Origin of the sequence: Paenibacillus cineris (assembly GCF_018333335.1) — a bacterium.
Classification (GTDB): domain Bacteria; phylum Bacillota; class Bacilli; order Paenibacillales; family Paenibacillaceae; genus Paenibacillus_AQ; species Paenibacillus_AQ favisporus.
The window spans coordinates 3685663-3743333 of record NZ_BORU01000001.1 but is presented as its reverse complement, the minus strand read 5'-3'; the positions used below and the strand labels follow the sequence as shown (position 1 = coordinate 3743333).

At 54.6% G+C, this 57671-nt stretch carries 52 protein-coding genes (2 of these 52 only partly in view); 44 read left to right on the top strand and 8 right to left on the bottom strand.

The genetic code is table 11. The features are described 5' to 3' along the window. The 9 genes from KI379_RS17340 to KI379_RS17300 form a co-directional block, all read left to right on the top strand. Positions 1–952 carry the 3' portion of an extracellular solute-binding protein gene (locus KI379_RS17340; protein WP_212984319.1) on the top strand. Its footprint begins 428 nt before the window's first position, so only the last 952 of its 1380 coding nucleotides appear in the window; its start codon lies beyond the left edge, outside the window; it ends in the stop codon at positions 950–952. A 152-nt stretch (positions 953–1104) separates the two neighbouring features. Beyond that, positions 1105–2079 carry a Gfo/Idh/MocA family protein gene (locus tag KI379_RS17335; protein WP_244879322.1) on the top strand — a complete coding sequence of 325 codons (975 nt, stop codon included), beginning with the start codon at positions 1105–1107 and terminating at the stop codon, positions 2077–2079. A gap of 434 nt (positions 2080–2513) precedes the next feature. Next, positions 2514–3455 (top strand): ArsR/SmtB family transcription factor, encoded by a 942-nt coding sequence (locus KI379_RS17330; protein ID WP_076170998.1) that lies wholly within the window; start codon positions 2514–2516, stop codon positions 3453–3455. A gap of 297 nt (positions 3456–3752) precedes the next feature. Beyond that, on the top strand, positions 3753–5108 hold the full coding sequence (locus KI379_RS17325) for an ABC transporter substrate-binding protein (protein ID WP_212984318.1): 1356 nt from the start codon (positions 3753–3755) through the stop codon (positions 5106–5108). 82 nt (positions 5109–5190) lie between these two features. Further along, on the top strand, positions 5191–6072 hold the full coding sequence (locus KI379_RS17320) for a carbohydrate ABC transporter permease (RefSeq protein ID WP_076171002.1): 882 nt from the start codon (positions 5191–5193) through the stop codon (positions 6070–6072). 3 nt (positions 6073–6075) lie between these two features. Then, positions 6076–6882 (top strand): carbohydrate ABC transporter permease, encoded by an 807-nt coding sequence (locus tag KI379_RS17315; protein WP_076171004.1) that lies wholly within the window; start codon positions 6076–6078, stop codon positions 6880–6882. Continuing rightward, the gene (locus KI379_RS17310; protein ID WP_212984317.1) at positions 6879–7898 is read left to right on the top strand and encodes a hypothetical protein; all 1020 of its coding nucleotides are present in this window, start codon (positions 6879–6881) and stop codon (positions 7896–7898) included. The genes KI379_RS17315 and KI379_RS17310 overlap by 4 nt, the downstream gene beginning before the upstream one ends. Positions 7899–7927: 29 nt before the next feature. Continuing rightward, positions 7928–9679: a glycoside hydrolase family 2 protein gene (locus KI379_RS17305; RefSeq protein WP_212984316.1), complete on the top strand. Its 1752-nt coding sequence runs from the start codon at positions 7928–7930 to the stop codon at positions 9677–9679. Between the two features lie 248 nt (positions 9680–9927). After that, positions 9928–10242, top strand: coding sequence for a hypothetical protein (locus KI379_RS17300; protein WP_076171010.1), 315 nt, complete (start codon positions 9928–9930; stop codon positions 10240–10242). 107 nt (positions 10243–10349) lie between these two features. Here the strand turns inward: KI379_RS17300 and KI379_RS17295 are convergent, their stop codons facing one another. After that, the gene (locus tag KI379_RS17295; RefSeq protein WP_212984315.1) at positions 10350–10994 is read right to left on the bottom strand and encodes a cysteine hydrolase family protein; all 645 of its coding nucleotides are present in this window, start codon (positions 10992–10994) and stop codon (positions 10350–10352) included. Between the two features lie 208 nt (positions 10995–11202). Between KI379_RS17295 and KI379_RS17290 the strand changes: the two genes are divergently transcribed. Then, positions 11203–12171 carry a LysR family transcriptional regulator gene (locus KI379_RS17290; protein ID WP_076171014.1) on the top strand — a complete coding sequence of 323 codons (969 nt, stop codon included), beginning with the start codon at positions 11203–11205 and terminating at the stop codon, positions 12169–12171. A 101-nt stretch (positions 12172–12272) separates the two neighbouring features. On the opposite strand, the gene KI379_RS17285 is transcribed toward KI379_RS17290, so the two are convergent. Together KI379_RS17285 and KI379_RS17280 are read right to left on the bottom strand one after the other, a co-directional pair. Next, complete coding sequence (locus tag KI379_RS17285; RefSeq protein WP_212984314.1) at positions 12273–12533, bottom strand: hypothetical protein; 261 nt, start codon at positions 12531–12533, stop codon at positions 12273–12275. Positions 12534–12615: 82 nt separating this feature from the next. After that, entirely contained in the window at positions 12616–14010 is a 1395-nt protein-coding gene (locus KI379_RS17280; protein WP_212984313.1) for an amidase, read from the bottom strand. Positions 14011–14383: 373 nt separating this feature from the next. On the opposite strand from KI379_RS17280, the gene KI379_RS17275 reads away from it, so the two are divergent. Genes KI379_RS17275 through KI379_RS17250 form a run of 6 tightly spaced genes read left to right on the top strand, consistent with a single transcriptional unit; the run spans position 14384 to position 20880 of the window. After that, entirely contained in the window at positions 14384–15364 is a 981-nt protein-coding gene (locus tag KI379_RS17275) for an ABC transporter ATP-binding protein (RefSeq protein ID WP_244879321.1), read from the top strand. 31 nt (positions 15365–15395) lie between these two features. Continuing rightward, entirely contained in the window at positions 15396–17015 is a 1620-nt protein-coding gene (locus tag KI379_RS17270; protein WP_212984312.1) for an ABC transporter substrate-binding protein, read from the top strand. Positions 17016–17033: 18 nt separating this feature from the next. After that, the gene (locus KI379_RS17265; protein WP_212984311.1) at positions 17034–17978 is read left to right on the top strand and encodes an ABC transporter permease; all 945 of its coding nucleotides are present in this window, start codon (positions 17034–17036) and stop codon (positions 17976–17978) included. Between the two features lie 14 nt (positions 17979–17992). Then, the gene (locus KI379_RS17260) at positions 17993–18892 is read left to right on the top strand and encodes an ABC transporter permease (RefSeq protein WP_076171026.1); all 900 of its coding nucleotides are present in this window, start codon (positions 17993–17995) and stop codon (positions 18890–18892) included. A 13-nt stretch (positions 18893–18905) separates the two neighbouring features. After that, a complete protein-coding gene (locus KI379_RS17255) occupies positions 18906–19898 on the top strand; it encodes an ABC transporter ATP-binding protein (RefSeq protein ID WP_212984310.1) in 993 nt (330 codons plus the stop codon). A 19-nt stretch (positions 19899–19917) separates the two neighbouring features. Further along, positions 19918–20880, top strand: a complete 963-nt coding sequence (locus tag KI379_RS17250) for a carbon-nitrogen hydrolase family protein (protein WP_212984309.1) — start codon at positions 19918–19920, stop codon at positions 20878–20880. 142 nt (positions 20881–21022) lie between these two features. On the opposite strand, the gene KI379_RS17245 is transcribed toward KI379_RS17250, so the two are convergent. Together KI379_RS17245 and KI379_RS17240 are read right to left on the bottom strand one after the other, a co-directional pair. After that, positions 21023–21961, bottom strand: coding sequence for an aldo/keto reductase (locus KI379_RS17245; RefSeq protein ID WP_076171032.1), 939 nt, complete (start codon positions 21959–21961; stop codon positions 21023–21025). Between the two features lie 42 nt (positions 21962–22003). Beyond that, complete coding sequence (locus KI379_RS17240; protein ID WP_212984308.1) at positions 22004–23002, bottom strand: Gfo/Idh/MocA family protein; 999 nt, start codon at positions 23000–23002, stop codon at positions 22004–22006. A gap of 128 nt (positions 23003–23130) precedes the next feature. Here KI379_RS17240 and KI379_RS17235 point away from each other — a divergent pair, with 128 nt between their 5' ends. Next, positions 23131–23970: a helix-turn-helix transcriptional regulator gene (locus tag KI379_RS17235; protein ID WP_076171036.1), complete on the top strand. Its 840-nt coding sequence runs from the start codon at positions 23131–23133 to the stop codon at positions 23968–23970. A gap of 191 nt (positions 23971–24161) precedes the next feature. On the opposite strand, the gene KI379_RS17230 is transcribed toward KI379_RS17235, so the two are convergent. Then, positions 24162–25232 carry a LacI family DNA-binding transcriptional regulator gene (locus KI379_RS17230; RefSeq protein WP_212984307.1) on the bottom strand — a complete coding sequence of 357 codons (1071 nt, stop codon included), beginning with the start codon at positions 25230–25232 and terminating at the stop codon, positions 24162–24164. Positions 25233–25552: 320 nt separating this feature from the next. On the opposite strand from KI379_RS17230, the gene KI379_RS17225 reads away from it, so the two are divergent. The 23 genes from KI379_RS17225 (at position 25553) to KI379_RS17115 (ending at position 51492) form a co-directional block, all read left to right on the top strand. Further along, positions 25553–26866, top strand: a complete 1314-nt coding sequence (locus KI379_RS17225; RefSeq protein WP_212984306.1) for an ABC transporter substrate-binding protein — start codon at positions 25553–25555, stop codon at positions 26864–26866. 14 nt (positions 26867–26880) lie between these two features. Further along, on the top strand, positions 26881–27756 hold the full coding sequence (locus KI379_RS17220; protein ID WP_212967905.1) for a carbohydrate ABC transporter permease: 876 nt from the start codon (positions 26881–26883) through the stop codon (positions 27754–27756). Continuing rightward, positions 27743–28582, top strand: coding sequence for a carbohydrate ABC transporter permease (locus KI379_RS17215; protein ID WP_212984305.1), 840 nt, complete (start codon positions 27743–27745; stop codon positions 28580–28582). Before KI379_RS17220 ends, KI379_RS17215 begins: the two co-directional genes overlap by 14 nt. Before the next feature lie 30 nt (positions 28583–28612). Continuing rightward, a complete protein-coding gene (locus KI379_RS17210; RefSeq protein ID WP_244879320.1) occupies positions 28613–30328 on the top strand; it encodes a glycoside hydrolase family 13 protein in 1716 nt (571 codons plus the stop codon). Between the two features lie 32 nt (positions 30329–30360). Next, positions 30361–31278 (top strand): MTP-1 family protein, encoded by a 918-nt coding sequence (locus tag KI379_RS17205; RefSeq protein WP_212984773.1) that lies wholly within the window; start codon positions 30361–30363, stop codon positions 31276–31278. Between the two features lie 27 nt (positions 31279–31305). Further along, positions 31306–32379: a BtaManbiosPhlase gene (locus KI379_RS17200; RefSeq protein ID WP_089547967.1), complete on the top strand. Its 1074-nt coding sequence runs from the start codon at positions 31306–31308 to the stop codon at positions 32377–32379. A gap of 106 nt (positions 32380–32485) precedes the next feature. Then, positions 32486–35080: a beta-mannosidase gene (locus KI379_RS17195; RefSeq protein WP_212984304.1), complete on the top strand. Its 2595-nt coding sequence runs from the start codon at positions 32486–32488 to the stop codon at positions 35078–35080. Between the two features lie 18 nt (positions 35081–35098). Beyond that, positions 35099–36106 (top strand): zinc-dependent alcohol dehydrogenase family protein, encoded by a 1008-nt coding sequence (locus tag KI379_RS17190; protein ID WP_089547965.1) that lies wholly within the window; start codon positions 35099–35101, stop codon positions 36104–36106. Between the two features lie 235 nt (positions 36107–36341). After that, positions 36342–37196 (top strand): hypothetical protein, encoded by an 855-nt coding sequence (locus KI379_RS17185; RefSeq protein ID WP_089547964.1) that lies wholly within the window; start codon positions 36342–36344, stop codon positions 37194–37196. Continuing rightward, positions 37150–37308, top strand: coding sequence for a hypothetical protein (locus KI379_RS17180; RefSeq protein ID WP_163876363.1), 159 nt, complete (start codon positions 37150–37152; stop codon positions 37306–37308). The genes KI379_RS17185 and KI379_RS17180 overlap by 47 nt, the downstream gene beginning before the upstream one ends. Positions 37309–37560: 252 nt before the next feature. Further along, positions 37561–38331 carry a DeoR/GlpR family DNA-binding transcription regulator gene (locus KI379_RS17175; protein ID WP_212984303.1) on the top strand — a complete coding sequence of 257 codons (771 nt, stop codon included), beginning with the start codon at positions 37561–37563 and terminating at the stop codon, positions 38329–38331. A 145-nt stretch (positions 38332–38476) separates the two neighbouring features. Continuing rightward, positions 38477–39283, top strand: a complete 807-nt coding sequence (locus tag KI379_RS17170) for an HAD-IIA family hydrolase (protein ID WP_212984302.1) — start codon at positions 38477–38479, stop codon at positions 39281–39283. Continuing rightward, complete coding sequence (locus KI379_RS17165; RefSeq protein ID WP_212984301.1) at positions 39280–40449, top strand: sn-glycerol-1-phosphate dehydrogenase; 1170 nt, start codon at positions 39280–39282, stop codon at positions 40447–40449. The genes KI379_RS17170 and KI379_RS17165 overlap by 4 nt, the downstream gene beginning before the upstream one ends. Positions 40450–41206: 757 nt before the next feature. Further along, the gene (gene murQ, locus KI379_RS17160) at positions 41207–42121 is read left to right on the top strand and encodes an N-acetylmuramic acid 6-phosphate etherase (protein ID WP_089547960.1); all 915 of its coding nucleotides are present in this window, start codon (positions 41207–41209) and stop codon (positions 42119–42121) included. Between the two features lie 34 nt (positions 42122–42155). Continuing rightward, positions 42156–43577, top strand: coding sequence for an ABC transporter substrate-binding protein (locus tag KI379_RS17155; RefSeq protein ID WP_076171073.1), 1422 nt, complete (start codon positions 42156–42158; stop codon positions 43575–43577). An 89-nt stretch (positions 43578–43666) separates the two neighbouring features. Next, positions 43667–44569, top strand: a complete 903-nt coding sequence (locus KI379_RS17150; protein WP_089547959.1) for a carbohydrate ABC transporter permease — start codon at positions 43667–43669, stop codon at positions 44567–44569. Positions 44570–44701: 132 nt separating this feature from the next. Continuing rightward, positions 44702–45562 carry a carbohydrate ABC transporter permease gene (locus KI379_RS17145; RefSeq protein ID WP_076171078.1) on the top strand — a complete coding sequence of 287 codons (861 nt, stop codon included), beginning with the start codon at positions 44702–44704 and terminating at the stop codon, positions 45560–45562. Between the two features lies 1 nt (position 45563). Beyond that, on the top strand, positions 45564–46766 hold the full coding sequence (locus KI379_RS17140; protein ID WP_212984300.1) for an anhydro-N-acetylmuramic acid kinase: 1203 nt from the start codon (positions 45564–45566) through the stop codon (positions 46764–46766). Positions 46767–46788: 22 nt separating this feature from the next. Beyond that, positions 46789–47757 (top strand): GNAT family N-acetyltransferase, encoded by a 969-nt coding sequence (locus KI379_RS17135; protein WP_212984299.1) that lies wholly within the window; start codon positions 46789–46791, stop codon positions 47755–47757. Between the two features lie 4 nt (positions 47758–47761). After that, complete coding sequence (locus tag KI379_RS17130) at positions 47762–48466, top strand: PIG-L deacetylase family protein (protein ID WP_089547956.1); 705 nt, start codon at positions 47762–47764, stop codon at positions 48464–48466. Between the two features lie 99 nt (positions 48467–48565). Then, complete coding sequence (locus tag KI379_RS17125) at positions 48566–49705, top strand: exo-beta-N-acetylmuramidase NamZ family protein (protein ID WP_212984298.1); 1140 nt, start codon at positions 48566–48568, stop codon at positions 49703–49705. A 22-nt stretch (positions 49706–49727) separates the two neighbouring features. Then, the gene (locus KI379_RS17120; protein WP_212984297.1) at positions 49728–50648 is read left to right on the top strand and encodes an N-acetylglucosamine kinase; all 921 of its coding nucleotides are present in this window, start codon (positions 49728–49730) and stop codon (positions 50646–50648) included. Between the two features lie 310 nt (positions 50649–50958). Then, a complete protein-coding gene (locus tag KI379_RS17115) occupies positions 50959–51492 on the top strand; it encodes a DinB family protein (protein WP_244879319.1) in 534 nt (177 codons plus the stop codon). Between the two features lie 17 nt (positions 51493–51509). Here the strand turns inward: KI379_RS17115 and KI379_RS17110 are convergent, their stop codons facing one another. Then, positions 51510–52124 (bottom strand): DUF1796 family putative cysteine peptidase, encoded by a 615-nt coding sequence (locus KI379_RS17110; RefSeq protein ID WP_212984296.1) that lies wholly within the window; start codon positions 52122–52124, stop codon positions 51510–51512. Between the two features lie 156 nt (positions 52125–52280). Here KI379_RS17110 and KI379_RS17105 point away from each other — a divergent pair, with 156 nt between their 5' ends. Beyond that, a complete protein-coding gene (locus tag KI379_RS17105; protein ID WP_089547951.1) occupies positions 52281–52814 on the top strand; it encodes a hypothetical protein in 534 nt (177 codons plus the stop codon). A 110-nt stretch (positions 52815–52924) separates the two neighbouring features. Here the strand turns inward: KI379_RS17105 and KI379_RS17100 are convergent, their stop codons facing one another. After that, positions 52925–53128, bottom strand: coding sequence for a hypothetical protein (locus tag KI379_RS17100; RefSeq protein WP_076171102.1), 204 nt, complete (start codon positions 53126–53128; stop codon positions 52925–52927). Positions 53129–53422: 294 nt separating this feature from the next. Here KI379_RS17100 and KI379_RS17095 point away from each other — a divergent pair, with 294 nt between their 5' ends. The 3 genes in view from KI379_RS17095 to KI379_RS17085 are tightly spaced (at most 39 nt apart) and all read left to right on the top strand, a layout consistent with a single transcriptional unit that may run on beyond the window. Further along, positions 53423–55669: a hypothetical protein gene (locus KI379_RS17095; protein ID WP_212984295.1), complete on the top strand. Its 2247-nt coding sequence runs from the start codon at positions 53423–53425 to the stop codon at positions 55667–55669. A gap of 39 nt (positions 55670–55708) precedes the next feature. Then, entirely contained in the window at positions 55709–56707 is a 999-nt protein-coding gene (locus tag KI379_RS34310; protein ID WP_306433676.1) for an SMI1/KNR4 family protein, read from the top strand. A 2-nt stretch (positions 56708–56709) separates the two neighbouring features. Continuing rightward, on the top strand, positions 56710–57671 hold the 5' portion of the coding sequence (locus KI379_RS17085; protein ID WP_212984294.1) for a phosphotransferase. Its footprint extends 52 nt past the window's final position; 962 of the gene's 1014 nt are visible here — the first part of the coding sequence; its start codon is at positions 56710–56712; its stop codon lies off the right edge, out of view.

Sequence of the window (57671 nt, the reverse complement as noted above, 5' to 3'; positions counted from 1 at the left end):
CATTTATCTGGACGGCATCATGAACAATTCCTACAGCACCAAGTCGCCGGACGGATCCAAGCAGTTCGGCATTCCTGCCGTGCTGGGCCGCCGCATGACGATCTATGACAAAAAGCTGTTCAGCGACTGGGGCGTCGAAGGCTTGACAGAGAAAGCGACCCCCGAAGAAATTTTGGAAAAAGCCAAAAAGATGACCGGCAAAAATCCAAAAACCGGCGAGCAGAACTACGGCGTATACTGGTCGGGCAACTCGCTGAACGGCTCCACTTTTGTGGCGCTGACCCTGGCTTTCGGAGCGAAAGGGGCCGAAGGCTCGCTGAAAGACGTAAAGTCGATCAAATGGCATCTGAACACCCCGGAAATGGTCAAGGTCATGGAATGGCTGAAGGAGGCCGCAAAGCTGCCGCCGGCCGGCTTTATCACAGCCCAGGGAGCGGAAAACTTCGGGCTTGAGAAGAACAACATCGCGATTGCGCTGGACAGCACCGGCGGCGCGACGATGAACGAATTTATCGCAAACAATAACAAGGATTTGCTGGACCGGTTCGAGCCGGTGATGAATATGGGCCCGAAAGGTGAAGGCTGGGTGGCCGTGGATCCGTTCGTCATGGCGAAGAACGCCAAGGACGTGAAAGCTTCCTGGGAAGTTCTCAAATTCCTGACCAGCCCGATGACGCAAAAATATACGTATGAGAACTTCGCGATGACACCGACGATCAAGCAGGCCGATTTTGTGAAGCCGGAAGACAAATATGTGAAAAAGGCGCTGGACATCGCCAATGTCGGGCACTCCGAGCTGATGGATGAAGCCAATCCGTTCTATATGAGCGACATCGTCCCGGCCGTCAACGGCTTTATCAGCAAGGCGGCTTCCGGCAACGCGCCGGACATCCAGCAGTTCCTGGACGATCTGCAGGACCGCGCGGAGAAATGGTCCGCCAATCTGAAGTGACAGGTTAAAACGAGTGCAGGGCCCTTCACGGGGCCTTTGCACTTCCTTTTTACCAGGAGACGCAAGGACGATATTCGAAATTGTAGCTGCCTAGAGATAGGAGCAAATGATCCCATTGCGTGTGTTTGAAAAACAGTATGTAAGGAGGTCCCATGATGGTTCGTGTTGGTTTGGTCGGGGCAGGCGGAATCGCCTCCGAGCATTTGAAGCATATTGACGATCATGATCAGGCGGAGCTGGTCGCCGTGTGCGATATTTCCGCGAAGCAGGCGGAACAAGCCGTAAAACGGCATGGTGGAGTCGCCTATACGGATATCCGGCGGATGCTGGCGAACGAGCAGCTGGATGCACTCTTTGTATGCGTCCCTCCTTTTGCCCATGGTGATATTGAAGAGCAGGCGGCAGGAAGAGGCATTCATCTGCTGGTGGAAAAGCCGCTGGGTCTGGATATGGGCATTGTACGGCAAAAAGCGGATTTTATCCGGAAAGCGGGCGTCATGACGGCCACAGGCTACTGCCTAAGGTATATGGAGCCGGTACAGAAGGCGAAACAGTACCTGGCCGGCAAAGAAATCGCCATGGTGCGGGCCCACAGGTTCGGCGGGCTGCCGGATACCCCTTGGTGGGTGGATCATGCCAAGTCGGGCGGACAGCTGGTAGAGCAGACGACCCATAATGTGGATCTTATGCTGTACTTGGCCGGAACAGTCCACAAGGTCAGTGCTGACATGGCCCTGCTGCTGAACAGAGACGTTCCCGGGATCACGACGCCGGATGCCGCTTCGGTCAACCTGGTGTTCGATTCGGGCGCAATCGGTCACATTGACACCGGTTTTCTACCCCAGCCGGACAGCCGTTCCTCCCTGGAGATCATTGGAAGGGATTTCAGATTGACGCTCGAAGGAACGTCGCTTACCATTCTGGAACCGGAGCAGACGATCATTCTTCGCGGCAAATCCGATTTCTACAAAGTCCAGGACGACGCTTTCATTCGGGCCGTTGCCACGGGTGACCAGAGCTTGATTCTGGCTCCGTATGAAGAAGCGATGCATACGCTGGAAGTGACGCTGGCTGCCAACGAATCGGCACAAAGCGGATTGCCGGTAACCATAACCAAGAGGGGGTAAATCTAGAGCCCCTCCAGGAGCCTGCGGGCTCCTTTTTTGCGTATCCGGATTGCTGTAAGCCGTGCATAAACATATCGATGCCGTGCATAATCACGCCTTTTCCATAATCAGGATATGACGGTGTGATCCAGAATAGAATCTGGTAAACCGTATTCGATCTATCAATTTGGATTTTTTGGATTCAGTGATTGTATACGTCAATTCGATGAAGGAAACAGTCAAAATTAAGCCAATTTGTATCATCATTACGACGGGGACAACGCCTTCTAAAAGAAAAAAATTCCGGATCGAAGGCTCCATTCTCTATCAGGAAACGGGATTCCCGGCTTTCCCTAATTCTTGTTTTCTTGCGAAGATCTTGCTTCTGCTGTCCCAAACAAGGTAAACTCAAACTTAGGCATAAAAAAGAGCTGGAACAAGAAGGAAGGATTAGCATGTTGGATCTGAATGTGAATGAGCCGGATCAGCTGGTTCAGGTTGCTCATGCATTGTCCACCCGGGCGAGGGTGGATATGCTGAAACTGCTCTACACGCGGAGCATGAATATCATCGAAATTTCGGAAGCACTCAAGCTGCCGGTGTCGACAGTGGCGAACAACGTCAAAATTTTGGAGGCCGCCAAGCTGCTGACGACAGAGCTTCTGCCCGCGGCCCGGGGGGCGATGAAGGTATGCACCCGCAGTTATGATGACATCCATATCAGTCTCAACCCGGCGATCCAATCGACCAAGGAAAATTACGGCGTGTATGAGGTCGAAATTCCGATCGGATTGTACAGCGATTGCGAAGTATACCCGACCTGCGGCATGGCGAGCGGCACCGAAATGATCATCCGGGAAGACGAGCCGGCGAGCTTCTACCATCCGAAGCATATCGATGCACAGATCATCTGGTTCCGCAAAGGTTACTTGGAGTACATTTTGCCGCTGGAGCTTCCGCAAAACGTCAAAATCAAATCGCTTGAGCTGTCCATGGAAATCTGCTCGGAGGCGCCCAACTTCGATAACGATTGGCCCTCGGACATATCGGTCTGGGTGAACGGGCTTGAGATCGGGATGTGGACGAGTCCGGGGGATTTCGGGGACCGCCGCGGCAGGCTGAACCCCTCCTGGTGGCTCGATTGGACGACGCAGTACGGCCTCTTGAAAACGTGGCGGGTCGATGAGGACCGGACGACGCTGGATATGAAAAAGGTATCGGATGTAGGCATCAACGATCTTCAGCTGGAAGGGCGTCCGAATTTGCGCCTGCGAATCGGCGTGGATCCAAATGCGGTCCATAAAGGCGGGGTGAACATCTTTGGGCGGCAGTTCGGCGATTATGAGCAGGACATCAAGATGCGTATCCAATATGTTCCCCTCACGGACGAAGCGTAAAACCATTGTTACAACAAGTTTGTAACAATGGTTTTTTTGTTTCTGTTACGGGGCTTGTGGATTTTTATGGGAGAAGAGCGTGGTTAGGCAATTTCTTCTTGCTGATAAAGCGATGAAGCCCATTTGATATGCACGAGAATAGAAACAACTCAAAATTTTTATTACAAAAAAATGAAATGAATGCGTTGACAAAATAGAAGTTTAGCCGTAATATAGCCCCATAAGAACAATAAAGTTGTAATAAAACAATAACGTTGTTCTTTAGAACGACTACGGTGACGAAAATGGGGGGTACGTATGAGAAGAAAATTCAGCTTCATGTGGATCACATTACTGTCTCTGACCTTATTGCTCAGCGCCTGCGGCAGCGGTGGCAGCGGCAGCAGTGGCGGGGCGGACAGTGCAGGCGGGGACGCGTCCGGCGGTACTGGTGAAAGCGCTTCGACGGATACGGGCGGCGGCAGCGGCGAGAAAGTGAACCTTTCCTTCTGGACGCTGTTTGACGGCGGAGACGGTGATAACATGCAGGCGATGGTAGACCAGTTCAATAAAGAGCATCCCGATATTCAGGTGAAAAATACGAAGCTCGTCTGGGGCGAGTATTATACGAAGCTGATCACAGCGGTTGGCGCAGGCAACGGTCCGGATGTGGGCATCTCCCATATTTCCCGTCTTCCCGACCTGATCAATCAGGGGGTTGCAACTGAGCTGGACGATTCGGCAAAGGATGCCAACATCGACTGGAGCACGTTCAACCAGAACATTCTGGAAGCTTCCGTTTACGATGACAAGCATTATGCGGTTCCGATCGATACACATCCGTTTATTATGTACTACAATAAAAAGCTGCTTAAAGACGCAGGGCTGCTCGGCGAAGACGGCAAGCCGGTTCTGGAGCAATCTGGCGAGGGATTCATCAAGTTTCTGACAACGCTGAAAGAGAAGCTTCCGAAAGGCAAATATCCGTTTGCGCTCTCGAGCTCCAACGACGATCCATTCCGTTTCTGGTGGGCACTTTATTCGCAGCAGGGCGGCAATGACGTCGTATCCGACGACCTGAAATCAGCCGACATCGACAAAGAAAAAGCAGTAAAAGCCGCGGATTATATTAAGGACTTATACCATAAGTACAATTTCATCAAGCTGAACGACCCGGATTTCTATAAAACGTTCCAGAGCGGAAATGCGGCGATCATGATGACCGGCGTGTGGGCAACCGGAACGTGGGAGAAAACGAAAGGGCTGGAATTCGGGGCCATGCCGATCCCTAAAGTATTCGATCAGGAAGCGACATGGGGCGATTCGCATACGATCATTCTGCCGGCAACGAGCAGTGAAGATCCGGAGAAGCGCAAAGCTGCACTGATTTTCGCCAACTGGATCGCCGACCACGGAGAAATCTGGGCGAAAGCGGGCCATATCCCTTCGAAGCCGGCCGTATTCGACAAGCCGGAATTCAAAGAGATGCCGTACCGGAGCGATTATGTCTCGGTGGCAAGCACCGTTAAATTCAACAAGCATTCCGACAAGAACTGGCAGATCCGCGATAACGCGCTCTTTAAATATTTGAACGAAGTTTGGTCCAACAAGATGTCGAGCTCGGATGCCGTTGACAAGATGCAGACCGAGATCGGTAAAGTTTTAAGCGAGTAACCATGAGGGTATGATCCATCAGACAGGTTTGGGGCGGCTGGCTCCAAGCCTGCCTGAGCGATGCGGGAGAGGAAGGTGAGTCATGAAGAAGCTTCGGATCGACTTGCAGGCACTGATTTTTTTACTGCCCTTTCTGATTGTGTATGTGTTGTTTACGATCTGGCCGATGATTAAGGGCGCGCAGATGAGCTTTTATAAATGGACCCTGATCCGGAAGATGAAATATGTCGGGTGGGACAATTTCCAGCGCATGTTTCATGACGACCAGTTCTGGGCTGCGGTATGGCATTCTACGATTTTCGTTTTTCTGACGACGCCGACCATGATCGTGCTGGCGATCGCGCTGGCACTTATCGCGAACCGGAAATCCAAGCTGCAGAAGCTGTACCGCAGTGCGTTTTTTCTGCCGAGCATTCTTTCGGTTTCGGTGGCATCGTATTTGGGGTTGTTTATGTTCCAGCCCTATACCGGCTTCATTAACGGGATTCTGCATGGACTCGGCATCCTGGCGGAAGGGAAAGAGATCTTCTGGCTCACTGAGCCGTCGCTGGCCTGGATTGCGGTCGCCGCTCTGACGCTGTGGTGGACGGTGGGGTTCAACTTTATTTTGTATCTGTCCGCCATGCAGGAAATTCCGGACGAAATTTATGAGGCGGCATCGCTGGACGGCGCGGCCAAAGGGCAGATGTTCTGGCGGATCACGCTGCCGATGATGAATTCGATCACACGGATGATTCTGATGCTGCAAATTATCGCTTCCTATAAAGTGTTCATGCAAATTTACATCATTACGGGCGGCGGACCGCTGGATTCGACAAGGCCGATCATCCAGTACATTTACCAGAGCGGTTTCAAAAAAAATGACCTGGGTTACGCGGCGACGATGTCCTATATGCTGTTTGCGATTTTGCTCGTATTGTCGATTATCCAGTATGTCGTTAACAACCGGAAGGAGGCGGCTTAAGGCATGAAATGGGTATACCGGATCGTTTCTGTCATCGCGGCGTGCGTGTTTCTGATTCCGCTGGTCTGGATGCTGGTCGTATCGATCAAGCAGGAAGGGATGAAGGTCTCCGGTTTGTTCGACTGGTTTACGCCGCCATATTCTTTCGCGGTGTACGGACAAATTATCAGCGGCACCAAGCTGATGCAGTGGGTGTGGAACAGCTTCTTCGTCGCAGGCGTCGTCACGGTTCTGACCGTTCTAGTTGCGGCTATGGCGGCTTATGCATTGTCCAAAATTCCTTTCCGGTTTAAAGCCATCATGTTCTTTTTCATTTTGGCAGGTCTTCTCGTTCCCGGCGAAGCAACCATCATTCCGCTGTATCAGGTCGCCAAGGACATGCATTTGCTGAATTCGTACCAGGGGCTGATCGTCACAGCGCTGGCTTCGCCGATGGCGGTAATCGTGCTTAAAGGATTTTTTGACGGCATCCCGAACGACCTGATTGAGAGCGTGCAGATGGATGGAGGCGGCGTGTGGAAAATATTCGCGGTGATCATGCTGCCGCTGACCCGGCCGGCGCTCGCGTCGATGGCGATTCTGACCTTTATCGGCTCGTGGAACAATTTCCTGTGGCCATTCCTGTCGCTGACAAACGACAAGCTGTTTACGCTGCCGATGGGAATTCCGACCTTGATGAGCCAGTACTCGGAGGATTACGTGAAGCCGATGGTTGTGAACACGCTGTCTTCCATCCCGATCATTATTCTGTTTGTGATCTTTGAACGGCAAATCATCAAGGGGATCAGCCTGTCGGGGATTAAAGGGTGAGCGGCGTTGCCGTAGCCGGGATAGAGCCGAAGCGGCGCGAGCGTGCCATCGATTTGTTCAAAGGACTGCTGATCGTCGGGATGGTGTACTGCCACACGCTGCAATTTTTCAGCGATCCGGTCGTGTACCCGTCCATCAGCCGCTGGATCGATTTCTTCAACCTCATCACCTTCTCGGGGTTTGTGTTCAGCTTCGGGTATGTATCGCAGCTTGCTTATTATTCCAAGCCGTTTCGCAGCGCTTGCCCGCGGATGCTGGCAGCCGCGCTGAAAACACTGCTGGCCTTTTATGTATCCGGAACGGCGTTCAGGGTGTTTCATGACGGAGCGCCGCTCCAGTGGGACACGATTCGGCCGATCATGCTGCTGAAGGATATCCCGGGCTGGTCCGAGTTCCTGGTGTCTTTTACGTATTTGATGGTCCTCGGCTTGGTGCTGTTCGTTCCGCTGCGCTGGCTATCCGGGCGAAAGTGGCTTGGTTTTCTGGCGGCCGGCCTGCTGCTTGCAGGGACGCTGTTTCCTTATGGAGCGGTCCATGTTCCCCAGCTTGGGTTATTGGTCGGCACGAGGGATTTCGCCTCGTTTCCGCCTGTTCAATATTTTCCGTATTACCTGCTTGGGATCTTGTTCGCCAAATACCGGATTCGCTTCGACTGGCTCGTTCTCGCCGGATCGGTGCTTGCAACCGGACTGTTTGCGGCAAATTGGCGGTATGCCGGGGAGCTTCCCTCGCGGTTTCCGCCTTCGTTGTTCTGGATTATCGGTGCTGCCTTCATATTATATGTTTATTATTTGCTGGCCAGGGTATTGGAACGCATTCCGTACGCGTTTGGCTTTCTGGAGTCGATGGGGCGGAACGTGCTTTTGTATCTGGTGCTCAGCAATTTGTTGATTTTTACGGTAAAAAGCAGCCGGCCGGATCTTCTCGTCGGAAGCGGCGGCGGCTTGCTGTACGCGGCAGGATGGCTCGCCGTATGCGGATTTTGCAGCTGGATCGTTACCAAGCGTACGCGCTAAATGTGATTACTTCAAAGGAGTAGAGAGAAATGACAGAGATGCTGCGCGGCGAATATCCTCGCCCACAATTGGTTAGAGCGGATTGGCTCAACCTTAACGGAGTATGGAATTTTGAATTTGATGACGAAGCGGCCGGCGAGAGGGAAAAATGGTACGAGCATCCTTCCTTCTCGCGGACCATCCAGGTTCCGTTTTGCTATCAGAGCAAGCTGAGCGGAATCGGAGATCCTTCGTTCCATGATATCGTGTGGTACCATAGGACCTTTACGGTGCCAACAGCGTACCAAGGCAAGCGGCTGATTCTGCATTTCGGTGCCGTGGATTATGAATGCAAAGTATGGGTGAACGGCAGGCTCGCCGCTATCCACGAAGGCGGCCATACGCCGTTTGACGCGGATATTACGGACCTGCTTCAGGGTGCGGACAACTCGATCGTGGTCAAAGCCGTCGATTACAGCCGTGACGCGGCGCTTCCGCGGGGCAAGCAATACTGGGAAGAAACATCGGCCGGGATCTTCTATACGAGAACGACGGGGATTTGGCAGACGGTATGGATCGAACCTGTGCATGACCTCCATATCCGTAGGATTCGGCTGACGCCGGATATCGATACGAATGAAGTGTCGCTGCAGGCTTTCGTTCAGGGCTGGGACACCGGGGCCAAGCTTCAATTAAAGTCGGTAATTTCTTTCGCGGGGCAAGTCGTTTCCGAAGATTCCTTTTCGGTGACGGGGAAAGACGAGATGCGCCGCATCCGCCTGCACGATTTTAACGATCATGGCTTGGGGCGCTGGTGGTCGCCTGAACGTCCAAATCTGTACGATTTGGAGCTGACTCTCCTGGTGGACGGAGAAGTGGTGGATACTGTCGCGAGTTACTTCGGCATGCGGAAAATTTCGATTGAGGACGGCGTCGTGCTGCTCAATAACCGTCCTTATTATATGAAAATGGTGCTGGACCAGGGGTATTTTCCGGATGGCCTGCTGACCGCTCCTTCCGATGAAGCGCTGAAAAAAGACATTGAGCTGACGAAGGAAATGGGATTCAACGGAGCCCGAAAGCATCAAAAGATCGAAGACCCCCGTTACCTGTACTGGGCGGACAAATTGGGCCTGCTTGTCTGGGGAGAGATGGCCAACGCGTTCCGGTTCACGGAAACCTATGCCGGGCAGATCACCCGGGAATGGCTGCAGGCGGTGGAGCGGGATTATAATCATCCCTGCATCGTAGCCTGGGTTCCGCTCAATGAAAGCTGGGGCGTAACGAATATATTGGTGAGTCCTGCCGAGCAGCAGCATGCGCTGGCGCTGTATCACATGACTAAATCGCTGGACATGTCACGTCCGGTCATCTCTAACGACGGCTGGGAACTGGTCAAAACCGACCTGGTTACTATTCATGATTACGAATGGCGTAAAGAAGTGCTGGCGAACCGCTATTCGACCGTGGAGCAGGCGCTTCAGGCGAAACCGGGCAACCGCTGGATTCTGGTGCCGGGGTATCCTTATGAAGGACAGCCGCTGCTGCTTACCGAATTCGGCGGAATCTCATTCCAGAAAGGGAACCAGGAAGGATGGGGTTACTCCGGAGCGTCGAATGAGGAAGATTTCGAACGGCGCCTGGCCGACGTGGTTCAGGGTGCTCTCGCTTCGCCCGTGCTTCAAGGCTTCTGCTATACGCAGCTGACGGACGTCGAACAGGAAATTAACGGTTTGCTGACATACGACCGGCAGCCAAAGATTCCGCTGGAGAAGATCCGTGAGATTGTGCAGGGACGTTGATACAGCTTTTAAAATAGAGTGGCTAATATGTAAATAAAGAGTGAAGAAGGCCCCGTTTCGGGGCTTTCTTTTTTTTGTAAATGGTGGCATCGCCTAGTTAATCGGTATAAAGACTGTTATAATACAAAAGACAAAGATATGATTGATCAGGATAAAGTGGGCCCTTTCTTTGTTTAGAACCATCGCGTGACCAATGGAACTCAGGGTCCGAACAAAACCATGGTGATACAGGAAAAGGGGAATGAGAAATGGAAATGAAGCTGATTTTTACAAACAAAGGCAAAAATGCCATCGGGAACTTCGAAAACGAGGAGCTGATCGAAGTGTTCACGAGGTACAGTAAGACATTGATGAAAAAGTACGATCTTGTCGTGTCGGTTCCCTCTGAAGATAATCGCGACATTACGGCCGACGGTACCATCAATGTACATCTGAACGACGTCAAATGCGATGTTCAAACGTTTTTCAAGGAACTGGCCAGAGATGTGAAGGTTCCGTTAAAGAAACGGCTGGACGCCGGCGAGACGCTGGATGGCGTGTTTAAGGCGGAGCTGGTCAAATAAGGCATTAGAATAATCGTTAATGAAAAAAAGGGAGCCGGCGGGCTCCCTTTTTTTGATGATCGAGCGAAAACCACACAAATAACAGCTTAGCCTTTTAGAGCGGATATTCATCCGTTCACGGCTGCAGCACCGGCTGTTAATTCCGACCAGACCGCCTTCACGTCTCCGGCATTCATGATTTTTCCGAAGTACTGCCCAATGTTCGATAGGGTCATTTCGTGGGCCTCGGCAGAGGAACCGGCGCAGGCGTCCTCGACGAGCGTCACGTTATAGTCGAGCATGAATGCGTCCCTGGCGGTCGACTCCACGCATACGTTCGTGAGGACGCCGGTCAGGACAACAGATTTGCACCCCAGAGAGCGCAGTATCAAATCGAGGTTGGTGCCGATAAATGCGCTGTACCGGTGCTTTTCCACCACATAATCGCCCTCCTTGGGCTCCAGCCCGTACAGCTCCGTGCCCCAGCTTCCCTTCTCGACAATCCGAAGCGGGTTGCCGCTGGCCGTATGCTGCAGCTCCCATGCCTGGGAGGTAGTGCCCGCATCCAGCGTCATTTGCACGAAGATGACCGGCACGCCGCTTGCCCTCGCTTGACCGGTAAGGTCATGGATGGGCCGCACACAGGCCTGGAACGCCGGGATATCGACGACTCCCGCGCGGCCGCAGGCTCCGTTTTCGTGGCAAAAATCGTTTTGCATGTCGATGATGATCAGGGCGGTATCCTCCGGATGAAGCCATGCATGGGTACTCAAATGAATCCCTCCAAAATAAATATTGTTGTGTTTATGTCAAACAATATAACATTAAAACCACAATTACAGGATATTGCACTTTTTTATACCCTGAATCACAAGAAATATGATATAAATAGGATAATATATGTTATTTATTCTTACACAATCGGGAATTCCTCCGACCTGCTGTTCGGTAAAACCAATTTATATGGAAGGTGGGGATGGGATGGATCTGGAAGGTCTGCATTCATTTGCAACGATCGCCAAGGAGAAGAGCATTTCCAAGGCTGCCCAGACGCTGCATGTCACCCAGCCGACGCTGAGCGCGCGAATACGCAAGCTGGAGGAGGGGATGGGAGTCAAGCTGCTGGACCGGGGGTGGGACGGAGTGAAGCTGACGCAGGAAGGGCATTATTTTCTGTATTATGCGATCCAAATGGTAAGCCAGTTCAACAATGCCTCCGCGATGCTGAACAAAGCAGACCTGCTGAAGTTCGATCGTTCCCTTGCCGAAGTGACCCGCATGGACCGGATGGTGATCGGCGTCGACACCGGACTGTCCAGCAGGTTCGTGTACCCTCTCGTTGCCGAATTGCAGCGCATTCGCCCCGATCTGAAGTGCAAATATGTTTCCCGTTCGTCCATGCTGCTCATTGATCTGATCGAGTACGGGGTCATCGATATCGGGCTGTTTTATGATGTGAAGGAATGCCGCCATTTGCAGCCGGTGCATCTTCTGGACGACGAATGGGTGCTGTTGTGTTCGGAAGAAGCCTACCGGGGCGTGATCCGCAAGGATGATGACCTTATCGACGTGCTCAAGCATGACATGTTCGTGCTGTTCGAAAATCCGATCGCCACCTACGTGAATGTATGGGAGGTGCTGTCCAGACTGTTTGGGTCCACGCCCGACAAGTTCCAAATCGTGGACAGCAGCGATATGATGCTGGGGGTGGTGGCCAACGGCCAGGGATACACGTTCGTACCTAAATGCTACGTCCCTGAGCTGTACCTGGAGGCCTATCCCATCCGAATGATCCCTTTTGGTTCCATGCTGCCGGCTCTGCCGGTATACATGGCATACTCGGAAACCGTCCAGCTCGACGTGCCGATCGGCGAATTGCAGCGCAGGCTGCTTGCCAGATACAAGCCGGGCGCAGGGCACACCGCCGCTTCCGGCGGTTTGAATGGATAAGGAGACAATACAAAATAGGAGCACCCTCCAGGATGAAATGAGCCGGGAGGGTGCTTTTTTGCCTGTGCGGATTCAGACGAAGAAGTCGATCGGGCACGGATTCATCGTGATGCGGGTACAGCGGGTGCAGCTGTCATACCGTTTCTGAACATCGGCTGAACGACGGGCTCGATGCCCTCGACTTCGATGTCATACAAAGTGCCAAGAAGCGAAAGGAGCGGAATGGCGGCAGACGCTGCCGCTTCTATACGCTCTTTGGCCATCGGGATGCCGATGATCGCTGCCTGCAGAACCTCCGCAGTGCTTACTTCCACATCCCTTTCTCTCCGGTTAGTGGCTGTTAGCTTGTATTCGTTATCCATGGTATTCCTCCTCAGGTATGGTATGTAGCGGGCTGATCCGTCTGTCCACTGATCAGGTGATGTACGGAAACCGGTTTTTCGACTAGTCCAGCTCCGGATGATGGAAATGCCAATCGGTGCTTTGTTCATACGCGTGGCCGATGCCGAGCAGTTCCGCTTCGGCAAACGGTTTGCCGATGAGCTGCATGCTGATCGGCATCCCTGCGGCCGAAAAGCCGCAGGGCATGGCGAGGCTCGGCAGGCCGGTTACGTTCGTCGGCATGGTCAGTTCAGCGAAGCGCATGCTGATTTCGACGTCGTGGATGCCGGGCGCAGTTGCCGGGAGGGTCGGGGTAAGCAGGACGTCGGCTGCAGACAGCGCCTGCATATACTCCTGCTGCAGAAGCCGGCGCGCCCGCTGTGCCTGCAAATAGTGGACGGCCGGGATCAGGCGGGCGCCTTCGATCATTCCCCGGACATCCGGTCCGTACTGCTCCGGCTGTTCCCGGTACCACTTCTCGTGAATGGAGGCGACTTCGCCCATGCAAATACCGTTGCCGATCGCGCCGACATGGCTGAGGAGCGGGATATCTACTTCAATGACATTCGCGCCGAGCAGCTTGAATTGCTCCATGGCTGCCTGAAGGGCGGCCTCCACCTCCGGATCGATGCCGTCATAGTAAAAGGACGAGGGGATCCCGATGGTGATGCCGTGCAGATCGCCGCGCAGCATGCCGGTGAAATCCGGGACCGATACGTCGGCCGACGTATCGTCCAGCGGGTCATACCCCGCCATAGCCTGAAGGCAGATGGCGGCGTCTTTGGTCGAGCGGGTCAGCGGGCCGGCGTGGTCCAGCGACCACGACAGCGGAAAAATGCCATGGCGGCTGACCCTGCCGTATGTCGGCTTCAGGCCGACGATGCCGCAGGCTGCTGCGGGAATGCGGACTGAGCCGCCGGTGTCCGTGCCTGTGCCCATGTAGGCAAGTCCGGCCGCTACGGCCGATCCCGAGCCACCGCTTGAGCCGCCCGGCGATTTCTCCAGGTTCCACGGATTGCGGCAGGGACCGAAATGAGGGCTGTTCGTCAGCGTCCCGGCCGCAAACTCATGGGTCTGCACTTTGCCGAGCAGGACCGCGCCTGCTTCTCCCAGCTTACGGACGACGGTGGCATCCGTATCCGGCACGAATGTTTCGAGGATTTTGGAGCCGACAGCCGTCCGGATTCCCTGGGTATTGTAAATATCTTTGTGAGCGATAGGAATGCCGTGAAGCGGACCTCTGTACTCTCCTTTCATGATTTCAACTTCGGCCGCTTTGGCCTGGGCGAGCGCGAGATCGGCCGTAACCGTTACGTACGCATTCAGCCGGGGATTGAGCGTTTCAATCCGTTCGAGAAGCATCTGCGTAATTTCGACGGGTGAAATGCGGCGGCTGCGGATCCGTTCCGATAAACCGGCGATCGTATCATACAGCAGCTCCTGATGCAGGGTGGTCATAGATAACATCTCCTTTGCGAAAAAAAATTGTGGATGAGTACTCTACCTCTCGAATGACTTGAACAAATGGATTCTTTAATGATATCCGCCCATAGTTGATTTACCTTCAACATGTGTCATTTCTATGGAAGAATGATGGTCCTTGAACGCAAAAATCCAATCGTTTTTTGTATATAGGGAGGTAATTGTTAAGAAACATAACATATTTTCACCGAAAAGGGGCTGAAACAAGGTATAGAATGTTTCGATATCCTAACATTACAGAATTTATGTTAGTATTTATCACACAAACAGCATTCCTGGCATGCTACAACAAAACCGATTGATTAAAGGCCGGGAAGATCCATTTTTCTGAAGCTGCGAAGGAGGGAATATGATGTCAAATCTTTTGGAAATTGACAGCCTTGTCACCTCATTTTCGACCAAGAAAGGGATGGTGGATGCCGTCAGGGGAGTCACCCTGCGGGTCAAAAAAGGCAAGACGACGGTTATTCTCGGGGAATCGGGTTCGGGGAAGAGCGTCATGCTCCGTTCCATACTGCGGCTGACGCAGCGCGGTTCGAATGTTGCCGGCAGCGTCCGGCTCGAAGGAGAAGACTTGCTGGGCAAATCGCCGAAAGAAATGGTGGCGATCCGCGGGAACCGGGTGGCGATGATATTCCAGGACGCCCTCTCGGCGCTCGACCCGCTGTACAGGGTCGGCGACCAGCTGAAGGAAACGATCAGGGCGCACCATAAGGTGGGGAGAAGGGAAGCGAAGGATAGGGTCATCGAGCTGTTCCGTAAGGTCGGCATTCCTTCGCCGGAAGAAAGGGTGCGTGCCTACCCGCACGAGATGAGCGGCGGCATGCGGCAGAGGGCGGTCATTGCGATGGCGCTCGGCTGCCGTCCCGATCTGCTTCTTGCCGATGAACCGACCACCGCCCTGGACGTTACCATTCAGGCGCAAATCCTCCGGCTGTTCAAGGAGCTTCAGGCCGAGTTCGGAATGTCGATCGTGCTGGTCACCCATGATATCGGCGTGGCCGCCGAAATGGCCGACGAGGTCGCCGTCATGTATGCCGGCAAAATCGTCGAGTATGGATCGGCGGAGGAGGTTCTGACCAGACCGATGCATCCCTACACAGCCGGGCTGATTGCTGCTACGCCTCAGAGCAAGCAAACGGGAAGGCTGTCCACCATCCCAGGACAGCCGCCGCTCATTACGGAAATGCCGCAGGGATGCGCTTTTGCACAGCGCTGTCCTTATGCCGAGAGCCGGTGCACGGAGAGTGTCCCGGATTACGTAAGCGCGGGACGATCGCAGCAGGCGGCCTGCTTCCAGCTTGCCGGCCGGGAAAGATACGCCCAATAAAAAATAATGGAACCCTGTGGAGGTGCCGGAGATGAAACCATACTCAAGCTTGAAAAAAACGTACGCCATCACTCTACTGCTGCTTATCCTGTGCCTCTCAATGGTTCTTAGCGGGTGCGGCAGAGGCGGAGCGGCCGCCGAAGGCTCGGCGGCGAAAGAGACTTTGGTGATTGCCATGTCCGCCGCGAACATCCCGGTACCGGACACGATGCCGACCGAAGGTTACGAAGGGATGCGTTTTGTCGGGTATCAGCTGTACGACGCGCTGGTGAAATGGGATTTGACGCAGGGCGACAAGCCGGCCGAACTCACGGGCGGCCTGGCCGAATCGTGGGAACATTCGAACAGCGATCCGACCGAGTGGACCTTTCATCTGCGCCAAGGGGTTGAGTTCCATGACGGAACGCCGTTTAATGCGGATTCGGTCATCTTTGCCCTCGACCGTCTGTTGAAGCCGGATTCCCCGTATTACGATGCAAAAATTGCCGGTTCCACCGGCAGCTCGCTTCGTTTTATCGCGAAGTACGCCAAGTCTGACGAAAACACGGTTCGAATCTATACCAACGGACCATACAGCTTTCTGCTGTACGACTTGGCCAGCATCTTGATACCAAGCCCGGAAGCGGTCAAGAAATACGGCGGGGATTATGCGAATCATCCCACCGGAACAGGGCCCTTCAAATTCGTGAGCATGAAGCAGGGGCAGGAATTGGTTATGGATAAGAACGACAAGTACTGGGGCACGGTCCCGAAACTGGAACGGGTGGTGCTCCGGCCGATCAGCGATCCGTCCGCCCGGCTCGCGGCTATTCAGTCCGGGGAGGTCAACTGGGCCGAGATTCCGCCAACCGAATCGATTGAGCAGCTGAAAAGCATGGGATTCCAGGTGCTGACCAATACGTACCCGCACATTTGGCCGTATGTCCTGAACACGGCCGATGGCCCATGGAAAGACAAAAGGGTGCGGCAGGCGGCGAATTACGCCATCGACCGAGAGGGCATGAGCGCCGACTTGCTGGGCGGCGCCTCCATCCCGGCAACGCAGCTGATGTACAAAGGGCATGCTTGGTACAGTTCTTATGCGGAGCCGTATGCCTATGACCCGGACAAAGCCAAGAAGCTGCTGGCGGAAGCGGGTTATCCCAATGGCTTCTCAACCACCTTCCTGGTCCCGACAAGCGGATCCGGCAACATGTGGCCGGTGCAGATGAACGAATACGTTCAGAAGGACCTGAAGGCTGTGGGGATCGACGTGAAAATCGAATCTATCGAGTGGCAGTCGCTGCTGACCCAGTATCTTCAAGGGTTCCCCAAAGACAAGGAATTGGGCGCAATAAATATTTCCCTGCCGACCATCGCCCCGAACTCCTTCCCGAACTTCTTCTCGTCGGCGGCTCTGTTTCCGAAAGGCTTGAATATCGGCGGATACTCCAATCCGGAGCTGGATCGGATATTGAACGAGGCGCAGACCAGCTTCGACGCCGGTAAGCGGGATGTGCTGCTGAAGCAGGCCTCGGCGATCATTGCGGAGGACGCCCCTTGGATCTTCGTCGTGCATGACCTGAACTTGAGGGTGCTCGCGCCGGATATTCACGGCTTTGTTCAGCCTCAGTCCTGGTTTGCGGATCTGACGGGCATCTCCATCGAGTAAAAAAGGGGGTATACGCGCATGTTTGCTTTTATCAGTAAACGTCTGCTTCTGTTCGTCCCCACGCTGTTTGGCGTATCCGTCATCGTGTTTCTGATGCTCCAAATGGTCCCCGGCGATCCCGTCAACACGATCGTTCCTGCGGATGCGACCGAGGAAGAGCGGATGCGGGTAACACGCGAGCTTGGGCTCGACAAGCCGATTTATGTGCAGTTCATCTATTGGCTCGTCCATATGTTTCAAGGGGATATGGGGACCTCTATCATCAAGCGGCTGCCGGTCAGCGAACTGCTGCTCCCGGCTGTAGGAAATACGCTGCTGCTGGCGGCGGCTTCCGCCGTCGTATCGTTCGGCCTCGGCCTGGCCATCGGCGTTTACAGCGCATACCGTCCCAAATCGTGGGCGGCTTCCCTGTTCAACGTGCTGGGACTCGCGGGAATCGGCATGCCGAATTTCTGGGCCGCGCTGATTCTGATCGGGATATTCTCCGTCAGTCTCGGCTGGCTCCCTTCCTCCGGGATGCAGAGTATCGGGGGTGGAGGGCTGCTGGATACCTTCAGACACCTGATCCTCCCGACGATTGCGGCTTCCCTGACGACGCTTGGCGTTATGACCCGGATGGTGCGCAGTACGATCGCGGGTTTGCTCCAGCAGGACTTCGTATTCGCACTGCAGGCCAAAGGTGCACCGGCTGGCAAAGTGCTGCGCCATGTGCTCAAGAACGGCATGCCGACCATTTTGACGGTGGCCGGGCTCCAATTCGGTTATTTGATCGGCGGCTCCGTCCTGGTGGAAACGGTCTTTGCCTGGCCCGGCATCGGCCAGTTGATCTACCAGGCGATCGGGCAGCGGGACTTTCCCATCGTCCAATCGGGCGTTCTTGTGGTAGCTGTCGCTTTTGTTCTCATCAATCTGGCAGTCGACTCACTGCATGCGGTTCTTGATCCAAGAGTAAGGCATTCTTGAAAGGAGTGGGCAGCATGGCTACCAATGTTCAATCCATTGTTCCCGATGCGGCTTCGGCCGCTAGTTTGCCCAAACAGCCCTCGCAGGCTGCCGAACGATGGCGGGCGTTCTGCAGGCGGAGAGCGGCGCTGGTCGCGCTGGTCATTCTCGCCGCGATCGTCCTCGCCTGCATCGCCGCCCCGTGGCTGTCCCCGTATGATCCTTACGCGGGTAACGTCAAAGAGAGGCTTCTCCCTGTCGGGTCGGCGGGACATCTTCTTGGTACGGATGAACAAGGCAGGGATTTGCTCACCCGGATCTTGTACGGGGGGCGGCTGAGCCTGCTGTCAGGCATCGTCCCGGTCATCATCGCCGTTATCCTAGGAGGCGGGCTTGGAATCATTGCCGGATATTTTAAAGGTATCGTCAACACGCTCATCATGCGCACGCTGGATATTTTGTTCTCGTTCCCGGCGATTCTGCTGGCCATCGGCATCTCCGCTTCGCTCGGTCCGGGCATCAGCAACATCATGATCTCGGCGACGATTGTTTTCATTCCGCCGATTGCCCGCATTGCCGAAACGGCCGTGAAGGAGGTGAAGAAGGAGGAGTATATCGAAGCCGCGCTGTCCAGCGGGGCCGGAACGGGGCTCATCATCCGTTTTCATGTTCTAAACAACATTTTTTCCCGACTGTTTGTCTACAGCACGACCCAGATCGGCATCTGCCTCATGCTCGCGTCCGGTCTGAGCTTTCTGGGACTCGGCGTATCGCCGCCGACGCCGGAGTGGGGATTTATGCTGAACAATTTGAAACAAGTCATATTTATTGAGCCCATCGTTACGATCGTCCCAGGCATCTTTATATTCGTCACATCGCTTGCGCTCAACATCGTATCCGACGCCTTGTCGGATGTACTGGACAGCAAAGGTTAAGGAGGGATAACAGATGGAGCACATTCTTGAAGTGACCGATGTCAGCAAGACCTTTCCCCTGCGGGGGATGTTCGGACAGAGCAAGGGAGGGGTGTCCGCCGTCAACGGGGTATCCTTCACGCTGAAATCCAAGGGTACGCTCGGCATCGTCGGCGAGTCCGGATGCGGCAAGTCTACTTTGGCCCGGCTGATCATGAGGCTGATTGAGCCTGACCAAGGGCAGGTCCGATACAAAAACGAGGATTTGCTGAAGCTCGGCGGTTCCGATTTGAAGAAAATGAGGAAACGGATTCAAATGGTGTTTCAAAATCCTTATTCTTCGCTGAATCCGAAGCTGACCATTCTGGACAATGTGGCGTTCCCGCTGTGGGCGAATGGAACCGGGCGGGCTGCCGCCAGTACGCAGGCATACCGTTATTTGGATGCGGTAGGCTTGCCCAAATCCTATGCCGCGAAGTATCCGCATCATTTAAGCGGCGGGCAGAGGCAGCGCGTGGCCATTGCCAGGGCGCTTGTGCTCGAACCGGACATCGTCATTGCCGACGAGGCGGTGTCGGCGCTGGACAAATCGGTGCAGGCCCAGGTGCTGAACCTGTTTCAAGATCTGAAAAAGGAGTTCGACCTGTCGCTGATCTTTATTTCCCACGATCTGCACGTGGTGGAATATATGAGCGACGATGTCATGGTGATGTATTTGGGCGGCGTCGTGGAGAAGGGGCCGAAGGAAGAAGTTTTCGCGAATCCACGGCATCCTTACACGCAAGCGCTTCTCAAGTCGGTGCCCTCGGTGGACCTGGCCGTTCGCAAGGCGCCGGAAACCGTGCTGCTGAAGGGTGACCTCCCGAGTCCGCTGAATCCGCCGTCCGGCTGCCGCTTCCGGACGCGGTGCATGTTCGCCGAAGCGCGCTGCGCACAGAATGTGCCGGCTCTCGTTGAGGTGGGTGAGGGTCATCACACGGCGTGCTTGCTGGTACACGAAGGAATGGCGGCCGTTCAAAATTTGTAGAAGGGTGTGTGAATATACGATGACAAATCCAAAGTTTGGCTCTAGCGAGGTTCAGGACATCGTTACGGTAGCTGCGATAAATTTTCATCCCAAATGGGGGGACAAGGCGGATAATTTGAAGCGCATGAAAGGCTATGTGCGGACGGCGGCGAAGCAGGGCGCGGATTTGATATTGTTCCCGGAAACCGCGCTAACCGGCTACGGTGTCAAGGATGACGACCCTGAAATGCAGAGGCAGAATGCCGAAACGGTGCCTGGCGAATCGACGCTGGCCCTTGCTGAGCTGTCCAAGGAATACGGTGTGTATGTCGTGCTTGGGATGCCGGAGCGGGATGCGGCGGACCCGGATATCATCTACAACTCCGCGGCTGTGATCGGTCCGGAAGGCGTAATCGGCGCCTACCGAAAAATCCATCCGGCAGCTAAGGAATCACTGTGGGCGACAAAGGGCAGCGAGCCGCTCATGTTCGACACGCCATGGGGACCGGTGGGGGTCGGCATCTGTTACGATTCCTACTGCTTCCCTGAACTGGTCCGGTATTATACCGCGCTTGGTTCGCGGATATATTTAAATCCGACGGCGATCCACAATGTGGAGGGATGGCAGGACCTGTATTACACGACGCTCAAATCGAGATCGCTGGAGAACGGCACGTTTATCGTCAGCTCGAACCTTGTCGGCCAGGATTACGATTCGTATTTTCCCGGCGGCAGCATGATCGTTGGTCCTGCAAGCCACATCGGCTCGGAATACAAGGGGGCGCCGGTCGAGGACAAGGAGGCGGTCGTGCTGGCGACCCTCGATTTGAGCCAGGCGGGAGGCCGGCTCCCGTTGTTTGAGCACAATCCGCTGACCGGTGTGCCGGACTGGAGACCTGACATATACCTGCACATGCTGAGCGGCATAACCCGGAACGGCAAGTGGGCCGGCAGCTCGGAAAATAAGCTGCTCCCTAAGCCGCAGGCCGCCGTCATCGTGTAAACCCGTCTGCCGATAACGAACAAAAGCCGCCCTCTGCCTGGTCTGTTAGACTAGGGAGAAGGCGGCTTGTTGTTATGCTTGACATGCTCGTCGTCGGAACGACTTGGATGCCGCGGAACGCAGCTTACCGCTGCTGTATAGCTTAGCGTTCGTCCGAAGTCAGGTCCAGCCAGTCAAGCTCCGCACGGCTCAGCTGAATCCGGGAGCCCTCATCGCAGGAACGCAGCTCTTCAGCTGACTGGGCGCCGATCAGGGCGCAGGTCGGGAACGGCTGGTTCAGCACGTAAGCGAGGGCGATTTGGATGGCGGTCACGCCGCGCTCCGCGCCGAGCTGCTTCGCACGCTCCAGGCGCTCCCAGTTGGCGTCGCTGTAGAACACGCGGACCAGGTCGGCGTTGTCGCGGACTTCCGGCGTAAACCGGCCGGTAAAGAAGCCTCTTGCCTGGGAAGACCAGGAGAAGAGCGGAAACTGCTCGGCTTCATGCCAGGCGCAGGTTTCGGCATCGGCCGAGACGCAGCCTTTCCAGAACGGCTCGTTCGGCTTGGCAAGGCTGAGGTTCGGGCTGCTGAAGGTAAAGCCGGTCAAGCCTTTCTCGGCCGCGTAATCGTTGGCTTCCTTGATCCGCTGCCACGTCCAGTTGGAACAGCCGATGGCGCCGACGGTACCTGACTTGACATATTCGTTCAAAATTTCGATCACTTCGCCGGCAGGCACGTTCGGATCGTCCCGGTGCAGCGCGTACAGATCGATAAAATCGGTTTGCAGCCGCTTCAGGCTGGTCGTAATATCGTGCCGGATGGCTTCCTTGTTGACGCGCGGACCGTTCTGGTCGTGATGGGCGCCCTTGGTCAGGATAACGATCTGATCCCGGTTGCCGCGCTCCTTCATGTAACGGCCCAGCACTTCTTCGCTTTCGCCGCCGCAGTAGATGTGAGCGGAGTCGACGGAATTGCCGCCGATGGCCAGATACGCGTCCATGTTGGCAGCGGCTTTATCGTACGAATTGTGGAAAAAGTAGTCCGTGCCTTTCATCAAACGGGAAACCTTTTTATCCAGACCTTTGACGGAAATGTATTCCATGGATAATACCCTCCTAAGCTATTGTGGTTTTTTTATGGCTCGTTACAGCGCAACCCGGGTATGCTCGCGAGCAGACAGCAAGCAGGCGTCAATCACCTTCATGTTGTTAATCGCATCATCGGGCTGGAACTGCAGCGGCGTTTTGTTCATAATGGCCCGGGCGAGCTGATCGGCCTGCATGCTGTATGCGTTTACATGAGGAACCTCGATTTCGCTCCGCTCCCCGCGTACGGTCAAGAAGAAGTTGCCGCTGCCCGGCGTCGGTGTAATGTAGGCTGAAGGCACCTCGATGATGCCGTCCGTGCCGAGGATTTCCAGCGGATTGCGCGACGCGGCCCACATGGCGCAGTCGAAGGTCAGTGCGACGGAGCCGTCAAATTCGATGAGGCCGGAGGCCATCATATCAACATCGTCATGCTCCGGCGAGAAGAAGGCGTTCACCGTGACGGCGATCGGTTCCTTGCCGAGCAGCAGCCGAGCCGCGTTGATCGGATAGCATCCGACGTCGTAGATCGAGCCGCCGCCCCAATCCTTGCGGTAGCGGACGTTCGTTTTGTCGCCGGCGTTGTTAAAAGTAAAGGCGCTCCTGATGCCGCGGACTTCGCCGATTTGGCCCGAGTCGATAATCTGCTTGATCTCGTCGTAGCGGGGGTGGTAACGGTACATGAAGGCTTCGGACAAGTACACGCCCGCTTTGGCGGCGGCTTCAGCCATTTCGGCGGCCTCGCTTTCGGTCAGGGCCAGCGGCTTCTCGCATAGGATATGCTTGCCGGCTTCCGCCGCGCGGATTGTCCACTCTTTATGAAGATGATTCGGCAAAGGAATGTATACGACGTCGATGGACGGATCCTCAAGCAGCGCCTCGTAGCTTCCGTAAGCGACCGGAATATTCAGGTCCGCCGCCGTCTGCTTTGCTTTCTCCTCGTTCCGGCTGGCGATGGCGGCGACTTCATTCAGCTCGGACTGCTGCACCCCGGGAATGACCGAGCGCTTGGCGATGCCCGCGCAGCCCAGTACGCCCCATTTCAATTTCTGGCTCATGTTCGTGTATCATCTCCTCAAGAAGCTTATTTATGATTATATTGCGATTATAGAAGATTGTATTTAAAATTAATATAATACGATTTTGCAATGCATTATAACAATATTGTCATTTGGGGTGAGAACAGGTGAAGCGGCAAAGCCATTTGCTGACCCTTCCGTCGATGCCGTTTTTCTGTTTTCCCGAATCGGTCGGCTTTTACCGGAACGATCCGGGTCACAGCGTATTCCGGGAGGCGGGGGCCTTGAACAATTTCAACATTCACTATGTGGCTGCGGGCAGAGGGTACGTAGAAGTGGAGGATGTGGTCTATGAGCTGGGGCCGGGAGAGGCCGTGCTGTATTTTCCCATGCAGCGCCAGCGGTACTACAGCAGCGAGGAAGACCCGTGGGATATCCGCTGGTTTCACTTCTACGGGAGCGGTCTGCAGGATTATTTGATCGAACGCGGTCTGCATCACAGCCTCTTATGGACGATCCGCCAATCGGCTTCGTTTGAGCAGGCGCACGAAAATCTGCTGCTGGAGGCAGAAGAGCACCGGATGCTCCACCCGGTCCGCCTCTCGACACTTACTTACGCGCTGCTGGCCGAATTTATCGAGCATGCCACCCCGTTGTCTCCGGTCAAATCGAACAATTCGGGCAGCCGGATCCTGGAGCTGCTTCCGGTCATGCAGCAGGAGGCGGTCAAGCCGTTCATCCTGGAGGATTGGGCGGGCAGACTTGGCATATCCACCTACTACTTCTGCAAGCTGTTCCGCAGCGTAACCGAGATGACGCCGATGGAGTTCATCACACGCTGCCGCCTGCAGATGGCGAAGCAGTGGCTGCTCGAGCGAAAGAGTGCGACGATCGGGCAGATCGCAGAGGACGCGGGTTATCCAAGCGTGAGCTATTTCAACAAGCGTTTTATGGAGCATGAGGGGATGACGCCCTCGGCTTACCGGCGGCTATACGGAGGGGCGTAAGCGTAGGGGATCGTTCGGCGGTAATCTGCGGGGATAATATTTGTCCCATAATTGAGGTCCTTCCTGTCACCTGACCGAATACCACCGTTACTCCTAGCAATTTTAAAAAGTACAGCAATAAAGCCGGTCCCTCGCAAGTTGAGGGACCGGCTTTATTGCTTTGATTTCAGTTCTTCGCTGTCTTTTTACGGTTATTTCCCGTTCCTGTTCGCTGTTTCATGACCCTCCAGCTTCTCCATACCGGCGCTTGGCGCTGGACCGCTGGAACCCCGCTTCAGCAGCTTGGTGGGCAAGAGCAGTTCCGTATACGGATGCTCGGGATGATCCATCCGCCAGAACAGCTGCTCAACCGCCTTGCGTCCGTACAGCTTCAGGTCCACATCCATCGTCGTAATTTGAGGCGTGGACACCTGGGACAAATAACCGTTGTCGAAGCTGACGACGGAGACGTCCTCCGGCACGCTGTAACCCGATTGCTGCAGGGCCGAATTCAGGTAAAAGCCGAGCCCGTCGTTGACGCAGAACCAAGCCGTCGGGAGCTGTGGCAGCGTTTTTATTTTTTGCAAAATGTAATCCGTGTTTTCTACGGCATCCTTGATTACCCATGGCTCGTGGATCTCCAGCCCGAAGTCGTTCATCGCCAGTACGTATCCTTCCCAGCGCTCGTAATAACTTGGCGAAAACGAAGTGTTGGCCAGCAGGCCGATCTTTCGATGTCCCAGCTCTGTCAAGTGACGGACGGCCTCATAAGCACTAAACCGGTTATTGGTTAAAATGCAGTCAGCATGGATAGAGGGATGGTGATGGTCGATGAGGACCGTCGGTTTACCCATGTTTGTAATGGTATTGATATAGTCAGTTGTAATGTGAGACAGAATGAGGATGCCGTCCACGGATTGATTGAGCAGAAACGAAGGGAGAGCCAGCTTATCTGCCGACTGTTTGCTGACCGATTGGATCAGAAGGTTTTTGCCCCTGCGCACCGTTTCCCGTTCGATACTCAAATAAATTTCACCAAAGAAGCTTTTCATAGAAAAGGCAAAATCAGAAGCGATCAGCGCAATATTTCCGGTCTGTTCCAGCTCGCCGGAGCGGCGCTTACGACTTTGGGAATACACATATCCCATCCGGTGTGCCGTTTCGAGGATCAGCTTCCGCGTATCTTCGCTGACCCCGTCTTTTCCCGACAGCGCCTGAGACACGGAATTCTTCGATATATTCAGCTGCTCCGCAATATCCTGCATGGTTACTTTATCCTTCATATGACACCTCAATCTTTGTTTTGCCTGCATAATTGGAGTTCTTTCTAAGAAACTTAAAAAGAAGCCTGCCTTACAATAAATCACATTACGATAAATTGTAACGTTACAAGTTCTATAAGTAAAGAGCCTTTATATAAAAAGATTATTCTGTCTTTAATAAAGTGTTGACAAGGTTTTTGTAATGCACAATAATAGGGTTGCACAAACGCTTACAAAATATTAAGTAATCTTAATTTGTAACGTTACAAAATAATGTTTCGAGTCTTTGGAATGATGCTTTCAATCTTTCGAGACAATTTTTTGAGGAGGTCAACGATTCGATGAAAAGAAAAATGCTCGGACTTCTGGCTTTGGTGTTGGTGTTATCCTCCATGCTCGCCGCCTGCGGTTCCAAAAAGCAAAGCGCAACGACGGCGGATGGTGTGACGACCATTGAGTTTTGGGCGGCAGCCAATCCGACGCAGCAAGCCTTCTGGGAGAAGATGGCCAAGGCGTACGAACAGACCAATTCCAAAGTGAAAATCAACGTCAGCGTCATCAAGGAATCTCCAAGCTCCGAGGCCAGCATTCAGGCTGCGATTGCCGGGGGAAGCGCTCCGACCATTTCCGAAAACATCAACCGCGGTTTTGCCGCCCAGCTTGCAAACAGCCAGGCGCTGGTGCCGCTTGATACGCTAAGCGGATTTAACGATATCGTCACCACCCGTAATATGAAAAATACGATTGAACCATGGAAATTCGCCGACGGGCATCAATACGTGCTTCCGATTTACTCCAATGCGATGCTGTTCGGCTGGCGCCTTGACCTGCTGAAGGAACTGGGGTACAACGAGCCGCCTAAAACGTACAGCGAAGCGCTTGAAGTGAATAAGAAGCTGAAAGCGAAATATCCGGACAAATACTTTTGGGCCAAAGCGGACCTCGCCGATCCGACGGCATGGAAGAGATGGTTTGACTTCTTCATGCTGTATAACGCGGCTTCCGGCGGCAACAAATTCATTGAAGGCAACAAGTTTGTCGGGGATGAGAAGGCGGGCGTCGAAACGCTGAAGTTTATTGACGATCTCCGCAAGGACAAGGGCATCCTGGCGCAAAACGTACAGGATCCGTTCGAGACGGGCACAAGCCTGTTTATCGACCTCGGTCCTTGGACCTTTACGAACTGGGCCGAGAAGTTCCCGGACATGAAATACAACCAGAATTACACGCTGAGCATGCCTCCGGTACCTGACAGCGTAGACCCGAAAGATTCCAAAACGTTTGCCGATACGAAAGGGCTTGTGATCTATGCGTCGGCCACCAAGGAGCAGCAGCAGGCGGCGATCGATTTTGTGAAGTGGGTCTATTCGGATGCGAAGAACGACGCCCAGTGGTTTGATGAAACGAAGCTGCCGCCGGCTCGCGACGACCTGACCACCAACGAATCCTTCAAGGCGATTTTGGACAAAAACCCGGAATTGAAGCCTTATGCCGAAAATGTGCCGAATGCAGTGCCGCCGATGGATAATCCGAAATATAACGATCTGCAGACCTTTATTGGACAAGAAGCCTGGAATAAAGTCGTCCGCGGGGAGATCGATCCGGCAGCCGGATGGGCGAACATGAAGAAAGCCATTGAAGGGGAACTTCAATAAAAGGAGTCTTCTAAATGAAAGAAAACAATAACCGGTTGGGCTGGCTGTTCGCCAGTCCCTACCTGATTTACTCTCTCGTGTTTTTCCTGATTCCGCTCGTGTGGTCTTTTTATTTGTCTTTTACGAACTGGGATCTGATCGCTCCCGAATATGACTTTGTCGGCTTTGACAATTTTGCCAAGGCACTCAGATCGCCCGGCGTGCACGCCGCGTTTTGGGTGACATACAAGTTCATGATGGTGTTTGTGCCGCTAGTGATCGTGCTGTCGCTCGTCGTTTCGGTTCTGGTGCACAGTCTTCCGCGCTTGAAAAGCTTGTTTCTCATCGGCTTTTTCCTGCCGTACCTGTCTTCCGGCGTCGTATCGGCGCTGATTGTAAAAGGTTTGCTGTCTTTCAACAGCCCGGTCAACACGGCGCTGCGCAAAATCGGCATTAACATCGACTGGCTGGGGACTTCCTGGTCGGCACTCCTGATCGTCGGCATGATTATGGCTTGGAAATTTACCGGGTACTACGCGCTCATTCTGACGTCGGGCCTGGAAAGCATAGATCACGAAGTATACGAAGCGGCTGCCATCGACGGAGTTACCGGCCGGCAGCGCTTCTGGAAAATTACGCTTCCGCTGCTGTACCCTGCGCTCTATACGACGCTGATTCTCGCTTTCGGCGTCACCTTCGGCATCTTCACCGAGGTATACCAGCTGACAGGCGGAGGTCCAAACAATGCCACCAATACGTGGCAGATGGAAATTTACAGCCAGGCGTTCAAAAATCTGCAGGCCGGTTATGCGTCTGCGGTGGCGCTGCTCGCCTCGGTAGCTACCTTTATTTCGATCTTTATCATCCGGAAACTGCTAGAAAAGTGGGGTGCGCGAAATGGTTGGGTCTAAACGCAGCCGCAAGTCCAGTCTGGCCATCCGCTATATCATCGCAGGAATATTGCTGCTCGTGATGGTGTATCCGTATTTGTACATGGTGCTGAATTCGTTTGCCGACTGGACACAGGTGGATCGGAAGCTGATTCCGAGCTCGTATACGCTGAAGTCGTACACCTGGCTGTTTACAGGCGGGGAGACGGGAATCACGCGGCCCTGGCTGGGCGCTTTTGTAAACAGTATCATCGTGTCGCTGCTGTCGACCTTCCTCATGATGATGTTCGGGGTGATGGTCGCTTATGCCCTTTCGAAGCTGAAATGGCGCGGCAGGGATACCGTCAACAACTTCATTTTGTTCCATATGTTTTTTCCGGCCATCATTCTGCTGATTCCGAGCTTTCTCATTATTCAAAAGCTGGGCTGGTACGACACCTATTGGGCGCTGATCATTCCGAAAGGGGTCAGCCTGTGGGCGATCTTCATGTACACGAACTTCTTCAAGGCGGTGCCATCCGTATTTATTGAAGCGGCTAAGCTAGACGGAGCAAGGGATTTTCAAATTTTGTACAAAATCATGATGCCGATGTCCAAGTCCATCACCAGCGTCGTCTTTCTGTTCCTCTTGATGGAGCGCTGGACCGAGCTGCTGTGGGATATGATCATGGTTCGCAGCGACGGGATGCTGACGCTGAACGTCCTGCTTTCGCAGATGTTCGGTCCGTACGGATCGTATCCGGGTCCGCTGTACGCGGGATCGGTGCTGCTGTCCCTGCCGATCATCATCCTGTTCATCATCTTCGGCAAAAACTTCCAGAAGGGCATGCAGGTCAGCTTGAAATAAGCCCTGCGCGATAGGAAGGAGCGGATCTCCATGGGGGAGAAGACGGTGGCTGCAGAGACACCCTGGTGGAAAAGCAGCGTTTTTTATGAAATCTACATGCCAAGCTTTTGTGACGGCAACGGGGATGGCACCGGCGATTTCCAGGGATTGACCTCCAAGCTGGATTACTTGCGGGAACTTGGAATCGGGGGCATCTGGCTGACCCCGTTTTATCCTTCGCCGCGCGTAGATAACGGCTATGACATCTCGGATTATTACGGGGTGGATCCGGTGTTCGGGACGCTGGATGACTTTGACCATTTCGTCCGGGAAGCCCACCGCCGCGGCATTCGCGTGATCGCGGATCTGGTGCTAAATCATACATCCGCTGAGCATCCCTGGTTCATGGAGTCCCGGTCATCACGGACGAGTCCAAAGCGGGATTGGTACATCTGGAAGGATGCCGTGGATGGCGGCACACCGAACCATTGGGAGTCCTTTTTCGGAGGGACGGCATGGGAATGGGATGAGGCGACCGGGCAGTATTATTACCATGCCTTCGCCAAAGAGCAGGTGGATCTCAACTGGGCGAATCCCGAGGTCAGGGAGGCCATGAAGGAAGTGATGTCGTTTTGGCTCGGCCGCGGGATTGACGGTTTCCGGCTGGACGTCATTAATTTCCTGAAGGTGTCCGGGCAGTTTAAGGAAAACCCGGTCACGGCGGATGGCGAACAGGATCACCGGTTCGACCAAAATCAGGAGGGCATTGTGGAGGCCATTCGCGATATTTGCGAATTCGCACGATCTCAGAACAAAGATGTATTGATGGTAGGCGAAGTCGGTTCCGAGGATATGGAGGTGCTGCGCCGATACAGCGGCGGGGACCTGCTGGATGTGGTGTTTAATTTTAACCTGGGCAGCCGCAAGGAACTGAAGGTCCATGAGATGTTTGCCGAGCTTGTCCGGATGGAGGAGCTTCACCGGCCGGAGCAGGTGCCGACGATTTTCTTCAGCAGCCATGACATGCCGCGGCATTATAGCCGCTTTACTTCTGGAGACGATTCCATGGACCTGTGCACCGCCAAGCTGATGGCTGCATTGCTGCTGACCGCCAAAGGCGTTCCCTTCATTTATTACGGTGATGAAATCGGCATGAGGGACTTCGTGCCGGCGGACATCGGGCAAATGCGCGATATTCAGGGGCTGACCGCATACCGGATGGCAAAGGAATCGGGGATGACCGAGGCCGATGCGCTTGCCGCCGCCATCCTCCGAAGCCGGGATCACTCCAGAACGCCGATGCAGTGGGATGGGAGCCGTTACGGCGGATTTTCACTTCACGGATCGTGGATACCCCTCGGCCCGTCGTCCCGGCAGGTTCACGTCCAGAAGCAGTGGGGGAGCAAGCACTCACTGCTGGAATTTTACCGCTCCCTCATCCGGCTGCGTGGTAAGCATAAGGCACTCCAAACGGGGAAGTACACCTTTTTGAAGCGGGAAGGGGAGTGTATTTACTATGGCCGTCAATCGGAGGAGGAAGAGATTTGGGTTGCGCTTAATTTCGGGGACCGGCCGTGCGATTTGAGCCATTTGGCTGCCGACGCGGCTGTGTACCGGTTACTGCTGACCAGCAAAGAAACGTCCGCGGATCAGAATCGCCGTCATTCACTGGTTATTGATTCCTTTGAGGCTGCGGTCTGGGCAACAACACGAACCATAACATCCAATGAATTTAACTTCGACCAGGTAGGGGGATCATCGTGTTAAACGTGAACAAAACGGAAGTAAAAACATGCCGCATGCTGCTGGAACAGTACATGGAGGGGCGGGAGAGAACCGCTCCTGCTCACAAGGCGGAGAAGCTGGTTTTTGCCGGCGTCGGAGACCGCGATGTATACAACATCACGGCTCCGTTCGAGGATGAGGGGCGGACCGTCATCGCGGGCCGGGTGGAATCCCGCGACAGTGAGCATTCCCAGGTCGTGTTCTTCGTGGAAAACGACGGTGCTTGGGTGCCGCTTGAAGGAGCGCCGGTGCTCGAACTGCAGGACCCGTTTCATACCCGGATCGGCGGAGAGCTGATCATGGGCGGAGTTCAGATTTACCCACACCCGGAGAAAGAGGGAGCGCTCATGTGGCGCACGGCATTTTACCGGGGCGGCCGCATCGCGGATTTAAAGCTGTTTTTCACCGGTCCGGACGGTATGAAGGATCTGCGGCTCACCGGACTTCCGGACGGCGGGATCGGCGTATTCACCCGCCCGCAGGGCGATAAAGGCGGGCGCGGCCAGATCGGTTATTTCCAGGCCGCATCACTGGACGACTTGACTGTACAGGCGATTGAGGAAGCCCCGCTCCTGGAAGGCCAGTTTATCCCCGAAGAATGGGGAGGGGCCAATGAAATCCACGTGCTGAGCAACGGCCTTCTCGGCGTGCTGGGACATACGGCCTGTTACGATGCCGAAGGCGATCGTCATTATTATCCCATGATTTTTGTACTCGATCCGCAGACGGCTGCGTTTTCCGATATGATGCTGATTGCGGTGCGGGCCGATTTTCTGCCAGGTCCGGCCAAGCGTGAAGACCTTCAGGACGTCGTGTTCAGCGGCGGCATCCTGCGCCGGGGCGACGGGACGGCGGTCTTGTATGCGGGAACAAGCGATGCGGAGGCACAGCGTCTGATCATAGCCGATCCTTTTGCGAGATTCGAATCCTAGTTAATACCATGAAGGAGCTTGATCCGAATGAACATTTATCGATATCCTGAAAATCCTTTAATCACCCCTGCCGACGTCAAGCCTCATCGCGATGGCTTTGAGGTGATCGGTGCATTTAATGCCGGCATCGCCGAGTATCAAGGGGAAACACTGATGCTGCTGCGTGTGGCGGAGCGTCCGGTCAGCGGCGATCCGAACGTCGTCATCGCCCCTGTATTCAATGCGAAGCATGGTGATCTTGAACTGATTCCTTTCCGCAAAGACGATGACCGGTACGATTTTTCCGACCCGCGGGTGATCCGCAATAAATCCAAAAACGGCACGTTTGAGTATTTGACGTCCCTTTCTTATATCCGAATCGCCCGCAGCAGGGACGGCCATCACTTCACGGTGGACGATCAGCCGTTCATTTATCCGTCCAACGAACAGGAAGCGTTCGGCATCGAGGATCCGCGGGTCACGCAGATCGGCGATACTTACTACATTTATTTTTCCGTCGTGTCTCCCGTAGGGATCGGAGAATCGCTCGTGTCGACCACCGACTTTGTGACGACCCGGCATCACGGCATGATCTTTGGTCCGGACAATAAGGACGTGCTCATTTTCCCGGAAAAGATCAACGGCAAATATTACGCTCTCCATCGCCCGACCATGAAAAGCATCGGAAATCCGGAAATCTGGATCGCGGAATCCGACAATCTGCTCTATTGGGGCAATCATAAGCATCTGCTCGGCCTCCGGGACGGGATGTGGGACAGCGGCCGGATCGGCGGCGGCGCCGTGCCGTTCAAGACTGACAAAGGCTGGCTTGAGCTGTATCACGGAGCGACATCGGATCACCGCTATTGCATGGGTGCCGTGCTTCTCGATCTGAACGATCCGACGCGGGTGATCGCCCGTTCCGGGAAGCCGGTGATGGAGCCTGAGGCGGAATATGAAAAGCAGGGCTTTTTTGGGGACGTGGTGTTTTCCTGCGGCGCCGTCATTGACGGTGACACGGTGAAAATGTTCTATGGCGTTGCGGACACCTCCATGGCCTGTGCGGAGCTCAGCGTGAAGGAAATATTGGACAGCCTCGAATACCTCGAAGCCAAAGTTTAAGATCAGGACGCGGAACGCCAAAACAAATCATTGTTTTGGCGTTCTATTACATCAGGCCCGGACGAGCCGGTTCGGCTTGCAGCAAGGGCGAAGTGAGGGGAACAGCATGATCATCAAAGACCATTGGAAGCTGCGGGATTTCAGGGAAGGGGAGGCGAAGGATCTTGAAGTGGCCTCGCCGCTGTACGACGATTACTTTTGGATGTCGGCGGAGGTCCCGGGCGACGTCCATACGACGCTGATACGCCACGGGCTGATCGACGATCCGTTCTATGGGCACAACGACCAGAAGTGCCGGTGGGTGGAAGAGCGGATCTGGTGGTACCGGACCGTTTTTACACTGGACGAGGTATCGCGGCCGGACGACCAAATGCTGCTGGTGTTCGAAGGGCTGGACACCTTTGCGACCGTGTATTTGAACGGTGTGGAGCTTGGTTCGACAGACAACATGTTTATCAGCCATACGTTCGAAGTCAGCCGCGAGCTGAAGCCGGGCAAAAATGTCATCGCCGTCAAATTTGACCCAGTCCATGCGAAAGTGGGCGGGAAGGCCGTCTCCACGTTCTGGTCCGGTTTTAGCAAGGAACGGGTCTGGACGCGTAAAAACCAAAGCCATTTCGGCTGGGATTGGGGACCACGGCTCCTATGCGCGGGAATCTGGAAGGAAGTCCGGCTCGAGAAATACGATGCTGCCAGAATAGAGCATGTCTATGCTCGGACGGCGGAGGCTGGCGAGATGGAGGCGCTGGTTGATATTTCGGTGGAATTGACTTCATGGGACCGCCGGAAAACATACAGTATTCTTGTTCAGCTGCTTGACGAGGAGAGCGGCGAGGTGGCGGCTGCAGAAACGTTGGAGATAAGCGGAACCGCCGGCAGCGGGCTGCCCGGATTGGCCGGCGGCATTAGCCTAGCGGGCGGAACGAAACTTCGCGTATCGAAGCCCAAGCTGTGGTGGACCCATGATCTCGGCACGCCCCATTTATATGAGCTGCGGGTTTCATTGCACACGGACGGGATCACCATGGACAAGCGCAGCCAGAAGCTCGGGATTCGCACGCTGGAGCTGAAGCAGCGGGATGCCGATGGCGAACCTGCCTTTACTTTTATGCTGAACGGCGTTCGTGTCTTTGCCAAAGGAGCCAACTGGATCCCGATCGACAGCTTTATCGGCGCGGTGCCGGATGTCAGTTATTCCCGCCTGATGGACATGGCGAAGGCAGCGAACATGAATATGCTCCGGGTCTGGGGTGGGGGCATTTACGAGCGGGATATTTTCTATGATGAGTGTGACCGCCTGGGAATTTTGGTATGGCAGGACTTTATGTTTGCCTGTGCCCTGTATCCCGACTATAACCGCAATTTTATGGATAACGTCGCGGAAGAAGTGCAGCAGGTCGTCAAGCGGCTGCGCAGCCGGACATGCCTGGCCCTGTGGTGCGGCAATAACGAAAATGACTGGCTGTATGAGGCGCTTCATGCGAGCGGAGACATCCCACACCCTTTTTACGGTGAGAAAATCAATCATGAACTGATGCCTGCGCTTCTGGAGCAGCTGGATCCTTCCCGGACATTCTGGCCGAGCTCACCTTACGGAGGGAACGACCATAATTCCCGTGAGGAAGGGGACACGCATAACTGGCAGGTCTGGCACGGCAATATTGAGCCGAGGGTATTCGGCGAGCCCCAGCTTCAGGACTACAGCGTGGAAGGGTTGTCGTTCAAGAAATTCAAGGAGGACCGCACGAAGTTCGCCAGCGAGTTCGGCATGCATGCTTCCGCCAATTTGTACACGCTGCAGCGGAACGTGCCGCAGACGGAGCTGGTGCTTGGCAGTGCGGAAATGATGAACCGGAACAAGGATATCAATCACCTCAAGGGCGTTTTGCTGATGGAGGGATACACCGGGATTCCGGGCAACTTGGAGGAATACATCCATTTTTCCATGCTCACACAGGCCGAAGGCCTCAAATACGGTATCGAGCATTACCGAAGAAACAAGCCGGAGACGAGCGGGGCGTTATTCTGGCAGTTCAACGACTGCTGGCCCGGCACCAGCTGGTCCGTCATCGACTATTACGGTCTGCCGAAAGCGGCTTACCATTACGCCCGCAAGTTTTATCATCCGCTGCTGTTGACGGCAGAGTATACGCCCGGGGATGCGGAACTCGTGCTGTGGGGCGTGAACGATACGCGGGAAACTGTTTCCAAGACGGCGGAGCTGGTTGTCTGCGGCATGGACGGCCGTCAGGTATATGTCCGGACGTTCGCTGCAGAGATTGAGGCATGCGGGAAACAGCGCATCGCAGTGGTGAAGCTGGACGACCTGCTTCAAGGTCTCGACGCCGCTGAAGCCGTCTGCGTCGTGCGCTGGATGGACGGCTGCGGGGAAGACAACTTTTATTATTTTTGCGACCATAAAGATATGAACTTCCGGCCCGTTAACTTGAACGTTCAGGTGAACGCCGAGGAAGGAAGCGTAACGGTATCCTCCGACTTTGCCGCCCGAATGGTAAGGCTTGAGATGGACGAAGCCTGGCTGGATTGGGAGGATAATTATTTCGACCTGCTGCCGGGACAGACGCGAATCATCCATGTCGGACAGAAGGAAGACAAGGGGATTCCGTGGAATACCTTGAAGGTATCGGCATTAAACGGTGCGTCGGTCGCGATGAATGGAAGACAGCCGGTTACGAAATGAGGAAGGGGAGAATTGGCGATGAGAGCTGCAGTGCTTGTGGAGCAGGAACAGATGGATGTTAAGGAGCTAGAGGCCCCGGAGGCTGGCACCGGCGAGGTGCTGATTCGGGTGCGCAGCTGCGGCATTTGCGGAACGGACCAGCACATTTACCACGGCCATCCGGGTTCGGCGGAAGTGCATCCGCCAATCGTACTTGGTCATGAGCTGTCCGGCGAGGTGGTGGCGGTCGGGCAGGGCGTAAGCAGCTTAAAGGAAGGGGACCGGGTTTCGGTCGATCCGAATATTTACTGCGGAAGCTGCGAATTCTGCCGCAGCGGCAGGCTTCACCTATGCGACCGGCTGCAGGCGGTCGGCGTAACGCGGGACGGGGGCATGGCCGAATGCTGCCTCGTGCCAGCGGAAAATTGTTATATTATCCCGGACGCGATGAGCTATGAAGAAGCAGCTCTGCTTGAACCGCTCGGCTGTGTGCTGCACGGTTTCCGCAAGCTCGATATCCGGCCGCAGCATCAGGTGCTGATCATCGGCGGCGGATTTATCGGGCAGATCTTCCTGCAGCTCGTTCGCGAATGTGGCGTTTCGCGGATTACGGTCAGCGAACCGGCATCCTATAAGCATGAGATGCTGCGCAGCTTGGGGGCGGATTCGGTCGTATCGCCACTCGATCGGGATACCGCGGACGCGCTTGCTTCCAGTGCCGATGTCGTGATCGAATGCGTCGGGCGGACGGATTCGGTACAGACGGCCGTTCGCGCCGCCCGCAAGGGAGGACAGGTGCTGCTGTTTGGCGTGGCTGCTCCGGATGCGGAGGCCGCCATCCGTCCTTTCGACATTTTTTCGAAGGAGCTGCGGATCATGGGTTCGTTCATCAACCCGTTCACCCACACGGATGCGATCCAGCTGGTATCCCGAGGCAAAGTCCGGCTCGCTCCTCTCATCAGCCACCGCTTCACACTGGAGCAGCTGCCGGATGTGATGCGGAATTACCCTCAGCGGGGGGTCAGCAAAGGCATCGTTCAAATCTAAAAGGTGAAAGCAGGTTAGCCGGAATAGACACTGATAGAATCGGTGTCTATTTTTCCATTTTTGGGTAATCTATGATTGTTATCGCCTAAAATTGATTTATTGACTGAAAAAAGAAAGATTACCAGCTTTGACCAATCATTTTTGGTCATTTTTTCACGAACTAACATAATTGACCGTCCGTTAATTTAACTATATACTTCTTATAATATAAAGATTAGCGAAGGAGGAAATCGGATTGGAAGACAGATCCATGACCGTAAAGATTGAGATAGATACGCTGGTAACGATGCTGAAAATGGCCTTCTCCTTTGAGAATTGGGATAACATGATTAAAATTTCTACCGAGCTTTATGAGTCCGCTTACGAGATGTATGTCGAACAAAAGGAACGGAATCGCCGGCTTCAGGTTACGGAACGCCCGATCGTCTATTATTTCGGGTACAGCCATCTCATGAAGGGGCTTGCCTACCAAAAGAAGAAAATGTACCAAGAGGCAAAACAGTGCATAGCCAACTATGAAGATCTAAGCTACATGTCTGACGGTTCTCCTGCCAACAATCAGGCTGTCGAAAACTTCCGTTTTTTCGCAAGAGCCAATATGTTTACGCTTAACATTCTTTCAGGGAACTTGGACTGCCTGGAGGATTATTCAGCGTTTATACAGGAAAATCCATCCGAAACTCTCCCTGGACTAATCACGATTTTAGAGGCAGCAAATATACATAACTATGACGTCGATCATATCCTGGATATTCTTGTCGTCGAAGATTCGCAGCTCATTCCGATTGACCAAAATCCCGTAGATCTCTCCTATTATATTTCTTTTTTGTATTTGCTGGCGGTTTATAGATTTAAAAAAGAAAATCACGCAGAAGCGCTCGATAGGACTTTACAAGCTTTGACATTATCTGATAAACTTGAAGATGACAAAATTTTCAAAAAATGCGTCGCCTTATTCGAATCTTTCAGATCTCATGCTTCACAGTCTCAACTAGAATCGTACTCGTCTATCCAAAAAAACATTCTCAAAGGAGCGATTGAAGATGAAGAAGGTATTGTTTTCGACGGTAGTAGCATTAGGACTATTTAGTGTTAGTCTGCTGACGGCATCCGCCTTTACGACGCTGAACCACGGTGCCAACTATGATACGGCCAACCATGGAGCCAACTATTCGATCCAGAACCACGGTGCAAACTATTAATCGGTTTTGCTAGCGGAGGTTAAGATACTTTATAGACGATTTAGAAGAACAGCCCGACAGCTTGTTGGGCTGTTTTTTTGTTCCACTTATGCCTATTTGTGTCGAAAGTGGTCTCCGAGCTGTTGAACGATGGAAGGGATCGAATGCAGACGGCCTGATGGCCTGACGGTCTTATGCTTCTGCTTGAATTGGCGTTTGTTGTTATATCTTGTCATTTGTATTTATAATGAAGAAAAACGGTTGGAGGTTACTATGTTTGCAACCCAGCGAAGAGAAAAAATATTGGAGGCGCTTCAACGCGACAAGCAAATTGTGGTGAAGCAGCTGGCTCGCGAGCTGCAGGTGTCTGAGGGGACCCTGCGGACGGATTTGCGGATGCTGGAAGAAGAGGGTGTCCTGGAGCGTACCCACGGCGGAGCGGTTCCGGCGAGGACCAAACCGGTGCCGGCCGAGCCCCGGTATCCGAGCCGCAGCGAGCTGAACTACGAGGAGAAGCGGGCGATCGGGACAAAGGCTGCCGAACTCGTAAGCCGGGGCCAATGCATTATTCTGGATGCCAGCTCCAGCGTGCTGGAGCTGGCGAAGGCGCTGGTGGAGCATGATTATCTCACCGTCGTGACGAATGGACTGGAGGCTGCCACCATCCTGAACCAGAATCCGCGGATCAACGTCATTTTGATCGGCGGGATCCTCCGCTCCGGCTCCAAAACGATCGAGGGGGTTCTGGGAAAAAGCATTTTGGAAGGGATTCATTCCGACCTGTTCTTTACTTCGGCGGAGGGGCTGAGCGTCAGGGAAGGCATGACCGATTTCAGCCTGTACGAGGCGGAGCTGAAGAAGCTGATGATTGCGAGCTCGAGCAAAACGGTTGCGCTGGTGGACCACACCAAGCTGGGCCGGCGGTCGATCGCCACATCCGCCAAAATGGAGGACATCGACGTGCTCATCACCGATGAAGGGGCAGACCCGGAGTTTCTGCGTCAGCTGGGTACGACGGAAGTGTTGATCGCTCCCTATTTATAATACGACGGCCCGTGATCGTGTCTGACTGAATTTAAATCGTCATATATTGCCATTTAAAAACGTTCACAAAAGCAAACAATCGTTGACAAACGCAGACAATCACAGGGAGAATGAACATATAAGAACACGGCGGGAGGATCTGAAAATGAGTTTGGAGACGGTGGACGGTTTTATTATCGATTTGGACGGGACGGTATACCGGGGGGCGCAAGCCATTCCGGGGGCCAAGGAGAGCATTGCGCTGCTCCGATCGCAGGGCAAGCGGATGGTTTTCCTCAGCAACCGGGGGAACATTTCACGTGCGATGTGTCATCAGAAGCTTCTTTCCATGGGGATCGACGTGTCTGCGGAAGAGATTCTGCTTACTTCCACGGTAACAGCGCGGTACCTTCAGCAGCACCACCCTGGAAGCCAGGCGTGGGTGCTGGGGCCGGACGGACTGCGGGATGAACTGGTACTGGCCGGCATCGGGCTGGCTGAGAGACCCGAGAATGCCGACTGGCTCGTCATCACGCTGCACGAGGAGCTGACTTATGCGGAGCTGAATCAGGCGTTCCGGGCCGTGCGCAACGGCGCCCGCATCATCGCGACCAATGACGATAAATCGTTTCCCGGGGATGACGGGGAGTGCATCGACGTCGGCGGCATGATCGCCGCCATCGTCGCCACGGCGGGCCAAGAGGTCGAAGTGGTCATCGGCAAGCCGTCGGCATTGATGGCCGAAGCGGCTTTACAGGTGCTCGGACTGCCGCCGCAGCAGTGCTTGGTGATCGGGGACAGCCTGGGCTCGGACATCCAGCTCGGCCGCCGGGCAGGCATCCGCACCGCGCTGGTGCTGAGCGGATCGGCAACAAGGCGGGATGCGGAGACGGCAGCAGAAGGCCCGGACATGGTCTGGGAGTCGCTGGCCGAGCTTCAGCATCTCTTGAAGGGAAAGGAAGGAATCAAATGACGGATTGGTTGAAGGATATCAGGGAAGCGGCGGGACGGATGGATGACGCGAATGAGCGCCTCGCCGACATTTGTCCGGTCGTGCTGGAAAGCGGTGCGATTCGGAAGGCGGGCGCATTTTTACAAGACCAGGATTACCGCCGCGTCATCGTCACGGCTGACAAGAACACCTTTGCAGCCGCCGGCGAACAGCTGATGGAATCCGTTACGGAAGCAGGGGTTAAAGCAAGCGTTACGTTCATTACCCCTGATGAGCAGGGCGATGTCATCGCCGACGAGCGGTCGATTGTGCAGCTGCTGCTTGACGTGAAATCCACTAAGGCGGATGCGGTGGTTGCGCTCGGATCCGGAACGCTGCACGACGTATCGAGATTTGCCGCATACTCGGCAGGTATCCCGTTTGTATCCGTGCCGACCGCCCCATCGGTGGACGGATTTAATTCCAAGGGAGCGCCGCTCATTATCCGCGGCGAGAAAATCACGATTCAATCGATCGGCCCGGCGGCGATTTTCGCCGACCTGGATATTTTGACGGCTGCGCCGCGGACGATGGTCGCCGCCGGCTTCGGAGACATGCTGGGCAAATGCACGTCGCTGTTTGATTGGACATTCGGGAGTCTGACGGCGGATGAGCCTTATTCCGAAATTGTGGCGGAGATGACGACCAAAGCGCTGCAGCAGTGTGTGGATCACATCGACGCGATCGCGGACCGCACGCCGGAAGGAATCCGGGTGCTGACGCAAGCTTTGATCGAGTCCGGTTTTGCCATGCTGCTGTTCGGCCAGTCGCACCCGGCTTCCGGAGCGGAGCACCATTTGTCCCATTATTGGGAAATGACGTTTTTACGTGAAGGCAGAAGGGCGGTACTGCATGGGGCCAAGGTCGGCGTCGCCTGCGCGGAAATTTCGCAGCTGTACCACCGGCTGGATGCGGAAAATTCCCTGCCGGTTGCTGAGGAGCAGTTGGAGCGCGTCCGCGCGGAGCTGGTCAAGGTGCCGGCACCGGATACGCTGCGGGCCTGGCTGCGCAAGGTTGGCGGCCCCGCTTCCATTCAGGAGCTGGACATCGATCCGGAGCTGCTGAAGCGGAGCCTCGCGGAGGCCGACCAGATCCGTCCGAACCGCCATACCCTGCTGCGGGCGGTGAACGATCAGCGGCGAACGTGATTTCGATGGGAAAACGCTGCAGCGATCACGGTCGGGTGAAAAAAACGCGTGAATAATTGACTAAACTTAAATGAGGGCCGCCGGTATGGCGGCTTTTTTGCGTTTTTATGGTTTGGGACAATTTGTTGTTTAGCTCCTCGCCAGGAAGGATCAGCCTGCTCGAGAGATGATTGTTTAGTTGTGTAAATGAAGGAAGCCGAGAAGGGCGTACCCGTCTTTATATCGAAGTGTATTCGCTAGGCTTGTATTAATCCCTTCATCTAAGATGGAAAAGGCTCCTTCCTCATAGAGAAAGGGCCTATTTTGCGGTGAAATATTATTTCACGGACCAAGGAGCATATGTGTTGTATTCATTCGGTATGAGGAAAGTACGAGGTAGTGTTTACTGCTGAACACTAGCTAGTCAAGTGTTACTGGGCAGTGAGGCCACACTCACTGCCTTAAATTTTTTTATCTTCTGTACAGAGCAAAGCGATTGTACAGCAGCATTGCCCCCTTACAGCAGCGAGTGTTTGGAGGGTCGAGCGCCTTTGGCTTTGTGCGAAGCACAAAACAAGAAAGCGAGACCGGCCAAACAGGAGCGGCTTCCAAACAGGAGCAGCCCCAAACAAGAGCAGCCTGCACTTTTTTACAATTACCATAAAAGAATATTATTACTTCCGAAATAAAATATTATTTCAAAAACCGTTGACCGGAATGAAATTTATCGTTATTATGAAATCAAGAAATAGAAGTCAACACGGATAGGGGGATGGCTATGGATGAGTATCTGGCGGGGTTAACGACAGAAGGGATCAACGATAAAACATTGAGTATAGATGAATGTTCAACCGAAGAGATGGTTCGCCTGATGAATGAACAGGATTCCAAGGTTCCGGCTGCAGTCGCTGCAGAGATACCGCAAATTGTAAGGGCGGTGGACACACTCCATCATGTGCTGAAGAATGGTGGAAGAATGTTTTACGTTGGGGCTGGATCTTCCGGCAGGCTCGGTGTGCTGGACGCTTCGGAATGTCCTCCCACGTTCGGCGTGGATCCCTTGCTGGTACAAGGACATATTGCCGGAGGAGACGGAGCACTGAGAACTGCTGTTGAGGGTTATGAAGACAATGCTGAGGAGGGGGTCGCTTTAATTGAAAGGTGCGGCGTGACAGACAAGGATGCGGTTATCGGCATCAGCGCCAGCGGAAGCGCGACATTCGTCATCGCTGCCTTGAAGAAGGCAGGGGAAATCGGAGCCGCTACGATCGGCGTCGTCAATAACAAAAATTCCAAAGTGGAGCACGTCTGCGACGTATGCATAGCACCTGTCGTAGGGCCGGAAGTGATCATGGGATCAACCAGATTAAAAGCGGGGACTGCACAGAAAATGGTCCTGAACATGCTGACCACCTGTACGATGGTGAAGCTGGGCAAGACCTACAACAATCTCATGGTGGACTTGAAAGCAAGCAATATCAAGCTGCGGGACCGATCGGTGCGTATCATAAAGACAGCAACCGGGGTCGATGACAAGACGGCACTTTCCTATTTGGAAAGCGCTTCCATGAATTGCAAGCTGGCGATTATGATGATCAAAACCGGCTTGGACGCTCAGGCGGCGGAACAAGCGCTGGATCAAGCCGAGGGGAGCCTGAAGAAGGCGATCCGCAATTTTTCGAAAGTGGTCTAATACCAGAGGATATCCTTGAGGAGGCATGTTGTTCATGAAGAAAAGAATGCGTGTATTAGCATCCGTATTTGCCGTAAGCATGGCACTGACCACACTGACGGCCTGCGGCGGCAAAGGCGATTCCAAATCGGCCGAAGCGTCCGATCCGAACGCGAAAGATACCATTACGGCGCTGCTGCCGCCGGTATCGGGCAATTTCCAGGACACCTTCGCGGACATTCAAAAGGAATTTACGGAGAAATATCCGAACCTGACGCTGAAAATCGAACCGGCCAGCTGGGAGGACATGACACAGAAGCTTGATACCCAGGTGAACGCCGGCAGCCCTCCGGACATTGCGTTTATCGGTTCCGACGGCATCTCCAAATACGTTGACCAAGGCATGGCGCTTGACATCAAGGACATCGCCACACCGGAAATGATCAACGATTACGACAAAGGACCGCTGGAATACATGAAGAAAGGCGACGGCCTGTACGGCTTCCCGGCTTATATGGAAGTCCACGCGCTGGGCGGTAACCGCGAGTTCCTCGAGAAGGCGGGCATCGACTGGAAAAAGGTACAGCAGCAAGGATGGACCTTCGATGAGTTCCGTGAAGCCATCAAGAAAGGCGTCGTTTCCGAAGGCGGCAAAACGTCCCGTTACGGCTTCGTATTTGCTACGGCCGGCGTCACTTCAAAAGACTACTTGGGCATTCTGATCAAAAATGCAGGCATGCCTTCCGCATTTACGCAAGATTTGAAATACGCGTACACCAGCAAAAACTATCTTGAAGTACTTAAGGATATCCGTGCATTGATCGACGACGGCTCCATGCCGAAGGAATTGAGCTCCATTGACGCGGGTAAACGCTGGAACATGTTCCTGACCGGCCAAACGATGATCACCGGTAAAGGGATGGCGACCTTCGAAAAATCCGCAAATACGAACAATGAGAAAATCAAAGCCAACGACGGCAGCGCGGTCAAAGGCAGCATTCCTGTGACTTATACGGTTCTCCCGGTTCCGTCTTTCCTTGGTGAAAAAGCCGTTTCCAGCGTAGCGGTTGACGGTTACGTCGCATTCCGCGGTAAAAAGGAACCAAGCGAAGCCCATAAGCAAAACGTCGTGAAGGCGCTGTACTTCCTGGCCAGCGGCAAAGTAGCCGCAACCACGAACAACGACCTGTTCGTCGCTCAAATTACGGAAAGCGGCAGAAAAGCGGCGGAAAGCATGCCGGTTGAACGCGACGCGGACAACAAGGCAGCCGTTGAAACGATGCTGAAGAACGCGGCGCCGGCCCGTCCGGACATCCCGGCTGAGCTGGAAGCCAAAGCCATCAAGCTGGAGGACGAAGTGATCGTTCCGAAGCTGCAGGCACTCATTGCCGGCGAGATCAAGCCGGAAGAGATGTACGATGCCGTCAAATCCGCCGCGGTTTCCGCGTTCGGTGAAGACGGAGTAGTGAAAGACTAATCCCTGAATCAAGCGGATAGCCGTGTGCGGGTCACGCGGCTATCCGATATATAGGCTGTAAGAAGGGATAGGAAAGGAGTTTCGCAAAGATGGCTCAACTAGCTAAACCGGCCAAAAGACGCAGAATTAGGGGAGACGGAGCCTGGGCGTATGCTTTTATCGCCGTTGCTTTGGTGGTCTTCGCCATGTTTACCGCTTATCCGGTCGTGAGCGCGTTTATTATCAGCTTCCAGAAATACAAGCCGATCGGCTCGGAGTATGTGGGGTTCGATAACTACATCGCCACATTCAAGGATTCCTTGTTTTGGAAATCGGTGGTCAACACGGTCGTGTACACGATTCTAACCGTCCCCGTATCGTTAATCATCTCCTTCGCCATTGCGATTCTGATCCTGCCGCTGAAGAAAAAGCTGCAGACGACGTTCAAGGCGGTCTATTACCTGCCAGCAGTCGCTTCGGGTGTTGCGCTGTCGGTGGTATGGCTGTGGATCTTCGATCCGATGCCGGAAGGCATTTTCAACAAGCTGATCGGCTTGTTCGGCATCAGCAACCAGAACTGGCTTGGCTCCAGCGCCACGTCGATGTTCTCGTTGGTCCTGATGGCCTGGCTGTCCAGCCATGGCACCAGCATTATCATTTATTTGGCCGCGCTGCTCGGCATCGATTCCAGCTATTATGAAGCCGCCGATTTGGATGGCGCCAACTTTTTTCAGAAGCTGTGGTACATCGTCATTCCGAGCCTGAAGCCGACGACGCTGTTCCTGCTGGTTACCGGGGTTATCGGTTCCTTCCAGGTGTTCCAGAATGCGTATCTCATGACAGGCGGCGGCCCGGACAACTCGACGACGATGGTAGGTCTCCTGATCTTTAACAACGCCTTCAAGTACTTCGAATTCGGTAAAGCGGCAGCCCAGTCCCTCGTGCTCGCGGCGATTATCGCGCTGATCTCGCTGGTGCAGTTCAAGTTTATGGGCAAAGACGTGGAATATTAAGAAATACGTCGCTAAGGCGTCATTTCACAGAAGACAGACCGCGCTTCGCGGAAGTTTTTCTTGCGAGATCAGGATGCTTAAGCGAAAGAAGTTATACTTTCTGATCTCTTAAGTAAGGAGGAAGATCCGAACATGGCACTTTACAGCGAACATACCGGAAAGCCGGCGGCAAAGCGCGCCCGAAACGGTGTGATCATTATCATTTTGATCCTATTTGCATTAGCAACGATTTTCCCCATCTATTTCATGATCATGTCGTCCTTTGGCGATCCGATCGAAGCGGGGGCGGCGAACTATTCCCTGTTTCCGACCAAATTCACGCTGGACTCCTATAAATTCTTTTTTGATTACAGCGAATATTCGTACCGCTGGCTGCTGAACTCGCTGATCGTGGCGACGACGGTTATGGTATCGAACGTGTTTTTCGCCAGCCTCGCAGGTTACGCGTTCTCCAAAATCAAGTTTAAGGGCAGAACGGTTCTGTTTACGATCCTGCTGATCGCCATGATGATCCCTTATCAGGTGACCCAGGTTCCGCTTTACATTTTGATCGTCAACATTTTCAATATTCAAAACACCTACAGCGCCTTGATTTTGCCGGGCCTCGTCACGGTCTACAACATTTTCTTGGCCAAACAGTTCATGGGCAGCATTCCGGGGGAAATCCTTGAATGTGCCAAAATCGAAGGCTGCAACCAGTTCCAGATCTATTTCCGGATCATTCTGCCATTGTCCAAAACGGTGCTGGCGGTCATGGCCATCCTGACCTTTATGGACAGCTGGAACACGTTCTTCTGGCCGTTCCTCGTGACGAACACGATGGATATGCAGACGATTCAGGTCGGTCTGAAAAACTTCCGGTTTGCGAATACGACTTATTTTGCGCCGATGATGGCGGGTGCCACCATTTCCGCGCTGCCGATGTTCATCCTCTTCTTCAGCCTGCAAAAGTACTTCCTGGAAGGAGTCACGGTGGGAGCCGTGAAGGGCTGATATGGGGACAAAGGGAGAAAAAACGGAGCTCCGACGTCCCCGGTATGCCGTGGGTCTGATGTCCGGGACTTCGGTGGACGGCATCGATGCGGCAGTTGTGGAAATCAACGGCAATCGGGAAGAGCCCCCAGGCGTGCGTCTGGTCGCTTTTGAAAATTCGCCTTACCCGGCGGGTGTCAGGGAAGACATTTTTGCTTTATTCGATCCATGCAACGCAACCGTTGACCGAGTTGGAAAAATGAATGTGCTTTTGGGAGAACTGTACGCCGAGGCGGCTTTGTCCGTGATTGGAAAGGCGGGGCTGTCCGCCGAGGACGTTTCAGTGATCGGTTCACACGGTCAGACGATCTACCATGCTCCAAGCATGGAGCCGTACCATGGCCGTAACGTGCATTACACCGTGCAGATCGGAGAAGGTGCGGTCATCGCGGCAAGAACAGGGATTCTTTGCGTGTCGGACTTCCGGCCGGCGGACATGGCTGTCGGCGGTCAGGGAGCGCCGCTGGTTCCTTTTACCGAATATTTGCTGTACCGGGAGGAACACCGGACACTGCTGCTGCAGAACATCGGCGGCATCGGGAACATGACGGTGATTCCGGCCGGATGCAGCCCCGGTGAGGTATATGCTTTCGACACAGGCCCGGGAAACATGATCATCGACGGGGTCGTGGAACGGCTGTATCCGGGACAATTAACGATGGATATTGGAGGAGCGATCGCACGGTCGGGCACCGCCGATCCGCGTCTGCTCGGCCGGCTGCAGCAGGAGGCTTACTATTCGCAGCCGCTGCCGAAATCGACGGGCCGCGAGCTGTTCGGCTCCTCTTATATAGATAAGCTTCTGCATGATGCCGAAGCGCTTGGCATGAAGGCGGAAGACATTGTCGCCACAGTGACGATGCTGACCGCCTGGTCGATCGGCGACGCCTACCGCAGATATGTGATGGCAGGCCATCCCGCCGATGCGATGATCGTTGGCGGTGGAGGCAGCTACAATCCGGTGCTCATGGAATGGATCCGTCAGGAGATGGCGAAGGAAGGCGTACAAGTGCTGACGCAGGAGGCCATCGGCCATAACAGCGATGCGAAGGAAGCCGTAGCGTTTGCCGTTCTTGCGGATTACGCGATCACCAACCGGCCGAATAACCTTCCGCATGTGACCGGCGCTTCCAGACCTGTCGTCATGGGCAAAATCAGCTATTAAAGGGATGGAGGAACTCACCGAGATGGTTGTAACCACTTGGAGTGACCAATATACCGGTGCTGTCATTGACTTGTGGAACACAGTAGCCGTGCGGGACGGCTACAAGGAGATGACGGAGGCAAGCTTCAGCGGTATATTTACGGATAATCGCTATTTCGATCCGGAGAACACGTTTGTTCTCGTGGAAGAAGGCGAAGTGAAGGGCTTTGCCTGCGGCTGCACCGGCGGCGATCTGCCGCTTGGAGATCATGCGGGGTACATCACCTGCATCGTGCTTGCCGACGAAGCCTGCACGGTTGACAACTACAAGATGATGCTGGAGCATCTGGAAGGGCGCTTTCAGTCGCTGGGCAAAAAGCAGGCCGACGTGCTGTTTTTCAATCCGATGATGCTGCCCTGGTACATACCGGATACGCCGCGCCACGAGCATAACAATGCGCCCGGTGTGCCGACAGGCAGCAGGCTCCATTCGTTTTTGCTGGGCCAGGGATACGTGGAGAGGGCGCAGGAATGCGCGATGTACCTGAACCTGTCTTCATTCTCCATCCCGCAAGAGGTTCGCGGGAAAGAAGAGAAGGCCAATACCGAGGGATACACGGTAGAGCTGTTTGACCAAGGCAAGCATCACGGCGTTACGGACATGCTGCAGGGCTTCGATAATCCGCTGTGGCAGAAGGAAATCGCCCAATCGACCGAAGACGGGGTACCTGTCGTCGTGGCGGCGCACCACGGTAAGGTGGTCGGATTTGCCGGTCCGGTTATCCGTCAGGAGAGCGGGCGCGGCTATTTTGCCGGCATCGGCGTTCATCCCGAGCATGAGGGACACGGACTCGGCAGCATCCTTTTTTTTAAGCTGTGCGAAGGATTTCAGCAGATCGGGACGGATTATATGTCCCTGTATACCGGCAGCACCAATCCGGCCATCCGGATTTACGAGAAGGCAGGGTTTAAGACGGTCCGGACATTTTCGATCATGAGAAGGGAGTTTTAAAGCGATGAGCGAACAGAAATTGACGATTATGGCGATTGGCGGCCATGTTGGGGATGCGGAACTGACGGCGGGCGGCGTGCTTGCCAGCCATTCCTTGAAGGGCGACCGCATCGTCACGCTGGCACTGACTGCAGGGGAACGCGGCGTGCCTGCGGGTCAGGATATGGCGGAGTACCGCCAGCAAAAGGTGAACGAGGCCAAGGCGTTTGCTGACATGCTGGGGGGCGAGTCCATCGTGTTCGACATTCCCGACGGCGAGCTGAAGGATACCGAGGACATGCGTCTGAGAGTATGCGACGAAATCCGGCGCGTGAAGCCGAACATCATCATTACCCACTGGAAGAACAGCATGCACAAGGACCACGCAACGACGCATAACATCGTGAACGATGCGCGCTTTTTTGCCGGCCTGGCGTCCTTTGAGCGGGAACTGCCCGCGTTTTTCGCTTCCAAGCTCTACTATGCGGAAAACTGGGAGGATGCAGTGGATTACAAGCCGTACGTGTACGTGGACTTTTCACAGGAGGCTTTTGACCTGTGGGTGAAAGCGGTATCGCAGCATTGGTTCGTCACGAACAGCAAGTCCTTCCCATATCTCGAGTACTATAAGCATCTGGCACGCGTGCGCGGAATCGAGGCGCGTAAGGAGTACGCGGAAACGTTTATGATTCCGGCGGAAACGATGCGCCTGCGCCAAAGCGAACTGTAAGCGGAGCCAGGCATTACATGCCCGCTTGTGACTGTGACGATAACTCGGTTACAGTCATTTTTTTAGGGGCGTACACTAATTTCTTACCAGGAGGTCGCAATGATCGCTAACGGAATTGACCGGATCGAAGATTATGCCCATCTGCTCCAAGGAAAGCGGCTCGGGCTGATTACGTCACCGACGGGCTTAAACCGTAATTTTGAATCCACCATTCAAATCCTGCATGAGCGGTTCAAGCTTACGGCGCTGTTTTCGCCGGAACACGGGGTTCGGGGGGATCAGGCAGCAGGGGCGCAGGTTGAAACCTACCGGGACCCGATTACCGGCGTGCCGGTGTACAGCCTGTACCGCAAGGACTCCAAGCGGCTGAGCGCGGAAATGCTGGACGAAGTGGACGCCGTCGTTTACGATATCCAGGATGTGGGCGTGCGCTACTATACGTTCATTTATACGATGCTGTACGCCCTGGAGGATTGCGCCAATGCGGGAAAAGAGTTCATCGTCCTCGACCGGATCAACCCGCTGGACGGGGTGACGGTGGAAGGCAACGTCCTGAAGCCCGGCTTTGAATCGTTCGTCGGCAATTACCCGCTCGCCGTCCGCTATGGCTTGACAGCCGGCGAGGTGGCGTCGATGGCGAACGAGCAAATGAGATGGAACGCCCAACTGCATATCGTTCCATGCGGCGGCTGGGACCGGAACATGCTGTTTTCCGAGACGGGAAACCTCTGGGTCATGCCGTCGCTCGGGCTGCCGCGCTTTGACAGCGCGCTCCTCTATCCGGGAACCTGTTTGTTCGAGGGTACGAACCTGTCCGAAGGACGGGGGACGACGGCGCCTTTTGAAATCGTTGGCGCACCATTTGTTGAGGCGGAGAAGCTGGCGGACGAGATGAACGGCATGAAGCTGCCCGGCGTCATTTTCCGGCCGGTTTATTTCAAGCCGACGTTCTCCAAGCATGAGGGCGAGCAGTGCGGCGGCGTGCAGCTGCATATTACCGACCAGCGGGCGCTTCAGCCGCTTGAGACGGGAATCCGGCTGATGTATACGCTGAAGCGGAACTATGAAGCATTCGAATTTTTGCCGCCGCACAAGGGCAACAAGCTGCCGTTCATCGACCTTTTGGGCGGGGATGATCTGTACCGGAGCGAGCCGCTGGATCTGCCGGCCTTGCTGGAACAGTTCCGTGAGGAAGCCCGCTCGTTTGCCGACATGAAGCAGCAGTATCATATCTATTAGACAGACGAAGGAAGGGATGACGATGCGGTACGTAGCCGGGCTGGATGGCGGCGGAACGAAAACGGCGGTCGCCGTCGCCGATGAGAGCGGCGAAGTAATCGCCGCCTTCGAATCCGGCGGCATCAATTACAACGGGCAGGACGAGGCCAGCATCGAAGCCAGCCTGCGCGACATGCTTGGGCGGATCGGCGAGGCCGCCGGCGGGCTGGACCGCTGCGCCTATCTGTGCATCGGTGCCGCAGGGGTTAGCAATCCCGCCGTGAGCGCCCGCCTGACCGCCAAGGTCAGGGAAAGCGGCTATACGGGCGGCCTCCTGATCACCGGCGATCAGGAAACGGCATTGAGCGGCGCGCATGAAAGCGAGTACGGCATGATCCTGATCGCGGGCACGGGCTCGATCTGTTACGGCCGCAACGAACGCGGCGAGACCCATCGCACCGGCGGATGCGGTCACCTGATCGATGATGAAGGCAGCGGGTACGCGATCGGCCGGGATCTGCTGTCCGTTCTGGTCCGGGCCCATGACGGCCGGCTGCCGGAAACGGTCATTACGGACCTGGTCTACGGCAAGCTGGGCCTGAAATCGGTACGGGACATCATCGGCTACGTGTACGATCCAGCCCGGAGCAAAAAGGACATCGCCGCGTTGGCGCCGCTGCTGACCCGGGCATGCGAGCTTAGCGACCCTGCTGCTCTGGGCATTGCGCAGCGCAGCGCGGCTTCGCTCGCCGAGCTGGTAGCGCCCGTTGCCGAGAAGCTGGCGCTGCAGACAGGGGCGCTGGCCATGGCCGGAAGCGTGCTGCTTAACAACGTGTATATCCGGGACGCTTTTCTGGAGCGGCTGCAGGAACGCTATCCGGAAATCACCTGCATCACGCCCAAAAAAGACGCGGCCAACGGCGCGGTGCTGATGGCGCTGAATCGTCTGCGGGGAGCAAAATAGCCGCATGACCAACGGTGAACCGTGAAGTCGACCGCCAACCGGCGCCAATAGCAAAACCTCCTTTCCTTGCGGCATATGCCGGCATGATAAAGGAGGTTTTTTCGTTGTAACCCTTAAGATAAAGATAAGTTTCTCATATCTTCGTTTGGAAATGAATCGTCATGCTGGCCGGGCTCCATGGCAGTACGGGCTCAGTGTCAGTACGAACCATCACGACGGACACCTGAACGATCTGCAGAAAGCAGGATATTTCAGCAATACGGAAGAAATAGGTAGGCACGAGGGGCGTATAATGCAAAGGAAAATCGGAATGAGATGCGCATTACATATGGATGACTTTGAGTTGATTGAAGGATACCGCCTTGATTTGCAAAAGTATTCCGCCTGGCAGCTGCGGTACATTCCCGGACCCGAGATCTGGTCGATCGGCCAGATGTACGATCATCTGATCGCCGTTGCCATGGAGTACCTGGACTTTGTCCAAATTTGTGCAGAGAGTACGGAGGAACAGCCGCTGGGCAGAACACCGGCTGGAGATGACGTGTTCCGGCGCGGCGGCTTTCCGCCGGTCAAGATCAAGCTGGAAGGAGCGCAGGCCGCCAGTCCGAATAACGCGTTAAGCGGCGAAGAACTGGACGAGGGGCTGGCGAAGGTGATGGCAAGAATGCGGGAGTGGGAGCTGATATTGGAAAAGATTCATCCGGGCGGCAAAGTCCGGCACGGCGGCTTCGGCTGGCTGAATGCCCAGGAATGGTACCGGCTGATCGGCATGCACTTCCGCCACCATTTGCGGCAGCAAACGGAGCTGGAAGAGCGGCTGCCAGCGCATCCCGGGGAAATTTAAAAAGGATGATTACCGGGTCAACTGCGGATCGAATAGGGAGCAAGCACCTTTTTCCAAGCTTCGGCATCCCCTTCCCAGGTCGACCCGGCGGGCATCCGAACGATGCGGATCCGCGGGTGTCCCGAATCGATCTCGGCTGTATCCGGATCACTGCTGTGCAATACAAATAAATATCGGAGATGTGGATTGGAGTAGCTGTTCTCGATCGTCTTGAATATGCGGAAGGCATCTTCGGAATGCTTGACCGTCCGGATCAGCAGCACGTCTTGAACGGATGAGAGGCAGCGGTTGAAGCGCCCGATCCGGCGTTCCAGCCTGTCGCGAAATTCGGGATAATCGAAGAGCGGGGACCGCTTTGGATCGTATTTAAAATCGTGAAAGGAAAGACAGTTGCTGGCCTTATCCCGAACATAGTGGCAGTTGACCGAATGGCTGTAGACCTCCAGGTTCGGCAGCAGCATAAACCGTTCAAATCGCGATTCAAGCACCTGGCAGAAGCCCGGAGTTGAGGCGAAGTTGAACCAGTCGAAAGGACCGGCAGCCGTGCGCAGCCCGCTCCTCCGCAGCTGGGAGGCGACCTGGCAGCTGCTGCCTAGACTGAATATGGCATCGAAGGACTTAACCATGGTCATGGTCAATTCCCCCTTTCTGAGTACAGGACTGAATCTATCATATTCGCGACGCCCTTTATCGGAAACGGCATGAATCTAGTTTCTACCAAAATGCTGTGACGATAAATTTGCTATAATACTAGAGATTACACCGATAAAGGAGCCAGAAAAATTAACATGACGGAATCCAAAACGTTGGGAAAAACCCAATTTCAGCAGGTCCGCGAGTTTCATGTGGGCTTTGACTGCCCCGCTCCGGAAGAGCCGCAGGCTTTGAACGACAAGCTGGCGATGAACCGCGCCGCCTTTATTATGGAGGAAGTGATTGAACTGCTGCATGCCACGGCCGGCAATGACGACAGGTTCCAGGCATTTTTCGCCGAGCTGATGGAACGGGCGCAGGATACATACCGCAAGCAGCAGCAAAAAGCTTATCCGGAGGACAAGCTGATCGGCCAGATCGATGCGTTCACCGACATTCTGTACTTTGCCAACGGCGGATTCGTCGAAGCGGGCGTGGAGCCGGACCGGATTTTTGAGCATGTCCATACCGCCAACATGGGCAAGCTCTTTCCGGACGGAAAGCCGCATTATAACGACGTGGGCAAAGTGATCAAGCCGGACCATTGGGAGCGGGACTTCGCTCCGGAACCGAAAATCGCGGCGGAGATCACCCGGCAGATCGAGCTCGGTCCGAAGCGGTTCAAGTAAGGCTGCAGGGGATTGGGAACCAAGAGAAAAACGGCTCATGGCGGATGGAATATCCGTTCATGAGCCGTTTCCCTTTATCTAAGTATGACCACCAATTATGAAAGTAAAACTTAGTAGTTAGCGCCGTGATTGAACGGCTTGATTGCGTCCTTCGTGTCGTAATTAGCGCCGTGATTAAACGGCTTGATTGCATCCTGTGTGCCGTAGTTTGCACCGTGATTGAACGGCTTGATTGCATCCGCCGAAGCCACCGCCGCTAAGAGTCCGCTAAGAAGTCCAAGCAAGATTACTGTCGAGAGAATCGTTTTTTTCATCTTTTAATTCACTCCCATAGGTAATTTTATTAGACAACGGTGTAGTCAAATCTGCAAACCTCTGATTAGCTTGTCTACGACAATATTATCAGAAAATGTAAAAGTCTGTAAAGGGTTATCGACAAAAAAATTCAACTTTTTCTTTCCGTAATTCGTATAACAAGAAGAATGCTCCGGACAGCTGCAAAAGAAGCCGGAAATTGTCCGGTAGGGCGGTAAAAATATTGTCATTACCTGGCATTCGCAGCCGCGTCTATGATAAGTTCATAGGGAATGGATAAAGGGGAGGAATCGATGAAGAAAAGGATCAACCTGCTGAATCTCGTATTTTTTGTGCCCGCGGTCATTTTGAGCTTCGCGGTTTGGAACGATTACAAGCAGGACGTAGCCCGTGTTGAGGACCGTCTGCAGACGGTGGAGGGTTTGTTTTACCTGGATGGGGGAAGCAAGGTCATCAGCCTGACGGATGGCTCTGACGGTATGGATGCCATTCTTTATGATGCGGCGACGCATCAGGAAGTAACCACGATCCATTTGCGCTCCAACATACATAATCAGTTTGTAGGCACCTATCAGAAAGGAAATCTTGTGATCGCTACGACGGATGACAGTTCGGGGCTGCAGCTAAACGTCATTGGCCCCGGCGGCCATGTGGAGGAGCTTGTTCAAGGTACGCTGGAATTTGACGGCTTTTTAACATCGGCCGTTCATCATTGGAATGGCCGCATGCTGGTCGGAGGGGAAACGGCAAATGACACCTTCGTCGTCGGCGAGGTGAAGGACGGAGTATTCCAAACGGCTTATCTCAACGAAGACACCGGACTGCCCGCAAGGCCGACGTCAATGTCCGAAGTCATGGGCAGTTTTAACGACAGCCGCGCCGTCCCCCTCTATGAACTGGATCTGAAAGATGGCAGCACCGCGTACGTCAGCGGCCTATTGAATGCACAGCACAAAGCGGCCATACGGATCAGGCCGGAGGGAGGATCTGGCTTTGACGCAGAGGATCTAGCGGAGCAGCAGTTTGCCGCACTTGCCGGTGTGGATCCTGCCCGGCTGTGGAGGACTGAATCCGGTGAACCGAAGCAGGTACGGACTTACGATGCGGTCAAAGGTGATTGGGGGAGTGTCGTTAAGACCCCTGCCCCGATATATCAGGCTGCCGTCTTTCCGCTGAACGACCGCGAGACGCTCATCTTCGGTTCGACGGCAAAGGACGAACGGAAAGGCCAAGTCTCCGGATATCTCTACGACCGGCAGACCCGGTCGTTTATAGACTTGTCTCAGCCATTGTCTAGCCTGGAACCGGAGGATGTAAGCAGCGGTACGCTGTCCTTTTTCAAGGAAACCGGAGATGCGACGCTGTACTTTACCGACGGAGAAGAGTCGGCCGGCTGGCTGAACGTCAAAGGGGGCACGCTCACCCGCATGACCGGCGAAGCGCTGCAAACCTGGCAGATGGCCGAAGGCGCCGACCGGATCTCCTGGACAAGCTTCGCTCATTATTTGAAGCGCGGCAATGCGCTTGTCATCAACTGGGCGATTTGGCTGCTGATCCCGCTGGTGCTGTTTGGCGGTCTCGGACTGCTGATCCGGATCATGACAGCCAGACAGAAGAAGTTTACGGCCGAAGGAACGATTGTGCAGGGAACGGTAACCCGACTGCAAGAGACCGGAACCTACGTAAACGAACAACCGATGATCCGCTTTGACATCCGTTTCGAGGATGAAGGAAGGATGAAGGAAACGAGCATTAAGAAAGTGGCTTCATACCTTCATGCCCCGCGCGTGGGCGATCCCGTGCTGATCAGCTACAGCCGCAAAAAAAATCGCGCGGTATTCGTGACCGGTGACGATCTGCCTCAAACCGCGCCCGAGGTCATCCGGGACGCCGTCCTGACGCGGATCGACAGCTATGGCAAGGCAGGCCGCGGTGAAGCGCTATTGCTTCATTTCGATACCGGCGGACAAACTTGTGCCATCCCGGTAGTGCAGGCAAACGGGTTTGTCTACCGGACCGGGGATAAGGCGGATCTCATGCAAATCGGCGGCGTCACCCGGCTGTACAATTACAACAGGACACGTGACATGAGAGGGGCGGACCAGCTGACGCTGGAAGGTGAGGTGATCCGGATCGAGCATATTCCCGTGGAGATCGTGAACAGACAGCTGATGCTGTTCGAGCTGCTGCTTTCCCATGGCGATCAAAGGTCGCGCAAGGTGAACAGCCAGTTCGTGCCGGTTCGTCTGCCAGTTGCGGTAGGTGCCGTCATCCCGGTGTCGGTGAACAAGGGGGAGTATGAACAAGAGCTTCGCCTCCTTCAGGGCAAGCAGGGCAGCGCCAACGTGACGGCAGTACAGTTTGATGGCACCGTCGGCGAACGGCCATTTGCCCGCATTACCGTTACAAAAAACGGAATTTCGTACCGAATTGAGCAGTCCATCGAACCGTTATACGGCGTGGAAGTCGGCGATGACCTTTGGATCGCTTATGATGAAGAGACAAGGGAAGCCGTGATCGTACAATACGCCTCTGCGTAAATAAACATCGCCGGTGTTGGGAGAGGAGAGAAAACGACGATGAATAATGAAGATGCACAGCTGCTGCTGAAATGCCATGCTTTTACCCATAACCGCATAGAGCATTGGAAAATGGAAAACGGCTTTCTGGGCAGCCTAAGGCCCTTCCGCGGGGAGCTGCGCGAGGGGAACCTTCATGAGGTTATGGCCGCCTTGCGCGCGCTGTCGGACGAGCTTGGCCGGGATCAGTTGAACCGGGAACTGATATCCAGCCTGTGGGGCCTCTACCATTTGGCCCGGGCCTGGGCTTTGGAGCCGGAAGGCATGCTGCGTTCGAACGGCCTGCTTTCGAAGGCACAGATCGAAACGATGGAAACGTGGCTGAACCTGATATCCTATGCCGTCATGATCCTGCTGGAAAATGGCGGTGAGGAGGAAGCGTTCCACGGTTACCGGGAATACGTGCGCAGCCGGGTTCTTCCCCTAAAAAAAGAGCTGGAAGCACTGCTCCCCGGCAAAATCCAGGACGAGGAAATCCTCGGTCTATATGATCAATATAGGGATCATGGCGGGGCGGCACCTTCGCGTCTGGATGAGTTTGAGAAGAAATTCGGCATCCTTCTGCCGGAGGATTTTCGCGCCTTTTATGAACAAAAAGACGGAAGCGGCTATGCCTTTCATATCCTGTATCCGGGTGAGGACGCGGAAGAGGCGGCTCCTTTTTATCTCATGTCCCTCGCCGAAATGGAGGACGTCAAGCGGTATTTCTGCGAGAGGGACGAACTGCTGGAGGAATATTATTCGCCGGAGGAGATCGCCAAGCTGGATCGCGAACTCAAGCCCTACCTGTTCCACCGACAGTGGTACCCATTTGCGAGCATGGCCGGAGGGTCGCTTTATCTGATGCTGGACCTGGATCCGAGCGATGAGGGGACGTATGGGCAGATCATCAGCTACATCCATGATCCTGATTTCGTGTATTACACGGCCGACTCGTTCACGTCCCTGCTGCGGGAGTCCAACCGCAATCTGGCCCAATTGGAGGAAATCGAATACTGATCATGCTGACATCGATATTAAATAAATATCATTCCTCCTGGAGAGGAGAGATTACACAGGGAGCAAGCGGCTGGAACAATACGACCCGGTTTATTGAAGGAGCGGAGGGGCGCGGCGTCCTGCGAATTTACGAAACGCATCGGGAAATCGATAAAATCCGGTTTGAGCACGCCGTGCTGGCATCGCTTGCCCGGGACAAACTGGACTTCCGCACCCCTGTACCCATACCTGCCCTGACGGGCGATACGATCGTCCAGCTGGATGACGGGAGCGGACGTTATGCTTGCCTGTTCAAATACATTGAGGGCATCCGACCCGAATCCACCGGTTTTCGGGCCGCGTATTCCTTCGGGGAAGCGGCGGGCTGCCTCTCCGAAGCGCTCAGCCGGCTCGTGGTTGCTCTGTCACCCGCCTACCGGCCCTACTATGAGCTGGCCCATTCGTATCCGGGGTGCAGCCCGGAGCGGGTGGGGCAGTTCTGCATCGCGCCGCCTGAGCCCTTCTGCGGCTTGGAGGGCCCGCTTCGCAGGATCGGGGAAGCTCACAGGGAGGTCATCCGCGAACTTGAAGGGCTGGAGCGCCTGCCGCATCAGCTTGTGCACGGGGACCTGAATGTCTCCAATCTGCTGGTGGATGCAGACAAGCCTGAGCAGGTCACGGCGCTGCTCGACTTTGAATTTTGCACCCGTGACGTACGGGCAATGGAGCCCGCGGTCATCCTTCCGGGGCTGCTTGGGGACGATCCCGATACCGGCATGGAGGCGGCCGTTCAGTTTTGCCGCGGCTTCGGCAGCCGCGTCCGCCTGACTCCGGATGAAATCCGGGCGATCCCGGTGCTGATGAAGCTGCGGAACGTGGACGTGTTCCTGCATTTTATGACCCGGTACGAAGAAGGTACGGACGGCCCCGAGGTGCTGCGCGAGCAGATTCCGGCCATTGGTGCCGAACTCACACGGCTTGAACG

Excerpts from the sequence above, each read along its gene's own strand:
- KI379_RS17200 (WP_089547967.1), top strand. The coding sequence starts at position 31,306 with ATGAACATTTATCGATATCCTGAAAATCCTTTAATCACCCCTGCCGAC.
- KI379_RS17145 (WP_076171078.1), top strand. The coding sequence starts at position 44,702 with ATGGCACTTTACAGCGAACATACCGGAAAGCCGGCGGCAAAGCGCGCC.
- KI379_RS17305 (WP_212984316.1), top strand. The coding sequence starts at position 7,928 with ATGACAGAGATGCTGCGCGGCGAATATCCTCGCCCACAATTGGTTAGA.
- KI379_RS17255 (WP_212984310.1), top strand. The coding sequence starts at position 18,906 with ATGGAGCACATTCTTGAAGTGACCGATGTCAGCAAGACCTTTCCCCTG.
- KI379_RS17330 (WP_076170998.1), top strand. The coding sequence starts at position 2,514 with ATGTTGGATCTGAATGTGAATGAGCCGGATCAGCTGGTTCAGGTTGCT.
- KI379_RS17170 (WP_212984302.1), top strand. The coding sequence starts at position 38,477 with ATGAGTTTGGAGACGGTGGACGGTTTTATTATCGATTTGGACGGGACG.
- KI379_RS17285 (WP_212984314.1), bottom strand. The coding sequence starts at position 12,533 with ATGGATAACGAATACAAGCTAACAGCCACTAACCGGAGAGAAAGGGAT.
- KI379_RS17250 (WP_212984309.1), top strand. The coding sequence starts at position 19,918 with ATGACAAATCCAAAGTTTGGCTCTAGCGAGGTTCAGGACATCGTTACG.
- KI379_RS17140 (WP_212984300.1), top strand. The coding sequence starts at position 45,564 with ATGGGGACAAAGGGAGAAAAAACGGAGCTCCGACGTCCCCGGTATGCC.
- KI379_RS17210 (WP_244879320.1), top strand. The coding sequence starts at position 28,613 with ATGGGGGAGAAGACGGTGGCTGCAGAGACACCCTGGTGGAAAAGCAGC.
- KI379_RS17280 (WP_212984313.1), bottom strand. The coding sequence starts at position 14,010 with ATGACCACCCTGCATCAGGAGCTGCTGTATGATACGATCGCCGGTTTA.
- KI379_RS17180 (WP_163876363.1), top strand. The coding sequence starts at position 37,150 with ATGAAGAAGGTATTGTTTTCGACGGTAGTAGCATTAGGACTATTTAGT.
- KI379_RS17335 (WP_244879322.1), top strand. The coding sequence starts at position 1,105 with ATGATGGTTCGTGTTGGTTTGGTCGGGGCAGGCGGAATCGCCTCCGAG.
- KI379_RS17275 (WP_244879321.1), top strand. The coding sequence starts at position 14,384 with ATGATGTCAAATCTTTTGGAAATTGACAGCCTTGTCACCTCATTTTCG.
- KI379_RS17300 (WP_076171010.1), top strand. The coding sequence starts at position 9,928 with ATGGAAATGAAGCTGATTTTTACAAACAAAGGCAAAAATGCCATCGGG.
- KI379_RS17105 (WP_089547951.1), top strand. The coding sequence starts at position 52,281 with ATGACGGAATCCAAAACGTTGGGAAAAACCCAATTTCAGCAGGTCCGC.
- KI379_RS17315 (WP_076171004.1), top strand. The coding sequence starts at position 6,076 with ATGAAATGGGTATACCGGATCGTTTCTGTCATCGCGGCGTGCGTGTTT.
- KI379_RS17110 (WP_212984296.1), bottom strand. The coding sequence starts at position 52,124 with ATGACCATGGTTAAGTCCTTCGATGCCATATTCAGTCTAGGCAGCAGC.
- KI379_RS17220 (WP_212967905.1), top strand. The coding sequence starts at position 26,881 with ATGAAAGAAAACAATAACCGGTTGGGCTGGCTGTTCGCCAGTCCCTAC.
- murQ (WP_089547960.1), top strand. The coding sequence starts at position 41,207 with ATGGATGAGTATCTGGCGGGGTTAACGACAGAAGGGATCAACGATAAA.
- KI379_RS17205 (WP_212984773.1), top strand. The coding sequence starts at position 30,361 with ATGCTGCTGGAACAGTACATGGAGGGGCGGGAGAGAACCGCTCCTGCT.
- KI379_RS17195 (WP_212984304.1), top strand. The coding sequence starts at position 32,486 with ATGATCATCAAAGACCATTGGAAGCTGCGGGATTTCAGGGAAGGGGAG.
- KI379_RS17215 (WP_212984305.1), top strand. The coding sequence starts at position 27,743 with ATGGTTGGGTCTAAACGCAGCCGCAAGTCCAGTCTGGCCATCCGCTAT.
- KI379_RS17190 (WP_089547965.1), top strand. The coding sequence starts at position 35,099 with ATGAGAGCTGCAGTGCTTGTGGAGCAGGAACAGATGGATGTTAAGGAG.
- KI379_RS17115 (WP_244879319.1), top strand. The coding sequence starts at position 50,959 with ATGAGATGCGCATTACATATGGATGACTTTGAGTTGATTGAAGGATAC.
- KI379_RS34310 (WP_306433676.1), top strand. The coding sequence starts at position 55,709 with ATGAATAATGAAGATGCACAGCTGCTGCTGAAATGCCATGCTTTTACC.
- KI379_RS17320 (WP_076171002.1), top strand. The coding sequence starts at position 5,191 with ATGAAGAAGCTTCGGATCGACTTGCAGGCACTGATTTTTTTACTGCCC.
- KI379_RS17130 (WP_089547956.1), top strand. The coding sequence starts at position 47,762 with ATGAGCGAACAGAAATTGACGATTATGGCGATTGGCGGCCATGTTGGG.
- KI379_RS17125 (WP_212984298.1), top strand. The coding sequence starts at position 48,566 with ATGATCGCTAACGGAATTGACCGGATCGAAGATTATGCCCATCTGCTC.
- KI379_RS17225 (WP_212984306.1), top strand. The coding sequence starts at position 25,553 with ATGAAAAGAAAAATGCTCGGACTTCTGGCTTTGGTGTTGGTGTTATCC.
- KI379_RS17245 (WP_076171032.1), bottom strand. The coding sequence starts at position 21,961 with ATGGAATACATTTCCGTCAAAGGTCTGGATAAAAAGGTTTCCCGTTTG.
- KI379_RS17165 (WP_212984301.1), top strand. The coding sequence starts at position 39,280 with ATGACGGATTGGTTGAAGGATATCAGGGAAGCGGCGGGACGGATGGAT.
- KI379_RS17230 (WP_212984307.1), bottom strand. The coding sequence starts at position 25,232 with ATGAAGGATAAAGTAACCATGCAGGATATTGCGGAGCAGCTGAATATA.
- KI379_RS17150 (WP_089547959.1), top strand. The coding sequence starts at position 43,667 with ATGGCTCAACTAGCTAAACCGGCCAAAAGACGCAGAATTAGGGGAGAC.
- KI379_RS17135 (WP_212984299.1), top strand. The coding sequence starts at position 46,789 with ATGGTTGTAACCACTTGGAGTGACCAATATACCGGTGCTGTCATTGAC.
- KI379_RS17325 (WP_212984318.1), top strand. The coding sequence starts at position 3,753 with ATGAGAAGAAAATTCAGCTTCATGTGGATCACATTACTGTCTCTGACC.
- KI379_RS17265 (WP_212984311.1), top strand. The coding sequence starts at position 17,034 with ATGTTTGCTTTTATCAGTAAACGTCTGCTTCTGTTCGTCCCCACGCTG.
- KI379_RS17095 (WP_212984295.1), top strand. The coding sequence starts at position 53,423 with ATGAAGAAAAGGATCAACCTGCTGAATCTCGTATTTTTTGTGCCCGCG.
- KI379_RS17290 (WP_076171014.1), top strand. The coding sequence starts at position 11,203 with ATGGATCTGGAAGGTCTGCATTCATTTGCAACGATCGCCAAGGAGAAG.
- KI379_RS17175 (WP_212984303.1), top strand. The coding sequence starts at position 37,561 with ATGTTTGCAACCCAGCGAAGAGAAAAAATATTGGAGGCGCTTCAACGC.
- KI379_RS17120 (WP_212984297.1), top strand. The coding sequence starts at position 49,728 with ATGCGGTACGTAGCCGGGCTGGATGGCGGCGGAACGAAAACGGCGGTC.
- KI379_RS17100 (WP_076171102.1), bottom strand. The coding sequence starts at position 53,128 with ATGAAAAAAACGATTCTCTCGACAGTAATCTTGCTTGGACTTCTTAGC.
- KI379_RS17240 (WP_212984308.1), bottom strand. The coding sequence starts at position 23,002 with ATGAGCCAGAAATTGAAATGGGGCGTACTGGGCTGCGCGGGCATCGCC.
- KI379_RS17270 (WP_212984312.1), top strand. The coding sequence starts at position 15,396 with ATGAAACCATACTCAAGCTTGAAAAAAACGTACGCCATCACTCTACTG.
- KI379_RS17155 (WP_076171073.1), top strand. The coding sequence starts at position 42,156 with ATGAAGAAAAGAATGCGTGTATTAGCATCCGTATTTGCCGTAAGCATG.
- KI379_RS17260 (WP_076171026.1), top strand. The coding sequence starts at position 17,993 with ATGGCTACCAATGTTCAATCCATTGTTCCCGATGCGGCTTCGGCCGCT.